A 54,214-nucleotide genomic window follows, 5' to 3' on the forward strand; every position below is an offset into this window, starting at 1 on the left:
CGCCACAAACGCCCTTGCTTACAGCTTGCCTTCCCATTAGCTAGGTGGCAGGTTTTCTTTCAAACCATCAGCTCGGTATCATGCCTCGCAAACTAGGGGAGAACTGTGTTCTCCCAGTTCTAATTGGTGAGAGTGTTAATAGTGCACGTTAAGCATCACCAATATACGCTACAAGACTCTTCTATATTAGATATATGGTTTAGCAAATAATATAATCGTAGCATATGATTATATTATTTTATTATGTGGTAATTATTAATATGATAATAAGTATATAGAAAAGATAGCTTCAAATAAGCAATTATAGTAACTAGATATTATGTTCGTAATGTGCAACCATGTGCATTTATTAGAGTTATCTTTGTTCATGTAAGAGCCATCCCACATTTAGTGAGATAGCTCAACACACATATGTTAATTATCTACTATTACTTGTCTTTTAATCCATAAGTTTTCACATAGAAACATTACCATCAATAAGTATTTCATAAGAATCATAAACTATTCGATAAAAATTATATCCGCAAGAGTATCTTCACCTATTTTTTCGTGCCAGCCAGTTGGTGCGAAATGTGAGCAAAATATAGTTGAACACTCTTTAAACAACTCATATTCATTCCTTTTAATTTGTAGCAATAGCTAATATTTCTTCTGAATTTGACACCATATAAGTCGCATTGTACTTACTCAGTTTCTCATAAGACGTAAACCCCCAAAGTACTCCAATACTATCCATCCTTGCATTTTTAGCTGTAAGTATATCTGTCTTAGAATCACCAACATACAATATTTCTTGTGGTAAAAGTTGCATAAGTTCAGCAATTTCTAGTGCAGCTGCTGGATCAGGCTTTTTAGGAACACTCTCACGTTCTCCAAAAATCTCGACAAATGGAATTCTTTTAAAAAATTTAGTAATCAATTGTTTGGCATACTCTGTTCTTTTATTAGAATTTACACCTATTTTAAAATCTCTATTATTTAAATTATCTAGTAGCCTATCGATGCCACTATAAGGTGTAGTTTTATTCATATATTTCGTGCCATATATCTCCATAAACAGTTGTAATCCATCATTGATAATTTTTTCTTGGGTTCCCTTTGGAAAACTATTTTCTATTAGATCTCTAAAACCTCTCCCAATTTTCATTTTATAAGAATCAGTGCAATGTTTTGGGTATCCATATGACGAAATTACCTCATTTACACTATCAGATAAGTCATCAATGGTATTCAGTAACGTTCCATCTAAGTCAAAAATTATACCTTTATACTTACTCACTTTGCATACATCCTTTTATTGCAGAAGCCATGGTTTGTAAAATAATACAGCAAGAAGTGGCACCTGCATCTAAAAAGCCAATAGATCGTTCTTGTAATCTCGCTGCACGGCCTATTTTGGCCATCATGTTTTTTGTGTTTGCTTTACCTTCTTCTGCGCCACGTGACAATTCATCTAAAGATTTTGAAAACGAATTACCTGATTCTATAGCACTAGCAAAGGTTTGTATGGCTGGTACCATTGTATCAATTAGCGTTTTATCTCCAGGTTTCGCTCCAGCTAAATCTATAAGAGCCATTAAACCGTTATTAAGAGCAGTTAAAACATTAGTATCCTGAATTTTTTCTACATCTTTTAATGATTTCCAAATTTCATTAAATATCGTTCCATAGATAGGTCCCATAGATCCGCCAATATCCATTAAAAGCGTACGTCCTAATATTTTTATAGCATCACTAAAAGATAAATCATTACCTACAATCCGTTCTTTTGCCAGTGAAAACCCTTTATCCATATTGACTCCATGGTCACCGTCTCCAGTAGCACCATCTATTTCACTTAAGTATTGAGATTTTTCGTGTATTGCTTGTATTATTTGAAGAACAATGTCAGAATTTCTCGCGTTTACAATATACTCCATAGTATTATTCTCCTATCTGAATTAATCCCACTGATTCTACTTCCATTCGAATGCATTCCTTGAGTTCATCATCTAATTTCATTATTGTCAATGTTATACCATTCATCTCTAATGAAGTAAAATAGTTTCCTACATAGGCTTTAAATATTTTTATATTGTCTGCGTTCAGCAAATTTTCTATTTCATTAAATAATATATATTGCTCCATTAAAGGTGTTGCCCCTAGCCCAGATATTAAAACTACAACTTCATCCTCACTTTGAAAAGGGAGATCGTTTATAATTAAATTATACATCTCTTTTGCTATTTCTTTTGCAGATGCTAATTTATCAATCCGTATACCTGGTTCTCCATGATGACCAATTCCAAATTCCATGGTTCCTTCTTTAATACTGAAATTTGGTTTACCATTTGCAGGTATAGTACAAGGTCCTAGTCCAACCCCTACACTTCTTGTATTATCAATTGCTTTCTGTGCAGCATCAATTACTTCGTCTAAGCTTGCACCTGTAGCAGCTTTTGCGCCACCAACTTTCCACATCAGAATTTCGCCGGCTACACCACGACGTTTTTCACTATCCTCTTTTTTTGCAGAAGCTACATCATCATTAGCAACTACTGTTTTAACAGTAATATTATCATCTTTTGCCATCATTGAAGCCATCTTAACATTCATGTTATCTCCTGCATAATTTCCGTATAGGCAGGCGACGCCCATGCCCTGTTCAACTTCAACAATTGCATCATAAAACGAATTAGCTGTAGGTGAGGAAAATATCTCTCCAACAGCAACTGCATCTACCATATTCTTACCTGCATATCCAATAAACGCAGGCTTATGTCCGGACCCACCGCCCGTAACAATTCCTACTTTCTTTTGATTCTTTGCTGCATTAGAAATAATAACTCTAGGGTTTTTTAAATGCACATGTATGATATCCTTATGTACCATGACAAATCCTTTTAACATATCTTCTACAACTAAAGAAGGGTCATTAATTATTCTTTGCAAAGAGATTACACCTTTCTCTATAATAAGCTTTTTTTCACATCATACTGTCTTTTTAATAAAGAAGTGAGGGCGTTGTAAGCGGCAACCTACTTCAGTATTTTAAAATTCAGTTATAACTGTGTAATAGCAAACACAGCTTTTATTGGATAATTGTTAAAATTAACTAATTGATACTTTATTCCAGCAGGGATAAAGAAACTATCCTCTATCTCTAATTGAAAGGATTCTTCCATATCTACTAAATTTATAGTAATCGGTCCCTCAATACAATAGATTGCACCATCCCCATTATGGGTATCTGGTTCAGAACAACGTGGTCCATAACCACCAGCTGGTAAAACGAATTCACCATAATGTCCATAATCGTTACTAGTAATAAATCGCATTAACATTGGATGTTCTGTTCCATGTACATTATTCAATTTGTTACAATCGTGAACAGCATATACAGCCTGTGGAGCCTTTCTTGCTTCTTTACCATCTACAGGCCAAGCTCCAATATCATCAGTACAACCCTGTCTTGCAAAATCTTTTATTACAGTGCGCATATCAGGTAAATTTTCATTATTCGGTCCTTTATAAAATTTTGTATCAGCATCTGTAGGAATCACAGCAGGAGGAATATTTTCACCCCATGCTTTAGGTGTAATGAAGTATAATACACGTACCTTTTGATCAGAGAAGTTATGTGCTTTATGCCAAGCTTCTTCAGGCATATATAAACCATCTCCAGTTTCTAAATATGCAAATTGTCCATTTCCACTTCTTTGAACAATTGGTCCTTGTAATATGTAGTAAGATTCGTCACCAGGATGAATATCAAGAGGATCAAAAGATCCTCCTGGTCCTAATTCATAAATTCCAAGCATGAATGTATCTGTTGATACAATTGTAAATGTATTATCACTTGTAAATGCATTGTTTGGTGGGTATAACGCTGTAGAATAATCCTGCTTACGTATTAACATGGGTCTTTTTTCCTCTGGGTTAAAAGGAAATTTCGTTATGATTTCAGATAATTTTGCCATTTAATTTGTCCCCTTCATTCATAAATTTAGTATTTTATTTTCCGTTTTTAAATACATTTAAAACATCTTTCGCATATTCTTTCATAAAACGATATGCATCCTCTACTAATTCATGATAAGGTATCTTCCCATCTGTCTCCTGAATTTTTTTACCAACATGCTTGGTTGTTGCTTTTGCCATATATGAGTAATAGTTTATTTTAGAACATCCTGCGTCAATAGCTTTTCTTACTTGGTTTGTATCAACACCAGACCCACCATGCATAACTACTCGACAATCCTTTGGCATCCCCGCACGTATAGCCTTAACTCTGTCAATATCTAAAAGCGGTTCTTCTGCATAGATACCATGCATAGTGCCAAAACAAACCGCCAAAGCATCTACTCCTGTTTCTTTAGCAAATTGCGCTGCCTGTTGAGGATGTGTAAAAGACTTCTTAATATCTTCTCTTGTCAGAATCATTCCTTCATGTGAATCTTCTTCATTTGATGACATAACTCCTAACTCTGCTTCAACAGTAATATCTAAATCATGAGCAATTTTGGTAAATTCTTTTAAATTCTTTACATTTTCTTCGAAAGGGAGTGAACTGCAATCATACATTATAGAAGAGAAACCAACTCGTATAGCTTTCATAACAAAATTATAGTCACTGCCATGATCTAAATGAACGCATACTGGTACTTTTGCTTTTTTTGCATATTCTATCATGATAGGGCCTATGTCTTCAATTGGTATCAAGCTATTATGAACCTGTGCATGATCAATGATTATTGGAACATTTAATTCCTCTGCAGCTCCTATCACCGCACGAATTGTTTCTACGTTTGGAGTATTAATACAACCGATAGCATATTGATTTTCTTCTGCATGTTTTAGTATGTCTTTCATATTTACTAGCATTTATCTTCTCCTTTTAAACCTCTATAGTTTCTGAAATTTTTTTTAAATTAGCTAAACCTTTTACAGCAAGTTCTTCTCCTGTATCAGCAAACTTTCTCCAAATCGCACAATTTGCATTTAATACTTCAAAACTTGGATCAAACGATTCAATTACAAGGGGACCCTCATAGCCAACCTCTTTTACTGCTTGAAAAAATTCAATCCATGGTACCAATCCAGTACCAGGTATTCCTCGATTATTTTCACATACGTGTATATAGCCTAAATATTCTTTACCACAGGTAAGCACTGCCTCTCTAAAGGACGTTTCTTCACGAATCATATGGAAGCAGTCTAAGTGAACTGCCATATTTTTTATTCCTACAGCCATGCAGTAATTTATACCAACTTCAGCTGTATTAATAAAATGGGTTTCAAAACGGTTTACGGGTTCCACGCAAATTTTCAAATCTGGATGCTTCTGTAATGCATAGGCTGCGACCTCCCTCATAGATGTCACAGAATTTTCCCACTCTTTTTGTGTAGGAGGCTTCCCACTTAAACAACCCCAACCTGCATAATTAACGCCTCCAAGAATATTGGAGCCTAATTCCAAACAGATATCTACCAATTTTTTTAATGATCTAATACCATTCCCACGAATTTCTTGGTCATCACTTAACAAATTAGATTTTTCCCCTAAAGTTGTTGTGATCACAACCTCTAAACCACTCTCTTTTAACGCTTCCTTTACTTGGTCTGTAGGAAAGTTTTCAGGGTGTGCAACGGCAAAATCAATCGCTTCAAACCCAAGTTCTTTTGACTTCTGAATTATCCATAGATCTTTAATAGTAAATATTTCTGTCCATATAAATGTATCAACTCCAAATTTCATATGCGTCATCCTTTCTACGCTTATTGACCGTGTTTCATATAAAGTATTCAATCTATTTTCTTGTCTTGTTTGAACTATACCTCAATCTATATTCCTAAACCGTAATGATATTTTTAACTTCTAAGCCTCGATTTCAATTTCATTCTCTACAACTTTAGGTTTTAATAATATAAGCATTCCTGCAGTTATTAAACTTGCTATTGCCAATACTCCCAGCCAAACTATAGGTTTATTTGCCAACAAGATTACGAATACGCCTCCATGAGGTGCTTGTAATGTTAAATTTGCAGCATATGATAAAGCTGCTCCGATAGCAGACCCCACCATTAAAGAAGGTATTACTCTAAATGGATCTGAAACAGCATATGGTATAGCAAATTCAGTAATCATTGCCAATCCTCCAACTATGCAGTTACCGACACCTTTTCTTTCAAGAGTAGTGAATTTATTTTTTGATATTAACATTGCTATTGCAATCCCCATTGGCGGACTCATAGAAGCAATAAAATTTGCCGACATAGGTGCCCAATCATTTCCACTTGTCGCCATTCCTATTGCAACAAAATATGCTGCTTTGTTTAAAGGTCCTCCCATATCAATGGCTAACATTGCACCTTGTATTAATCCAAATATGATTAAACTTCCCCCACTTAGATTCGTAAGCACACTCGTCATCGTTGTATTTAACCAGGTCACTGGAACACCTATAATATAAGTCATAATTACACCAATAAATATAGTTCCAAATAATGGAATAATTAATACTGGCATTAATGATTGAAGAACAGATGGGATTTTCACTTTTTTAATCGATAAAACGATATATCCTGCAAGTATTCCACCGATCATTCCACCTATAAAACCAGATCCTTGACTTTCCGCAATCATACCTGCAATTATTCCAGGCGCTATCCCGGGTCGATCTGCAAGGGAAAATGCGATATAACCAGCCATTATTGGTACCATTAATGAAAAAGCAATTTTACCCCAACTAAATAGTGAAGCAGCAAAAGATGTATCTTCATAAACATAGATACCACCAAATGCAAATCCGAGTGCAATCAGAATCCCACCGGGAACAACGAATGCGAGCATATAAGATACACCAGTCAATAAAGCTTGTTTAATATCACGTCCAAAAATTTTTAAATTATCCATTTTGAAACCCCCTTATTAAATTAAATAATATTTGTTATTATAAAACCTAGTTGGTGATGAACTTTACCAAATATAAAAAGATATGAGTAATTCCTAAAATATATAAAATTTTTATAAGTTTGTTAGTATTTCTTTAGCTTTTTCATAAACGATTTCAGGACGCTTTATGACTTCATGCGGAGGTATATGTATGATCTTACTATTGACACTATTAAATCTTTCTTCTTTTGAAATCCTTACATCATTAGCAAACACAATCAAGTCTGCATCTTCTATGTCTTTAACTGTTAAGAAATTTTCAATACCCATTGCTCCTTGGATTTCTACTTTAATTTGATCTCCGTTTTTTTGGGCTATTTTTTTAAGTGCTTCCGCTGACATGTAAGAATGAGCAATTCCCGTTGCGCAAGATGTTATCGCAATAATTTTCAATATATTCATCTTCCTTTCAATTCCGATTAATCAACTATAGACTCATATGTTTTAACTGCACGAATAACATCTTCATAACTTAATGAACTATATAATTCATTAATAAATTCGTCATGCATAAGAAGTTTTGCCAACATTGATAAAACTTTTAAATAATCATTGGGATCTGTCTCTTTGGGAATCGCTAGCACAAAAATAAGTTTTACTTGACCAACTTCACCCTGGGATTCATATGCAAAACCTTCCATACAACGACAAAATGCGATTCCAGGATTATTAACAGTCATACTCTTTCCATGAGGTAGTGCTATGAAATTTCCCATATAGGTTGATCCTAGTTCTTCTCGTTCATAAAGAGATTCAACAAATATTTCTTGAGATTGAATTTTTCCTGATTTATACAAGAGAGAAGCTAAATGTCTAAACAACTCATCTTTATCTTTAAAACTTTCAGATTCTAAATTAACACTATCTTGTGTCATTACATCAGATATTCTAAGATTCATGTAAAATATCACCCCCCTATGCTAATATGAAATAATAAGAATTTTGCTCTACTCTAAATATAATCATAAATGCTAGTAATACTTCTACCTCCCTCCCTCTTAGTATATTTGGTATTATTATTAATTCGAATGCAATCGATTGAATTCGATAGTTAAACTATACTCTTTTATTGTCAAACTGTCAATAAATATTTCGTTTTACTGCTAATTAACAACTATTTCCCTCAAATCAATATTAAACAACATAATTAAACAACAAAAGAGCAATAACTCCAATAAGATGTAGTTATTGCTCTTTTGTCTCCATATAATCTATTAATTGCTATTTTTTTATTATTCTAAAATAGCTACTTTAACCTTAGGTCCAAAAGAACTTATTTGCTCAATAATCTCTTTTGGAGTTCCATCATCTGTTATTATACAGTCCACCTTACTCAAAGGAGCGACAGGCAATAAACAAACTCTATCAAATTTAGAATGATCAGCAACTATAAAGGTTTCCGTTCCTGCCTCTAACATTTTTTGTTTTATTGTAGCAACAGTCGATATATTAGCATCTGCAACAGTAATACCACTTTTTATAGATATTCCATCTATTCCAATTATTACTTTTTGCGGATTAAAATATGACACAAAATCATTTGCGAATTCTCCAACGGAAATTCCATTTCGGCTATAGATTAAACCTCCTGCTAAATATACAGTAGCATCTTTTATTGACTCTAATTGCTCAAGCATACGATATGAATTCGTAATTATAGTTAATCCCTGTTTGTTTTGTAAATGCTTTGCAACATATTGAGTCGTACTGCCTCCATCAATCATAATTGTATCTCCATCATTAATAAAAGATGCAGCTAGCTTTCCAATAGCGTCTTTTTCTTTTTGATTTCTTTTTATTCTTTCGGTAATTGCTACATTACTAGTTACTGGCTCTTCATCACTTTCCTTATCACTATTCTTTTTCTCCGTAATATTATTATTATCTAATAGAATTGCCCCTCCATGGGTACGTATAATTAATCCACGTGATGCTAATTCTGATAAATCCATGCGTGCAGTTGATTTGCTAACATTAAATTCTTCAGATATATAATTTACATTAATTTTACCTACATCACATATTTTTTTAAATATTAATTTAAGCCTTTCTTCTGGATAATATGATTTGCTCATTTCTTTACTCCAATTCGTTGTATTTTTTTAGACTTTTACTACTGATAATCATGTTTAATCAATGATTTAGTACCTTTCTTAATTATTATACCTTAATATTCTGATGTTTGTTAATTTATTTCGTTGTTTTTATACTTTTGTTGCTACTTAAGTGTTCACCTTGATTGAAGTTAATAGAATATCGAAATAAATATCTACATAAATTGGTACCTTGACATTAAAAACAACACCAATCTTTAGTGTAAAAAATTGTAATTCTTACGGGCGATCCGACTACTGGCAAGACACATGGAATTAAAATGTATGCTCATAGTTGTTTTTTAGTAAATGACCTATAATTTATCTCATATGTAAATTGTAACATATTTTTTATACACCCTATACCTGACTTCTTTTTTCCGAATTGTCTTAATATGTACACAATTTTCGTTATTAAATTTCCATACATTCACTTACTTCTTTAAAATTGTAATTTAAATTTGTACTTTTAGGCGATGATTGTATTTCACAGTTTTCATTACAAAAAGTATCATTTTTGAACATCTGAAGCCTGAATTTCAACCTCATAACCTTTTACCCAAAAAACAATGATTCCTAATCTATTAATCGCATAATCTACCATTTCAACGAACTCTATATGATTTTTTTCATAAGGAAGTGCGATACCAACAATGTGATTCTTGAAACATCTTAATGAGATACATATAAGCATCTCTTAAGATACTTATGCTTTCAAGTCCTGCATTACTGCTTGTAAGTCTAATTCTGTCACTTTGTTTCCTATTTTCATTTTTCTATATGACCATTTTATCATAAACTGCGATTGTATAAACTAGTTTGTAAGAACTATGTAATGGAGTCGGGAGAACGCAGTTCTCCCCTACGGCGTCGTCGTGGTGGTGGGTATGGTATTATGGCGATTATGTATATATACTGAAAAAGAGGCGAACGAAGTTCGCCTCTAGGGATAATCGGATTTATGTGAGTAAGTCTATAAGCCGAGATATCATGCCACTATATATAGTATTTATATTCCGCATTCTACAAGGGTTTCAACATCATATGGAAATTGTGGTCTGCAAAAATGGGATATAACCTAACTTATGTACCTAATTATAGGAGGAATGATGAATGAAATTTGAAAACTATTTTGAAGAATTCTTACTCTATCTTGAGTCAGAGAAAAATGTATCACACCACAGCCTAAGAAGTTATAAAACTGACTTCACAATCTTTAACAAATTTTTAAAGGACAAGAGTATAAAACCTGATATTTGTTCCATCACCGTACAACAATTACGCCACTATATCATATTCTTAAATAAAGTAAAACATTATAAAAACGAAACAATTCGAAGAAAAATACACTCATTAACACTTTTATAATTTCCTTTTCTCACAAGAGTATATCATCAAAAATCCCGCTTATGCACTACATGCACCGAAATCTGAAGAAAGACTTCCAATTTACATGTCCGTACAAGAGATTAAAGCCTTGATAGAAGCGCCTATGAAAAGTAATGCAGAACATGCTTTGAGGGACAAATGTATCCTTGAATTTTATGCAATGACAGGGGTTCGAAGAGCTGAACTCCAATCTTTAAATTGGGATAATATTGATTTTGGAGAGAATATAGTCACTATATTTGGCAAAGGTAAAAAGGAACGAAGAATACCTATTGGCGAGCCTCTTGTATCTGATCTTTGGGCCCTTCTACAAACTCGCCTCCCCTTAACCAACCAGGCTGTTCTAATTTCTGAAAAGGGAAATAGATTAAGTATCACCCCCATCAATCAACTATTCCATAAGTATTTGAAATTTTGTCATCTTGAAGGAAAAGGATATACCTTGCACAAGTTTCGACATAGCTATGCGACGCTACTTCTTAAAAACGGAGTTGATATCATGAGCATTCAGAAGTTACTAGGTCATTCTGATTTGAATAGTACAAAAATTTATACTCATATCAACGTAGATAAATTGAAACAAGACGTGAAAAAACTTCCGTTATTTATATAAATAATTTATCGTATTACTAATATATATAGTATGAATTTATCCAAATATAAAATTATTAAATGTGTTATATATTCATAAATAAATAAGTCTGTATCGATTTAAAATAAATACAGGCTTATCTAATTGTTAATAAGATACTTCTGAATTAAACCCACGCTTGAAAGATTTTTACTCCCTCTGCTGCATTCGTAGTCAAAGCATCTGCTCAATATGTTAGGAAACTTCTTTTGTTACAGGATTACCGCCGATGATAATTTTTAAATCGTCTCTTAGTTCTACTTCTTTTATCAATCTACTTTATCTTTCATTGATTCTAAAGCGAGCGTTAATACTCCCCTCATTCCTACGATATTTGGTTCAATTCTTTTACTTTTTCAACAAATGTTTTACTGGTTGATTGATACCTAAATCGATTACTTCAAATCCTGCAGCTTCGCTCATGCTTTTAAATATATTCTTACTAATACCATGTAAATCTCCATGGATTGACCCAAGTACTATAGTGCCCACTTTTGAAGATGCACCATTACCAATAACAGGCTTAAGTATATAAATAGAATCTGTTAATAACTCTCCTGCAAATATCAAGTCACCTACAAAATATTCACCTTTTTCAAATAGATCTCCTACTACAACCATTCCATCTTGACAAGCTGCAACTGCTTTTTGACCCTCATCTTCTGAAGGATTAGTGGCTACAAAGTCATTTAATAACTCTATTACCTTATCTTCATCTAATTCTCCAACTGCTTGCGATAACAATTTAAAATCTAACATAAAACCATCACTTTCTTATTACATACTATCGTATGTTTAATTTATTTTATAAATCATATATTCAGACTGATTACACTGTCATTGGAACAAATGCACTATTTTATCAGAATACCTGGTCTATTTTCCGGAAAGGTTGCACTTTTCAAGTGGAATATGCCTTCTTCTGTACTGAGATTTTCTGTGCATATAAGTCTCTACTAACTTTTTGTTCTGGAGTCATCTGATATTAAGGGGCTACCCATCAGTTTCAGTAAGTACTTGTGGCTTATACAATATTATCAAGTATTTTTAACTTTATTGAGTTCTTCCACAAGAATAGGAAGGATTTTGAATAAATCACCACAAATTCCATAGTCTGCTATATCAAAAATTGCTGCATTTGGATTTTTATTGATTGCAATGATTATATCAGATTTAGATATTCCAGCTTGGTGTTGTATAGCTCCTGATATTCCGCAAGCAATGTATATTTTTGGTGCAACTGTCTTTCCTGTTTGTCCTACCTGATAGTTTGAATCGATCCATCCCGCATCAACTGCTGCTCTTGAAGCTCCGAATATGCCACCTAATTCTTTTGCAGCATTTTTTATTATATTAAAGTTGTCAGCAGATCCAACACCCCGACCGCCCGATACAATTATTTCTGCATCTTGTATATCAATTATTTTTCCTTGTTTTATAGTTTCTAAAACTTCTGTTCTAACATTTATATCTGAGATACTCATATGGACTCTAACTAATACTCCTTTTTTTGAACTATCAGGATCATTTTTTTTGAAAACACCAGGCCTTATAGTGGCCATTTGTGGTCGATGCTCTGGACATAGAATGGTAGCCATTATATTCCCACCAAATGCAGGCCTTGTTTGCAAAAGCAATTTTGTATCCTCGTCAATACCAAGTTCAATACAATCTGCTGTTAAACCTGTAACCACTCTACCTGCAATTCTAGGACCTAGATCACGTCCGATATTTGTAGCACCTATTAATACTATTTCTGGTTTATATTCGTTTATTATCTTCTCCATTGCATAACAATAAGGTTCAGTTCTATAATTTTCAAAACCAACGCCTTCCACCAAATAAACTTTATCAGCTCCATATTTAAATAGGTCTTCAACTTTTCCAAAAATATCAGTTCCGATTAATATAGCTGAAAGTTCTTCTCCGAGTTTGTCAGCGAGTAATCGTCCTTCTCCTAATAACTCGAAAGATATATTCTGTATGACACCCTGTCTTTGTTCAGCAAATACCATTACTCCAGAATATTGACTTAGATTATCGCAGTTTTCATGTTTCTCTACTTGTTCTTTATAGATTGCTTGGACAGGGCAATCACCAATACATAGGCCACATTGAGTACACGTGCCATGATTTATAACAGCAATTGACTCTACCATTTCTATTGAATCAAAAGAACAATTACTTCTACAAATAGAACAACCAATACACTTATCTTTTTCAATTATTACAGCCATTGTTTTGCCTCCTATTTCACTATATTATTATATAAGTTATTCAACAAATTGAGTACTTTCTCTTTATCTGTATTTCCTTCAATCATTTTTCCAGGTGCTTTAATAGGTGGAGTAAAAGTTCTTAATACCTGAGTTGGTGACCCTTTTAACCCCAATTTTTCAGACTCCAATTTAATCATTATCTCATCCCACACATCAATACTCATATTATCAAAAACATCAATTATTCTTCCAATATTAGGATATCTAGGATTATTAGATTCTTTAATTATAGTAAATACAGCCGGTAAGGTTACTTCAATAACTTCATATCCATCCTCAAGTGCTCTCTCAACTACTGCTTTTTCTTTATTTATGCTTCTTATTTTAGAGACATACGTTATTTGAGGTAAATCCAGATGCTCAGCAATTTCAGGTCCTACTTGCGCTGTATCTCCATCAATAGCCTGTCTGCCACAAAATATAAGATCATAATTTCCTATTTTCTTAATCCCACCTGATAAAGCAAGCGATGTTGCCCAAGTATCCGAACCTGCAAAAGATCTTGAGGACAATAATATTCCTTTATCGGCACCCATTGCAAGACCCTCTCTCAATGCATATTCCGCTTGTGGAGGTCCCATTGTAAGTACTGTAACCTCTGCACCCTGCTTATCTTTTATTTTTAATGCTTCTTCAATAGCAGCTTTGTCGTCAGGATTGATAATACTTGGTACTCCTTCTCTAATGAGTGTATTAGTTTTTGGATCAATCTTAACTTCATTTGTATCTGGCACTTGTTTAATACAAACAATTATTTTCATCTTTTTATATCCCCTTCTACTTTAGAATTGAACTCGAAATTACAGTTCTTTGAATTTCAGAGGTTCCTTCATATATTTCTGTAATTCTGGCATCTCTCATTAATCTTTCAACTTTATAATCTTTTATATATCCGTAACCTCCATGGAGCTGTATTGCTTTGTTAGTTACTCTAGAAGCCATTTCAGAACAATATAACTTTGCCATAGACGAACTTATTCCAAATGATTTCCCATTATCTTTAAGCCATGCACTTTTATAAACAAGATTTCGACCATTTTCAACTTCAGTTGCCATGTCAGCAATCATAAACTGAATGATCTGTTGTTTTGATAAAGGTTTTTTAAACTGAATTCTTTCCTTTACGTATTTAATCGATTCCTCAAGAGCCGCTTCAGCAATTCCCAGTGCTTGTGCTGCTACGACGATTCTACCAGCATCTAAAGTCATCATTGCCATCTTAAAACCTTGTCCTTCTTTTCCGATAAGATTTTCCTTAGGTACCTTAATATCTTGAAAAATTAGTTCAGTGGTACTTGAGCCTCTTATCCCCATCTTATTTTCCGGAGGGCCAAAAGAAAATCCTTCCCAACCTTTTTCAATGATAAATGCGCTAATACCTCTTAATCCTTTGCTTGTATCTGTCATTGCCGTTATTACGTATGTATCTGCATGAGCTCCATTTGTTATGAATATTTTGCTGCCATTCAATAAATAGTGATCCCCATTTAACACAGCAGTAGTCTGCTGATTAGAAGCATCAGATCCTGCATTCGGTTCAGTTAAACCGAATGCACCTAGTTTCTCTCCTTTTGCTAATGGCACAAGGTACTTTTGTTTTTGTTCTTTATTGCCTGAATTATAAATCATTGATGCACATAAAGAAGTATGTGCTACTAAAATAACACTAGTTGTAGCACACGACTTAGAGATTTCTTCAATTGCGATTGCAAATCCTGTATATCCAGCACCAGCCCCTCCATACTCTTTCGGTATAGAAATACCCATCAATCCTAACTTTCCCATTTTTTCAATAGTTTCTAAAGGAAATCTTTCAGTTTCATCTATTTCTGCCGCAATTGTCTCAACTTCATTATCTGCGAATTTTCTACATACTTCTTTAATCATTTGATGTTTTGGATCCAAATTGAAGTCCATTATAAGATACCTCCCATTTTTTGTTTTATTATCTATATAAAAATAAATTGAGTCTTTCGTGGTTAGACTCAATTTATACTCAGAAAAATACAAAATCACAAAACTATTTTAATTATTTGCTATAATCATAAAATCCTTTTCCTGTTTTTCTTCCATAGTGACCAGCTCTAACTAGTTTCTTTAGCAATGGTGCAGGTCTATATTTGCTGTCATTTGTTTCATTATATAGTGTCTCCTGTACTTTTAATAAAGTCTCTAGCCCAATCAAATCAGCTAATTCTAATGGACCAATCGGATGATTTGCCCCAAGCTTCATGCACTTGTCTATATCTTGCGCAGTAGCTACGCCTTCTGCCAAAACAAATACTGCTTCGTTAATCATTGGCACCAATATTCTATTAACTGCAAATAACGGAGCATCTTCAACTGTTATTTGCTCCTTGCCAATCTTATCAGCTAATTCAAGCGCAAATTTATAGGTTTCTTCAGATGTATCATATCCTTTAATAATTTCTACCAATTTCATCACTGGAACTGGATTAAAAAAATGCATCCCTATAAACTTATCCGATCTATTAGTAGCAGAGGCTATCTCTGTTATACTTAAACTTGAAGTATTTGTGATAAATATTGTGTTTTCATTACATACTTTATCTAATTCTTTATAAAATTCTTTTTTTACATTTATATCCTCAAAAATTGCTTCGATAACTACATCAACTTTAGATAGTTCATTAATATCAGAAGAAGAATTTAACTTTTGTGCAATATCCTCTACTTCCTGTTTTGTCTTTCTTCCTTTTTCAACATCTCTAGTGAGATTCTTCATTATCACACTCATACCTCTTTTAACTGCTGTTTCACTTGTATCAACCAATATCACATTAAATCCTGATTGTGCAGCAACTTGTGCAATCCCACTACCCATCAGTCCGCTTCCTACTACTCCAATAACTATATTATTCATATTACGTCCTCCTTATTTTAGTTTCCTTTAAATTCTGGTGCTCTTTTTTCAAAGAATGCTACGGCGCCTTCATTTTTATCATTCGTCTCACATAAATCTCCAAAATTGTTAGCTTCAAGTAACAAACCCTCACAAACATTAAGTTCTAAACCTTTATTGATCGTAACCTTAGCCTTTGCTACGCCTAAAGGACCCTTTTTAGAAATAACTTCAGCTAATTTTAATGCTTCCTTCAAAACATGTTCATGTTCAACAATTTTCTCAACTAATCCTATTCTGTAAGCTTCTTGTGCATCTATCGCTTCTCCAGAAAATATCATTTTTTTTGCATATCCTACCGTAATAAGTCGTGGTAATCGCTGTGTACCACCTAATCCAGGTATAATCCCTAATGATACTTCAGGCACTCCAAATTTAGCTTTTACTGAAGCTATCCTTATATCACAAGCCAATGCAAGTTCAAGACCACCTCCTAATGCGTGTCCATTTAATGCACAGATGACAGGACAATACAAATCACTTATTTCTTGAAATAGCATTTGCTGTTTTCTAACAAATGGAATACCCAACTCTCTATTAAGATTTGGAAATTGTGATATATCCGCTCCAGCTACAAAAGCTTTTTCACCTGCACCTGTTATGATGACAGCTCTTAAACCTTCTTTCATTTTTAGTTCTTTTACTACTTTATCTAGTTCATCAATTAGAACTTTGTCTAAAGCATTTACAGGTGGGTTATTTAATGTAACAATTGCAATTTCATTCTCAAATAATAAATCCACTTTATTCTCACTCATTCTATTCACTCCACTCATTTTATATTTTCAATTACTGCTGCCATAGCAGGACCACCACCAGCACATAGAGAAGCTACACCATATTTGTTATCTCTTCGTTTCAATTCATTTATCATAGAAATTACCAACCTTAAGCTGGTACAGCCAACAGGATGACCTAGGGCTATTCCAGATCCATTCGCATTTGTATTCTCCATACTTAAATTTAATTCTTTTTTAACAGCTAAAAATTGTACTGCGAACGCTTCATTTATTTCGAAATAGTCAATGTCACTCATATGTAGTCCTGCTAACTCTATAGATTTTGGGATAGCATAAACGGGACCTACTCCCATAATCTCTGGTGGAACCCCAACTGATGCTGTAGATATCACTTTAGCTAATATATTCACACCTAATTCTTTAGCTTTCCTCTCTGACATTAAGACAACTGCACAAGCTCCATCATTAATTCCTGAGGCATTTCCTGAAGTTACCGTGCCATCTTTTTTAAAGACAGGTCTTAGACCTGCGAGACTCTCAATTGTTGTATCAGCATTTGGTCTCTCGTCTGTATCAATCATTATGGTACCTCTTTTAGTCTTAATCTCAATTGGTACAATTTCCTCTTTAAATTTTCCATCTTTTATTGCTGCGACTGCTCTCATATTACTTAACAATGCAAGTTCATCTTGTTCTTCTCTTGTAATTGAATAACTTGAAGCTAAAGTTTCTGCACCCACACCCTGATGAACATTAGTAAAGGCGCATGTTAATGCATCATACAAAAGCCCATCATTTACTACTGAATCACCCATTCTAAAGCCCTCTCTTCCCTTTGATAAAAGATAAGGAACATTTGACATGCTTTCAATTCCTGTAACTACACAGATTTCCTTAATTCCCAACTTTATCTGATGAGTAGCAATTTCTAACGCTCTCATAGACGATGCACATTGCTGCTCAACCGTAACAGCTGGTGATTCTACAGGAATTCCGCATGCGATAGCTATTTGTCTCGCAGGATTGCCCTTTGCCCCAGCTTTATAAACCATTCCAGCTACAACGTCTTCAACCTGCTCAGCCCTTATCCCGGATTTTTTTATTGCTTCGTTAACTGCTATTACACCTAAATCCACTGCTGAAAGACTTTTTAAAGAACCCATAAAATTCCCTATGGGCGTTCTAGCCATCCCAATTATAACTACTTCCTCTACCATTATTTCATCTCCTTTATATTTTACAATTCATATTTCAATGTCAATATATAATATAGCAATTTCTATGCCAATAGTAAGATATACTCTTTTTTTTGCACTATCTCTTAAAAATTAATAGCTTTAGGATTGCTATACTGTTATTTGTTACTGAATAACTGTTCAGAATATTACAGGTCGTGTATACTATCTATACACAACACTACTAATATATAAATAAATATACAAAGATAAGAAATAAGAAATTAAGTCCGTATAATGGTGTAAAAATGCTATCCTTTTGTCATCGTAGACGTCATGTATATCAAAGTCAGAAAAGATGGCTGCGTTCGCTCTAAAGGGGCGTCTCTTCAGTAACTTAAACACCATGGTTTTAGATATGTAGCCTTATTTCATCTGACAACCGTAAAGGTCTTGTGAATGCTATATAGAAACATTTCTAAAAACTATTTGGCATCGTTGTCAAGCACACTTTTCAAGAAATGTGCTTGATAAAACGTATTGAAACATAATCAGAGCTTAAAAAATATTTACGTAGTATTTATCAAGCCAAAAGATATAACTGAAGCATGGAGACTTCTTTCTGGAATACTTAAGGTTTTTGAACACCTTGCAACAAAACGATGGTAACACTTAAGGAAGGCTTTGATGATGTCTTGTCTGTCATGAATCTTCCCTAAAATATCGTTAACGTATACGAACAAGAAACAGTAATGTACGTCTTATTTAAGAAGTATTCCGTCGTGATCGAGTTATAACAATCTATCAAATGACGCTTCTGTCATTAGATTACTGGGGTCAGTCCTCATTGAACAGGATGACAAATGGTTAACGTGGAAGTATCTGGCTGTGGATGAATATTACTAATTTTTCAGTGATCAACAGTTATGTAAGAATCAATCAGCTTGCTTTAGATAAATGTAGGGGGAAATTTACACACTTAAATGGACTTGGCCTGAACAAGATTTAGGATAATAAGTAAATTATCTTATTATAATTTATATTAAGATTGCCTTTTTTATTATGTGTATGGTACTGTATATTTAATATAATTAGTTAATATATCATAAATGAAGGTACAAAAGGGAGCTAAATATGGAAACTATAAATGAAAGAGATATGGCTTTTTCTAGGATAGAATCGAGTGTCCGAATGCAGCCAGTGCATGGAAACCCACAAGGAACTGTTCATGGTGGAGAATTAATTAAATTTATGGAGGATACTGCAGGAATAGCTGCTATGAAGCATGCGGGGGGCAATGTCGTAGCAGCCAGAGTAGACGAATTAGTTTTCCATAAACCAATCAACATTGGTAGTATAGTAACTTTTATAGCGCAAGTTGCGTATGCAGGATCAACTTCTATGCAGGTTATATTAACAGTAGTCGTACATGACCTGAACAATTTTGAGAAATCAGAAACTGCATTAACTGCTTTTTTTACAATGGTTCATTTAGACAATAATGGAAGACCTAAAAAAATACCAACATTAAAATTTAATACAGATATCGAAAGTGAATTATATGCACTCGGTGAAAAGAAATATAATGAAAATAAAAATAAACCCAATACTTATTAAAATTAGGAAACCAATTTTTGCATATGTTGTGGAACCCCCCAAAGAATGGGGACGTTTTATACTCTATTCAAAATTAAGATTAACCAACTCTATACATAAAATAATGATCAACTAACATCTTGATAAAAGCTATTTCCACTAATACCGCTATAATCTTTCTTCAGACCCTATTGTCGCCAAAACTCCCTTGCTTACAGCTTATCTTCCCATTAGCTAGGTAGTAGGTTTTCTTTCAAACCATTGGCTCGGAACATACCTTGTAAACCAAAGTATCCTACATTTAGATGTAGGATACTTTCCATTGACTGGGCGGTACATAAAAATCCTGAATTGCATTTTTGTTCAACTCTTCACCAACACTATTTGTTAAAGAAACTAATTTAATTATCGCAGAAACGGAAAAACGAATAGCTAATATATCCTATCCGTTCATCCCGAAAAGAATTTCCATGGGACAACCTTAAAAGTTCCTAAGTAATTATAAGTATATATTGAAATACCGATTAATCGACAACTGTCGTAATCACAAATATTTAGTATATAAATTAGATATGCGATTCTTGTGTTTCTTTGTTTAGTTCTAATAAATGTTTTTCAAGTAGTACAGGGGGCTTTAGGGTTAAAGCAAGTATTACTGCTATAGCACTTACGCCTGCTGCTACAAAAAATGCTGGAATGAGACTGCCAGTTTTATCAATTATTATACCAATCCCTGTTGCAGCAAGACCTGATGATATTGCAAGTATCCATTGAACTGAACCTTGGATATGTGGATAATTCTTAGTGCCGTAATAAGAAGGAATAATCGTAGCAACACATGGAACTAAAGCACCAACAGACAATCCATAGACTGCAGCAAAAATCCACCCTGTTACAACATTTTTTACAATTAAAATTAATAGACTTCCAATTGTAGAGAAGATACAAACTGCAACTAATGTTGTTTTTGGACCAAGTTTGTCTATTAATCTCCCGGCTAGTAAACTTACTATCATAGCAATAAAATTTATCGCTCCAAGTATTGTAGATGCGGTTACAGCATCCATTCCATTCATTACTAAATGAGTAATTGAAAAGTACATAACTGCAATATATGTAAATACTAATCCTGACCACATAAAAATAACTATCCAAATTTGTGGTGTTTTTAATGCATCTTTAGTCTCCCAATTAACTGGGCTAAAATATTTTGAAGACAACATTATTCGTTTACTGTTTTCTTCTTTCTCCTCGAAACCATTATCAACTTGTAAGTTCAATTGTGATGGAAAATTTCTATACCATAACAACTGTGGTAAAACACTTATAAAAAACAGCATTGCTGCCATTGAATATAAAGCAACTTTCCAACCATAATTTTTCAGAATTAGTGCAATTATTATCGGAAAAACAACTCCACCAAACGCTCCTGCAGCATTAACAATGCCAGTATGTGTACCACGCTTTTTTTCCCACCAATTATTTACAATTGCAAATATTCCTAAATAATCGTTAAAAAGCATCGAAAATGACACGCCTATTCCATATAGTAGTATAAATTGCCAAGGTTTCTCAATGCTTGCTGTTAGAACCAAACATATAGTTGTAACAATTCCACTAAATCCAATTACATATCGGGGTCCATATTTAACAGTTATATAACCAACGAAAGGTAAAGCAAGCCCAAACAAACTTCTTACGCTAAATGCTAAACTTACTTCAGTACCGCTCCATCCAAATGTATTAATAAGTTCATTTATTACATTACCCGCAGAAACTGTTAAAATTCCACTTGAAGCAAAGTAACAAAGTGCGGATAGCAATGTAATCGTATATCCATAAAAGAATTTGCTATTAGAATTATTTTTCATTTTCATCTCACTCCTTTTATTTACATAAGTTCTCATGATCGATTTTTACATTGCTTTAAGTGACTTCTATCCTGACATTAATAAACTGTACTCGTTTTCAATAATTTGCACAAAATTATTTCTAAATATCATGACATTTTATCCCCCTCAAATTATTTACTTATCCGTATATAAGTATATTAGCAATTATAATGCCAATTATTTTATAATAGTCAATAGCTAGACTAATAACGTAATGTCATATGTATTACTACTATCAACTCTTAACTAGTGATTTTAAACAATTCCTGACATATCTAAAATGTGTTTATAATATATACACTTCCTCGTTGTACTTACACATATTATACATATATACCTTTTTGAAAATAATTCTATATAGCCTATGCTATTGGTTGGTATTGTTAAAAAAACATATCTACTTGTGATAAATAACAAAAGAAAATCACTCATTTTTAATACCCCTAGTTATTAGACTAGTTGTCATGGAGCCACAAAAATAGTATAGTGTGATAATACTAATAGGGGGACATAACATGGTACGAACAAGTCGAGCGCTTCATTAATAAAGCAGTAAAATCGGATCTCGTCTAACTATTGTTTGTGAAGAAACAATTTCTATGATTTATAATGAGTCTTGTACTAAATCTTCAACTTTCTTAATAAGTGGCTGCATTTTGAATACTTCACAAAAATATCGTGCGATAAAAATATTTATTTTTTCAAGATCTTGCTTTTTTTTAGTAAGTTTTTGTAAAGAAGTTACACCTTTCTCAGAAATACCACAAGGTATAATCCATTTAAAATGGTCGAGGTTAGTATTGACATTGAAAGCAAAACCATGCATGGTTACCCACCTTTTAATAGATATACCTATAGCTGTTATTTTTTCTTCACCCACCCATATACCTGTGTATTTCTTATCTCCTCTATGAGCTTTTATTCCATATTCATCATGCAAAAGTCTGATAATTACATTTTCTATATTTTCTAAGAATAGTCTAATATCTTTGCCATGATTATTGAGATTTAGAATCGGATATCCTACTATTTGACCAGGTCCATGATATGTAATATCACCACCTCGGTTCACTTCATATATCTTCACACCATAATTCTCTAGTTGTTGTTTTGGTATTAAAACGTTGCACTCCTTACTACTTCTTCCAATAGTCAATACTGAAGGATGTTCCACTAATAACAGTGTATCTTCTATCATTTCTCGCTGCCTTAAATATAGAAGAGTTTCCTGAATTTTAAGAGTTTCAGTATATTCCATCTTTCCCAAATCACAAATATTTAATCGCATACCCAGTTCCCTCATTTATTTATCTGAATTTCTTATTTCTAACCCTAACATTCTTATTAGATTTTATGATTCTCATATTACTAAATCCTTCTCCTACATTATATTAGCACCATCTCTAAAATCAGTGCTACAATAATGGTGTTTTAAATCATTTAACAAATAATATAAATATCTTGTCTTCTTTGATATACCAAAGAAGACAAGATATTTTCAACCCTAGATGCATGCCTAATCTACATTAATAGTCCGCTAACATTAAAGTGGCATTGATGTACTCTTCCCAGATGAATTTATTTCAAAAATAATCCTTAATCCTTTTAGAGTTAATTTTGTATCATAAAAATCGATATGTTTAATTTCAGATACAATAAACTTGGCACATATACCAGTGACCACTATCTTTACATTATTAAGACCGGTTTCTTCTATTATTTTATCAATAATATATTGTACTTGCCCAATATATCCATAGGAAATTTCTTCTTGCATACTAATTATATGATTTTTATCTAAGTTTCTGGTTGATTTTTTTATTTGGAAATCTGGTAATTGTACGCTCTTTTTCCATAGAGCATCTGAGCAAATTCTAATTCCTGGTGAAGTTACAGAAAAATCAAGAAACCCTTTGTCTGTTACAAAATTGTATGTAGTTACTGTACCAAAATTAATAACTATTGCTGGACCTCCATACAAATTATAGCAAGCTGCAATATCACAGATTTGATCATAGCCTATTTCTACTAAATTTTGATCATTGACTGTTATACCAGTATTTACACCAGGACCAACAATAAGAGGTATCACATTAAAATATCTGATAATACTATTCTTTAAAACATGAATTAGGCTAGAAACGACTGAAGAAATGATAACATCACTAATACAACTTTTTTCGACATTCTGATGCATTAGTGCTGAAGTTATAAATAATCCAAACTCATCAGAGGTTTTCGTAGTATTAGTCATAATTTTCCAACTTCCAATAAGATCATCATCATTGAAAACCCCAATTCGGATATTTGTATTGCCTACATCAATAGCAAGTAACACTCAAGCACACATCCTCTTTCTAAGTAATTATTACCCCTTTTGTGACTGTCCTCCATCAACAGGAATTGTCACTCCATTTATAAATCCACTTCTTTCATCAGCTAAAAACGCAACAGCATTACCTATATCTTCAGGTCTACCTAATCTTTGAACTGGTACGTATGTTGCAAATAAGTCCAAAGCAGCCTGAGGATTATCAGGCATTGTATCAATTGCAGCCTTTTCCAGAAGAGGTGTATGTATTATCCCTGGACAGAGTGTATTTACTGTTATATTGTTTGATGCATACGATAATGCAATACCTTTGGTTAGACCTAAGAGTGCCGATTTAGTCATAGCATAATATGTCTCATTTGGACTCACACCACCTATTCCACAAATCGAAGAGATATTAATGATTCGGCCATAATTGTTTTTTATCATATAAGGTAATACAGCTCTTATCATTTTAACAACGCCTTTAGTGTTTATATTCATCATCATATCTATTTCCCTGTTTGTCATTTCCAATGGTGTTCCAACACAGTATACACCAGCATTATTAACCAATATATCGATATTACCATGTTCATTAACTATCTGATCTATAACTTTCTTGGCATTATCCTCATCTGAAACGTCAAGTACATAAACACTGACGTCATAACCTTCTTTTTTTAGCTCCTCAAATGAATCATAAACATTTTTTCCTCTACCGGTTAATATTACTTTTGCACCTCTTTCTGCCAAGGTTTTACATGTACCTCTCCCAATCCCTTTAGCTGCACCTGTTACAACTGCTATTCTACCTTCTAGTTCTCTCAATTAAATTCCTCCATTAGTTAATTAAATATTTATTGAATCTACGAGTACTTGATTTCCTATACTTGTAAGATGTAACCCATCTATATAATAGATCAGCTTATTACTTTGAGTAATTAGATCACTTATTACCTGGTAAAAATCTAAAATTTTAATATTAAATGCATTTCCGTAAATATATAAAGTTTTCCGTAGTTCTTGTAGTCTGTTATTAACATAATTAAAGTCCACTATATTAGGCCAATTAATCGCAGCTAATTCTGGATCGGAAGAAATTGGTATTCCTATTATTGGTGTTATCGCTTTAGCATTTGCCTGATGTACCATTGTCATAATATTCGAACATATAATTGATACAGGGACTCCCATAATTAAATCATTTACTCCACCCATTATTATTACATGTGATGGTTTTAATGTCAGAACATCTATATAAAATCTTGAAAGCATTCCTCCAGAGGTATCTCCATTTATTCCTTTATTAATTACATCAATATTTAATTTACATTCTAGTAATCTAGTCCATACGTGAGACTGTTTCAACTTATATCCAAAAGTGAGACTATCTCCAATGCACACTATTTTCACAAAATCCCTCCTTTTTATTATTGAAACCTAAGATGAAATTGCTATTTTAAATTTAAGAGTCCATCTTCTGCACGATATGAACTTCTAACTAGAGGATTACTGGCAACATATTTGAAACCTAATTTATATGCTTTGATCTCATATTCTTTAAATTTATCAGGGTGTAGATACTCAACAATGGGATAATGTAACTTTGATGGCTGTAGATACTGCCCAATCGTTAAAATATCACATCCAACATCTCTAAGGTCTCTTAATAACTCGCAGACTTGCTTATCATTTTCCCCTAATCCTAGCATAAAACCTGATTTAGTATATACAGTATCACTACTTTTCTTAATATCTTTTAATAATTTCAGTGATTGATTATATATTGCCATTGGTCTAATTAGGCTATACAATTCCTTTGTGGTCTCAACATTATGATTTATAATATCTGGCTGAGCATCAATTACTTTTTCTAAAGCCTTCTCATTCCCCTGAAAGTCAGGAATCAGCACTTCTATTGTTATATTAGTATTAATTCTTTTTATTTCTAGAATAGTGTTAGCAAATTGGCTCGCTCCACCATCTTCTAAATCATCTCTAGTAACCGATGTTATAACTACATGATTCAATTTAAGCTCTTTAACTGCCATAGCAACTAATCTAGGTTCATCATCATTAACTATTTCAGGCGGATACTTGGAAATGTTACAAAAGGTACAATTTCTTGTACAATTCTTTCCCAGGATAAGAAAAGTAGCAGTTCCTCTATTAAAACACTCAAACTGATTAGGACATGCCGCCTCATTACATACTGTATTAAGATCATACTTATTTAATATTCTTCTGGTATTATCATTTTTGTTATCTCTTATTTTTAATTTTAACCATTCCGGCTTTTTCTCTATCATAATATCTCCTATTTTTTTTATGTAATATGCATGATTAATCTAATTTCAAATTACATCAATTGATATTTTTTTAACTTTTTTTGTAAATTTGCATATGAAATCCCAAGTAATTTAGCAACTTTCTTTTTATCAGACCAATAACTTGTCATACTCATCAGAACTTTACGTTCTTCCAGCCCCATGAGTTCCTTTAATAGTTTAGGCTTTTTTTTACTATTTTCAATATATCTTAGATGTCCACTAACTTTATCCCATTTGTTGTTAACTTTTGAAACAAAATACAAATCCTCGTAATCTAGAAAATCATTTATACAACAATTCATAGCGTTCTCGATAAGGTTTTCTAATTCATCAATGTTTTGTGGCCATGAATATTTTATTATTTCATTATAAAAATCTATAGTGGCACCTTTTATATTTTTTTTCATCAGAATGTTATTCTTTTTAATTAATCCATCCACAATTATTGGTATATCTTCCTTATGTTCTCTAAGTGGTGGAATATCTAGTGTAATAAAACTAATAGCACTATAAAACTCTTCTAATATTAGTCCATTTTTAACCTTTTCGTTCAACGCTTCACTGGTAGAAAAAATAAACCTATTACCATGCTTTTCTTCTGCATTATTAAGTAGTATATTCTTAGTAATATAATCAAGCAATTTAGTTTGTACACAAATTGACAGATATCCTACTTCATGAATATAAAATGTTGCATTTACTGCTATGTTTAATAGTCCTTTTTTCTTAGTTAATGTGCCTACCTGTTGACTACCATATCCGAACAATTCATTTTCTATGATCCTTTTGCTAAACTTAGTACAGTCAATTGTAATAAATTGTTTTTCTTTTCTATCACTCATGTTATGTATCGCTCTAGAGAATGAATATTTTTTTGTACCTCTCTCCCCTTTAATTAGTAATGGGCAATCATATTTACTGACATAAACACTTTTTTCTTTTAATGTTCTTATGATATTGCTGATACCATAAACTTCATCAAATGTTCCGTTCTTTAATAATGTTTGCTTATTTAAACTTTCTTTTACTTTATTATAAGAATAAATCAATAGAACATATTCAATTTTATTGCCGTAATCTAAATGATATCCTGATATGAAAAATTTTAAAACATCTACACCTGTATTTCTATACGATAGTGTATAGTCGAATGTTTCTTTTTTAATAAGCTTTTTAATTGATTCATCATCTAATATTAAGAAATCAGTTATAACTCTGCCTATTGAATCATACTTTTTTATAAACATAGCATCAGTAGCAGTTTGATTAATGTTAATAATTTCCAATTTCCAATTTAGTTTTATTATCCCTATGCTTATAAAATTATGTAATTGTTCTAAATCTAACTCATCATCATTTATCATTATTAAATTCGATCAAATACATCATTTCATTAAAGCCATATATTCTTTTAATATTTTCATCTATTTTTATATATATGCTCTCAGTTGCAGACAATCTTATTCCTCCATATTTGATATTTAATTATTTAATTTAATGTTATACATTTTCATTTTATTTATAATACTGGTGTGAGATACACCTAATGCAATTGCAGTCTGTCTGATACTTTTATATTTTATTAATGCTTTTTCAATAATATTTTTCTCTTTATCATCCATAATCTGAGATAAGCTCAAATTTGAAAACCGTTTTATACAATTTAGATTTTTAACTTTATTTTCAGATAAGAAGCTTAAATCCTCTGATGTCATATAATAATTTGTTGTTATCAGCATGCTTTTTTCTACTACTTTAGTTAGTTCAATAAAATTAGTTTCTAATTTCAGTTTAGATAATTCGTTAATATAGGATTTCGTGATTCCCAATATATTTTTTTGTATTACTGGATTAATTTGATTAATAATGTAATTAATATAAATTGGCAGATCTTCTGGACACTCTCTTAATGAAGGTATTCTAATAATATTGTTTTCAAATGTTTTTTGCATCGATTCATTTGTCTCATGTTCAAATGGTAAACTCAATGAAGCTATAACCCTGACATTTATATGTTTAACGGTTTTACTACCTCCTTGGGTTAATTCCTGATATTTAATTACATGAAGTATTCTTTTAATAGCTTTACTAGATAAATTTTCCAATCCTCTCAAAAACAATGTTCCACCAGAAGCTTTTTCAAACAAACCTGCACTATTAATATTTACATGAAGTATTTTTTTTTCTTTGTCATAACCAAATAATTCCCTCAATACTGCATTTTCAGGTAATTTTCTTAAATCTAAGCTAAGAAACGGATTATTGTTTCGATTACTTAGAACATGGATCGCTCTAGCAAATCTATGTTTTTTGGTGCCACACTCACCGGTCAAGAGAATTGGATTATCGTTTTGGGCAGTTAATCTACATATCTCCTTAATACTATTTATATATATACTGTTTCCAATTATTTCACTAAAAGCATCCGATTCTATATCTTTAATGCTATTCGCTATGTCATTTATCTGCATAAAATTATGAAAAGTTACTATATGATAATTATCAGAAATGACTATTTTTTTACTGACAAAATACTGACATTGAGTATTGTTAAGATTAGAATTTATTAAATAATACTCCACCTCTTCATTTGAATTAATTAAGCTTATTAGTTTCTCAGGTAATTGAGCTATATCATGAATTTTTCTGCCAAGGATTACACTTCTATCAAGAGAAAGCATTTTTTCACACTCTGCATTAATTGCAACGATTTCCATATTATTATCTGCAACTATCAATCCAACTTTCATACTATCAAAAAGATAGTTCAGTTTCATTAACTATCACTCTTCCATATTTAATATTTCTCTTTCACGAAAAATTACTAGATCAATCTTTTATAGAATGTTCATCTATTTATGATAGTTTGCATACTATAATCAAACCATCGATCACTTCACTAACAGATTTGGTTTAATTTATAAACTCAACACTCTGTGCGATATTAAAAGTAGCGTTTATAAATCTTCCCACTACTAATAATATTTTAAAGCGTAATACCTTTGTACCCTAACCAGTACAAAACTCTTGTGTCTATGATACCTCCACTTATACATCTTTTTGTATTAATATATATTTATACATCTTAATCTAGCATGTCCTACAACTTTATAACAAACAAATCAAACTACCCTCAGTGATAAAACTTAATTTTTTTAGTCTATCCTTTGTAAATTTTCGCTTCGATTTCTCCTTTCAATACACGCAAAGCCCCTAATGTTAGCGCTTCTTGTTCAAATTCACCAGGATAAACTAAAACTGGAGCTAAAAACTCTATTCTCTCAATTATCCAATCAATAAACATCTTAGAATAAGAAATTCCTCCAGTGAGGCATATCGCATCAACTTTACCTTTCATTACACTACTAAGTGCTGCAATGTCTTTTGCAACTTGATATGCCATAGCATTATAGTATAATTCTGCTTCTTTATTTCCCCTTTGAATCATTTTTTCAACTTCAAGACAATTATTGGTTCCAAGATAGCTAACCAATCCACCTTGCCCTACAAGTAGTTTTTCTAATTCATCTCTTGTCTTTCCACTGTTGAAACAAAGATCAAGCATGGAACTCTGACCAAGTGTTCCAGCTCTTTCAGTTGAAAATGAACCTTCGCCCAATAGCCCACAGGTTGCATCAATAGTTACTCCGTTTTGATGAGCTGAAACACTTATCCCTCCACCCATATGAGCTATAACAAGATTAATTTCATCGTATCTTTTTTTAAAATGCTTTGCAGCTTTTCTTCCTACAGCTTTAGAATTCAAACAATGAAACAAAGTAAATCTCTCAAATCCTTTAAGTCCTGAAACTTTTCCCAAAGGTTGTGTTTCGTTGACAGCAACTGGATCAACTACATATGATGGAATATCAAAATCATCTGCAATACTCTTTGCTATCAATCCACCTAGATTTGATGCATGATTTCTTGTGGGACATCTTAAATCCTCACACATTTTATCATTTACTATATATGTACCGCTACTCAGTGGTTTTAAAAATCCTCCCCTCCCTACAACCACACTAATTTGTTTTACTGGTATATCATTTGCTCGAAGGAATTTTAGTATTAAACTTTTTCTAAAATCTAACTGGCTATTAATATCTACGAATTTATTTAATTCTTTATTGCAGTGGTGGATATTATCTTTATAGATACAAGCTTCATCCTTATATACACTTATTTTTGTAGACGTTGAACCTGGATTTACAGCTAATATTTGATATGATGTCATTAAAATACTCCTTTCGTCTAATTTGACATATGTATTGCCAATGCAATTGAATTAAGTTTTGTGTCCGAACTATCTGCTCTAGATGTAATTACTACGGGTTTAGATGTACCCATAATTATTGAAGCTGATTTTGAATTTGTCAGATACATCATGGTCTTGTAAAATACGTTTCCAGCCTGTATGTTAGGCATTAGAATTATATCCGCTTGACCTGCCACATCACTTTTAATTCCTTTATGCTGAACAGATCTTTCTGAGATTGCTAAATCCAATGACAATGGTCCGTCAATAATGACATTTTCAATTTGACCTCTCTCAGCCATTTTAGACAAGATTGCAGCATCAATTCCATCCTGCATCTGCATATTGATAGTTTCAACAGCACCAATGCATGCTAACTTTGGTTTGGATATTTCTAATCTTTTTGCAACACAAACAGCGTTACTTATCATTTCAATTTTTTCTTTAATATCCGGAGCTAAAATCATTCCACAATCTAGGGCTATAATTAAGCGATTCATATTGGGTATATCAAAAACAGATACCATATTTAACAGTTTTCCTTGTCTTAATCCCAGATCTGGGTGAAGTATTGCTTTTAAATAATCTTTTGTCTGGAGAAGACCCTTCATTAAAATATCTGCTTCTCCCTCTCTAACTTTATTTACTGCTAGTTGTGCTGCCTTTCTTTCATCTGGTTCGTTGATAACCTCATTAATATTGAGATCACATCTTGATTCAGCAGCAAATTTCCTTATTTTTTCTTCATCTCCAACTAATATGGCGCTTGCTATATTTGAATCATTTATCATCTTAATTGTTTCTAATACTTCAAGATCACCTGCAACAGCTACAGCGATTATATTTTTTTTAGTAGTATTTCTTTCCATAACTTTTTTCTTTACTTCTTCCAAACTCTTCATGAGTAATTCCTCCGCTTTGACTATTATAGTGAATGTAAATTTAATCCAACTGATGCAGAAGCTGTTTCGCCAATCATTTCTGATAATGAAGGATGAGCGTTAATATTTCTTGATAATTCTTCAATATTCAATCTTAAATTAATAGCTAAAGAAGGTTCCGCAATTAGCTCGGTTGCTTTCGGTCCGATTATCGAAAATCCTAATACTTCTTTATTGTCAATATTATAGATCATTTTAACGAAGCCTTCCGTTTCCAACTCGATCATTGCTTTCCCATTACTGCTAAAAGATTGAACCTCTATACCTACATTATTTATTTCTTTTCTAGCTTGTTCCTCAGTCATACCTACTCTAGACACTTCCGGATGTGAAAAAATACATGAAGGTATTGCATTATACTGTATTTTTGTGTCTTTGCCTGAAATATTTAGGGCAGCGACCTGTGCCTCATAATATGCGACATGAGCTAACTGAGGTGACTTTGTGACATCTCCTACAGCAAAAATGTTAGATACATTTGTCTGCATTTTTTCATTCGTTATAATATATTTTTCATTAAACTCTATCCCAACTTGTTCCAATCCAATACCTTCAAGATTCGCTTTTCTACCTATACTTATGAGCATCTTTTCTGTTGTCAGCTCTTTCTCTCCGTCTGAATTCTTTATTATAAAGGTAACGCTATTATCTGTCTTGCTCACAATAGATTTAACTTCAGTTTCTGTATATATTCTAATACCTCGTTTCTCTAAAGAATGTTTCAATGTCTCTGATATCTGTATATCTTCAGTTGGTATAATATTGGAACTGAGTTCTATAATAGTTACATCTTTACCGAAATTTTTCATAATTGATGCGAATTCTACTCCAATTACTCCACCACCTATAATAGCGATACTCTCAGGAAGTTCCTGTATATCAAGTATTTGAGTACTATTTAAAATAACTTTCCCATCAGATTCTAATTTCGGAATGTCTATTACTCGGCTTCCAGTTGAAATAATGATATAGTCAGCTTGTTCTCTCACTGTTTCTTCATTAGATATTATTTCTACAGTATTTTCATCTACAATCTTTGCATTACCGTATATCACTTTTACTTTCGCAGCCTTTAATAAATATGTAACTCCATTTCTTAATTGCTTTACAATGTCTGATTTAAATTTCGCTGTTTTTTTAAAATCGACACTTACGTTACCATCAATATTGATTCCATATTTACTAAGCTTTTTTATTGAATTATATGAATTTGAAGATTGTACAAAAGCTTTCGTAGGTACGCATCCCACATTTAAACATGTTCCCCCTAAATCTTTTTTTTCGATTAATGTAACAGACATTCCAAGATGAGCTGAATATAATGCAGCTGCATATCCTCCCGGTCCACCACCAATAACTACAACTTTTTTCGTCATTTTAATCCCTCCACTAGTATGTATTTTAATAAATAAAGAACATATAAAATATGTCCTTTATTTAATTATTACTCTACTTATAGTTATTAATCTCTAATCTTGTACATATAGTCCTTTGGTTTACTAAAAACATTTTGTAATGATTCAATGAATATCATTACATCCGCTCCATCAATTAATCCATGATCAGTAGTAATTGATAATGTTAGCTGAGGTTTTATAATGATGTTATCATCAGCATCAGCAACAACCTGTTTTCTGGTTTTGCCAAATCCAATAATTCCACCTTCCGGAGGTGTAAGTAGCGGTGTAAATCCATCCACATTATAAACTCCCAAATTACTTACTGTAAATGTTGCACCTTGCATATTAACTCTCATGAGCTTACCTTTCTTTAAGTTTTCATATGCTTCTGCAAGCTCACTTGATACATCTTCTACTGTTTTACTTTGAACATTAGGTATTACTGGTTGCATTAAATATCCATTTACCATTGCTGCCATACCTATATTTATGCTTTCATAATAAACGATTTCTTCTTCATGTCTTGATGCGTTAAGCTTCATATTTTCTTCAAGTGCACATGCGACTGCTTTTAAGAAAAGGTCTCCAAAGGTAACTTTAATTCCTTTTTCTTTCAACTCTTGTCTATAGGCTATCATTTCATCCATATCAGCAGTTGAAAAAGCTGTTCCTTGAGGATATTTGAGAATACTTTCTGTCATTTTTTCGGTTATTATAGCTCTTATTCCTTTAAGAGGAACTATTTTTGAAATAATTCTACCTTGTTCATCTTTTTGCGACATTTTGTCACCCCTTAATCTTCTTCAATATAGGCAAGAACAGATCCTACTTCATATGTTTCTCCAACTTCTGCAACTATCTCAACTAATGTTCCTGAATAGATTGATTCTATTTCAGCAGCCATTTTTTCTGCTTGAATTTCACATATACCCTCACCCTTATCAACATGGTCTCCTACTTTTATAATCCAGTTTAATAATTCTCCCTCTTTCATAGCTGCGCCCATTCTAGGCATGTTTATTTCTTGTCTACTCATGCTATACTCCCCTTTTCTGTATGATTAATTATTTTCCAATAAAATTTGGCTTTTCTTTGTTGAAAAATGCCTTTACTGCATTCCTATGATCTTCTGTCTGAAAACATTGTGCCTGAGCCTGTGATTCAATTTCAAGTAGCTGTTCTAATGTCATATTGATGGAAGCATTCATAACTGATTTCGCCATTCTTAGTGCCACTCTTGGTCCATCTGCCATTTTTTTTGCAAATTTAAATGTTTCTTCATCGAGCAAATTATGCTCCACGATCTGATTTACAATACCTAATTCAGATGCCTCTTGAGCGTCAATATTCCTTCCTGTAAAAACAAGTTCTTTTGCTTTTTGAAGTCCTACTATTCTCGGAAGAGTATATAATCCTGCAAGGTCAGGTATTAATCCTACATTTACAAAAGCTTGACCAAATTTAGCATTCTCTGAAGCTATGACAATATCACATAATAACGCTATACAAAATCCTGCACCAACTGCATATCCATTAACTGCAGCAATTGTTGGCTTTGGCATTCCCATGAAATCTATAACCCATGAGTGAAATCCTTTCATATAATCGTAGCCTTCAACTGTTGTAAAACCCTGCGACAATTTCTTTAAATCCCCACCTGCACAGAATGCTTTTTCTGCTCCCGTTAGTATTACTGCACCGATTTCAGGGTCATTTGCTACATTCGTAGTTGCATGTGTAAGCTCAGCAGCCAGCTTATCTTCAAGGGCATTCATTGTTTTAGGGTTGTTTAACTTGATTATTGCTACACCTTCTTTTTTAGTAAGTGAAATACTCTCATATTTCATGCATTTTCCTCCTTAATTAATTATACTATATAATAACATTTATCTAAATTAGGTTATTTTATCGTATATTATCTACTTATTTATACTGACTTGAGGCCCTCCTTCAAATTTAAGAGGTCCCTAAGAATATTTTATACACCATACACAATAATTAAATTGTATCTTCACTTTTACTAATACCTGCAATTTTTTGTGCCAATTTCAGTTTTGCTTCTAAGTTAGCATCTCTTAGCATCATAACCTTTTGCGCTTGAGGGGGTCCTGCACCATGCATTGCTTCCACAGAAGCCGTTCCTCCACTAAGAGTTTCAACTAACCTTAAAAGTCTTTGTTTTTCATTAGTTGATATTGTAGGAATTCCTCTTAAATATTTTTCTAAAAGAGGTCCTATTTCAGGATGAATAAAATCTGCCTCTGAAGGTAAAGTTGCCAGGATGCCACCACATATATCATGTGCCAATCTGTTTACTTCATAAATGAATTTTGTAGTATTCAGTTTAGTTACATTTGCAAGCATAGTATTTGCTATGTATGCTCCCGAGCTAGTCTTTCGTCCTTCATTCGAACAAGCAATTGAGGATGCATATAAAGTCTCTGATAGGTGAATCATCTCACCAATTTTATCTTTTATATGAGATGCTTTTTCTACTCCATTTGCTTTTGCAATACCATACGTTGCACCTATTAATACATCACATATTCCACCCTTGCATGCACCATAATTTTGTCTGTGTGACGTAGCGAATGCTTCAACAAACATACCTGCAAATTCATATTCCTTATACATATATACATCTTCCCAAGGTATAAAAACATCGTCAAATATCGCTATACATTCTCCGCCTACACATGCATATTGTGCATTCCCTTTATCAATATCACCTTTTTCGAGTTTTCTCGAGTCATTTGTCTGTCTACCAAAAATATACGTTATTCCAGGTGTATCCACTGGACATGAAAATACTAATGCATAATCTTTTGATGCTTCCTTCATATTCTCAGTTGGGAATACCATCATCTCATGAGCACCTGTAACACCTGTTAAATGTGCTTTTGCTCCTCTTACTATTATTCCATCCTCTCTTTCTTCAATAGCATGTACAAATAAGTCAGGGTCTGCTTGTTCATTTGATTTTTTACTCCTATCACCTTTAACATCAGTCATTGCTCCAATTGTAACTAGGTTGTAATCTTGAACATATGATAGGAATTTGTTAAATCTTTCATGATAATCCGTGCCATACTTTTGATCAATTTCATATGTAACAATGTATGTAGCATTTAATGCATCCATACCAGCGCAACGTTGTATGCAGCATGCCGTTTGCTGATTTAATACTCTTAACATCTTTGCTTTTTTTACTAAATCATCCGTGCTCTGATGAATATGATTAAATCTACTTATGTCTTTCCCACTTATATGAGATTTAACCTTAGGTGCAAGTTCATATGTTTTAGCTACTGCATTGACATGTGGAAAAAACAAAGGATGATCAGCAATTTCACTATTTTTTTCACCAAATGCCCAAATTTCTGTTCCCATATCTCTAATACTTTGAAAATATTCCTCCGAAGTTAAAATTGGTCTCGTAATTGACTTTACTTTACTCATAATAATCCTCCTAATTTTTAATTTTAACATTTAACTTTCTAACTATTTATTAGCAAAATTCATGCCAAACTATTACTCCACTGATATAAATTTGATAAAACACAATGAAAACTACAATTTGAATGCTTTTAAATGCATTTATGTCAGTTTTATATATTTATAATAGAGTTAGTTTTTATAAAAACTTTCCACAAAACTATATATATTTGGTATACTGTGTATATAATATATACTTTAATTGAAAGGAGCACTCAAGATATGATTAGTAATGTAAACTTAAACGAAGCACAAAATATAATTAATCAGGATTGTTTTACTAATGAAAGTATACTATTGAAAATATTAAGTAACATCCCAGAAGCTATTATAGTTATAGATATAAACACGAAAATTTGTTTTATAAATGATGCATATTGCAGATTGTTTAAAAAAGATAAACAAGAAATTATTGGACGACTATTATCAAAATTCGAGCCTCTTGCAAGAATTCATGACGTTCTAAAAAATGGAGAACCAATGGTTGGAGATATTTCTCATATTCATTCAGCAAATATTGACGTTGTTGCAGATATAATGCCATTATTCTATAATGGAACGCTTATTGGTGCAGTTGCAAATATGAAAAATGTTACCGATATAATACATATGCAAATAGAACTCGACCATTTTAAATCTTTAACTCAATTTTTAAAAGAAGAATTATATAATAACAATAGTGATAACCTTCCTGATTCTTTTAAACATCTTGCAAGGCAAAACAAAACTTTCGTGAACATATTAAAGATTGCATCAAAAGTAGCTTCTACTGATGCTTCCGTATTTATTGACGGAGAAAGTGGAGTAGGCAAAGAAGTTATGGCTCAAGCAATACACTCTAGTAGTAAACGGTCCTCAGGTCCATTTATAAAAATCAATTGTTCTGCTATCCCTGAATCTCTTATTGAGAGTGAACTCTTTGGGTATCAATCAGGAGCATTCACTGGCGCCAATTCTAATGGACGAATAGGAAGATTTGAATCAGCAAATGGGGGTACAGTTTTTCTTGATGAAATTGGTGAAATGAGCCTAAGTATGCAAGTAAAGTTTTTACGTGTATTGCAAGAAAAGGAAATTGAACGAGTGGGAAGTAATAAAAAAATCAAACTTGATTTTAGATTAATATCCGCAACAAACAGAAACCTTGAAAAGATGATTGAGGATGGAACATTTAGATTAGATTTATTCTATCGAATCAACGTGGTTCCGCTAAGAATACCCCCTCTCCGTGATCGAAAAGAAGATATTCCTTATTATGCTAATCTTTTTTTAGAAGAAATGTGTGCTACTTACAATAAAGAGTTAACATTCTCTCCTGAGGTGCTTCGTATATTTTCAAATTATGAATGGCCAGGAAATATAAGGGAATTAAAAAATATTGTGGAACAACTTGCAATTCTATGTTCCGAAGATATAATCACTTCGGAATTTTTATCATCAAAATTTGACAAACAGATTGGTTCTCAATATATTGGAAATTCATCTAATCTCCCTCTAAATAAATTAATCGAAAAAGTAGAACGAGAAGCAATAATCTCAGCATTACAGTGTACTAATAATAACAAAACTCATGCTATAGAGATGCTAGGTATTTCAAGAAGAGGTTTTTATCAAAAATTAGAGAAATATAATATTAAAACGTAAGGAGGTCAAGTAAACAGTGGAAATAATAAGAAAATGCCTCTTATAGCAGATAGTCATATTAATCAAACTTTCTGCTATAAGAGGCATATATTCGTAGATGAAACCACCTTTTATGGATGGGTGGTCGTTATTTATTCGTTAACCAACTTTTTTACAGCTTCTTTAATTTGTTGCTTTGATACAATTACTTGTTCTTCAAGTTTAAAGAAAGGTATTGGTATTGATGGTGCTCCCAATCTTAAAGGTGCTGATTTTAAGTCATGGTATGCTTCTTCAGCTACCATAGATGCAATTTCACCTCCTACTCCATACTTTTTAGGTGCATCGTGAACAACTAAAAATCTCCCTGTTTTTTTAACAGACTCCAATATTGTCGCCTTATCTAAAGGAATCAAGGTTCTTGGATCAATCACTTCTACGCTGATCCCAAATTCTTCTTCCAACTCTTGAGCGGCTTCCATAGCTACCATATAACATCTCTGCCATGCTACGATTGTGACATCTCTCCCTTCCCTTGCTACTCTTGCTTTGCCAAAAGGAATTGTATATTCACCATCTGGTACATCACCATTTATATACATTACAGATTTATGTGTAAGATAAACTACAGGATCATTATCTCGTATCGCTGTTTTTAATAGGCCTTTAGCATCTGATGCTATTGAGGGGACTACAAGTTTTAATCCAGGTACATTTGCAATCCATGCTTCAACACATTGTGAATGCACACTACCTGAGCCATCTATAGTCCCTTGAAAACTTATCAGAGTCATGGGTGCTGATGCTTTACCTGCAGACTGAAATCTTATCTTTGGAGCTTCATTGCATATCGGGTCAAATGCTAGGGAAATAAAATCAGCATACATTAATTCACAAATGGGTCTCATACCTGCAGTCGCCATACCAAGAGCTGCTGCAACAATAAGATTTTCAGCGATTGGCATCTCTATTACTCTTTCTTTCCCATATATGGGGAATAGACCATTTTTAAAAAATGTCCCCCCAAACTTTCCTATATCTTCTCCCATATATACTATGTTTTTGTCTGCTTCCATTTCTTCCTGAACAGCTTGTGCCATTGCAGACATATATAACATTTTACTCATATTAATCCCTCCATTGGACTTGCATATGTAAATTCAGGTTTAATTATATCTTGTATAGAAGGTTTATTTGCTGGATTCTGCATTTTTTCATAAACCATATCACATGCTCCCGTAATCATTTTTCTAGTTTCAACCTTAATAATATCCATTTCATCCTGTGTCAATATATTTCTTTGAATCAACACTTTTTCATAATTTAATATAGGATCTGGATGTTTCAATAACATTTGTTCGTGAAAAGATTTATCTCGGTAGTCGGCAGTATCTCCTGCAAAATGCCCTTGCCTTCTATAAGTAACTGCTTCAATCATAGTAGGAGTTGAAGATATCCTCGCTCTATCTAATGCTATATCCATTATTTCACGCATAGCTAGAATATCATTTCCGTTTACAGTTATTGAGTCCATACCTAACCCTTTCGCTCTATCTGAAAGGGCTTCTGTCCCTACATATACATCTTGTGTTGTCGTCATAGCAAATGCATTATTTTCAACAACATATACAATTGGAAGTTTTTGAACAACAGCCCAATTCATTGCCTCATACACAGCACCTTGGTTATATGTTCCATCCCCCATCAACTGAACCATAGCTTTACCTGTTTTCATATATTTCAAAGCAAATGCAAAACCTGTGGCAATTGGACAACCTTGTCCAAGTACACCAGGATTTGGAATAAATCCCTTATCAAGAAGAGTCAAATGAGGGTCTCCTGAAATCCCCATATTATAGCCGTCTTTAATTCCAACCTGCTCGGCTAAGTACTTATAAATATCTAGTCTATGTAAGTGTAGCGGTCTACATCTATGAGATGGCATAAAGGGCTCATTTTCTCTTAAAGCATGAGCTGCTGCAGTACCTATTGCTTCTTGTCCCGTACTGAAATGAAACATACTATACAGCCTGCCTTTTTGATTTTCTTCCCATAATACATCATCATAAATTCTTCCTAAAACCATAGTCTTGTACATCGAAATAAGTTCATTATTTGTATACTTCATATAATCTCCTCGCTTAAACATATTTTTAACTTATAATATTCACATTTCTATTCAGCAATTTTTAATATTACTTTTATAGATTCTTTAGTATTTTTTGCAACTTCAAATGCTTCCTGTATTTGTTCTAAGTTAAACTCATGTGATATAAGTTTGTCACCATCTATCTCTTTGTTAGCTAACATTCTCACAGATTCTGCAAAATTTCCTGAAAGACCACTGAATATTTTTGGGTTTTTGAGTAGTATCCAATTTGGATCAATTGTTGCTAATTCTGTTGCAGTACCAGCAATACAAATTTTTCCACCAACTCTTACCATTTCAAATGCCTGCCTGAACGTTGTAGGAACACCAGCTGCTTCGATTACAATATCTGCCATGCCACCTTCCTTCGGTCCATAATGATAGGCATAAATTCCATTACCCCATAAATTAATTATCCAATCCATAGGATCTCCATCTAAAGGACTGAAAGCATGATCTGCACCCATTTCAATAGCTTTTGCTAATCTGGTTTTTGATCTATTAATGACTGCAACTTCCGCTCCCTTTGCTTTCGCAGCTGCGATCGCACCTAATCCAATAATTCCAGCGCCTAATACTAATACTTTATCACCTTTTTTAACTTCTATAGCATCTACATTGCCTACTCCAACCGAAATAGGCTCTGCAAGAGATCCAACTCTGTCATCTAATTTATTAGGTAATTTATATACATTAAAATTCAATCTAGCATTTTTAATAACCACAAATTCTGCAAAAGCACCTTGCTCATAAAAACCAATACCTGTTTTAACAATGTTTGGACAATCCCATAAACCATTTTTGCACCACCAGCATTCACCGCAGAAATCGATATTCAAACCCATTACTCTGTCTCCAACTTCAAGAACTTCAACTTCATTACCTTTTTCAACTATTTCTCCGCTAAATTCATGCCCGATAATAAATGGGAATTCCTTTAAACCAAAGCCAGTATCAAAAATATGTACATCGCTACCACATATTGCTGAATATTTGACTCTTACCAAAATGTCTTTAGACCCATATTTTGGTATGGGAACGGTTTCAATCGTAAACCGTCCAATTTCCTGCAATACAGCACATTTCATATTTCCTTCCATTTAATAAAACCTCCTAAATTTATTATAATTCAAAGATACATAATAATATATAGCAAATATTATGCCAAATATCGTAATTTAAAGGTATTCAATTTTTTCTTTACTAATTGGATGTTAATTACTATTATTCTTTTACAAAAACCATGTAAATTTATATATAATACCAAAATTATTGTTTATTATATATACACTTTTTATGTAATCTCTTGATTATATACAATTTATTTTTAATTTTATATATTTCACTTCCGAAGAATTCAACATTTTGGCTTAATTTTTAAAATGTATTACTTGGCATATATCTTGCTATGCTATTAATAGGTACATTTGTTAGTAACGATATTATATTCATTGGAGGTGTTTCTTTATAATAATGTTTTATTATAGTTTTAAAATAAAAAAATGAGGTGAATTTTATGAATGAAATTGGAAATAATAGTGTATTAGAAAATGTTAACATTGAAGTTAAGGCTAGCTTACGAGCATTAGTAGCAATTGGCATATTTATATGTATGTTGAGTAACAATTTTATTGGTACAGCCTTTGGTACTGCATTACCTAAAATGTTAGAGTCACTAGCAGTAACTCAGATGAATTTTATCGGATTATTGTTTACCCTAAGTATTTTAGTTACCGCTGTGTTTACTCCCATGGCAGCAAACATCAGTAAAAGAATTGGCAGAAAAAAATTATTCCTTATTGGTAGCATAATAAACGTGATATCAATTATACTTATGTATTTTTCATCAACACTCTTCACAATGATTGCATCACGAGGTCTCCAAGGTTTTGGATCTGCATTTATTTTTGCCACCGGACTAAGTTTAATAGGAGATGTTTTCCCAGCTTCTCAAAGAGCTAAGTGGTTAAGTGGATATGGAGTAATAACTTCAGTTGGATCTTTGGGCGGTCCATTAATTGCAGGTCTATTGGTAGATTATTATAATTGGAGATCGATTTTTCTTATTGCTATTCTAGTTGGATTAATCGGAACATTTATGGTCAGTTATTCATTACCTAAAGATATAGTAACTAATGAAGATGTTAAATCTAAATTTGACTACCTAGGAAGTCTAACCTTTGGATTATCGCTCGCATTTATTTTAGGTGTTTGCATCACAGGTGGTACCTTTTTTCAGTGGATGAGCGTAACAACATTTTTACTTATTGGGGTTGGACTTATCCTACTACTCGCATTCATAAAAATTGAGAAAAATTCTACTTCTCCAATACTACCACTAGAAATGTTTAAATATAATGTGTTTACAATTTGTGTTATTTGTGTATGTCTTAATACTATAGCGACTATGGCAGTAACGACCTATCTCCCATACTTTATACAGGCCGTAATGCTAAAATCAGCAACGGTATCTGGAAGCATGGTAGCAACATTATCGTTGCTTTCCATGATATTAGGACCAATTATAGGACAAATTGTTGCTAGAACAGGAAAATTCAAATTTATGACTATTTTAGCTACTGTGTTTGTAGCCGTTCCATCTTTAGTAATCTCAACATTTTCACCTACAACTACCTTGCTATATGCGTGGGTTGTAATAGCATCAATTGGTATCAACTCAGGAATAACTCAATTTATTTATACTGCTGCAGTACAAAACGGCGTTCCAAATAATAAAATTTCTTTAGCAACAGGTGGAACACAACTTGGTGTAGTAATAGGTGCAATGCTCGGGATAGCCTTTACGGGTATTATAATGACTTCTATGCCTGATTTATCTATCTCACTACCATTTATGTTTAGGTTTTCAGCAATAGTGGCTATCATTGGCGGAATATTACTTTTATTCTTAAAAGAATCACACCAAGAAGTTTTAAGTAAGTAAAACATTATATATTAAAAATGTATATAAATGAGTTCTTTTATCTTGATGTTCAAATTGCATAAACACATTATACTTTAATGATATAATATCTCATTGTTTCTCTCTGCAGATCTTCTACACGAGACTATTTTATACCTTCTTAGAATAGGACAACGGTAATTTCTGTTGTATAAACAAATGTATATATTTGTGTATAAGAGTAACTGAGTGATTTATAAAATCCAGATTATAATCGAAATTTACAAAAATAAGCTAATGATATATTATAATAATCTTCAAACAAATGTACTCACTTCGTTAAATAAATAATTTAAGAACTATAGAGGACTGAATTCTATGATGAATGGGGTTTAGTCTTAGTATATCACTATAAAAAATAAGGTTTGTAAAAAATAAAAACAAATAGCTTTCTATTTGGCAAATCCATTAGCAATGTGGGTATTTTTAAGTTCTTAACCCTTACGTCCTTATCAGCACAGTATATGCTTTTATTTATTACTTCATTTTCTTCTACTATTTTTGCTTGTTTTTTAGTATCTCATACGCACTTATCAAGAATTCCTTTGTCACTGATGCAAAAGTTTTCCTGTTGTCTGAAGACCTCTGAGAAATTCTTCATAAATATGATTAAAAGCAAGACTTTGCTCAATTTTTTCTGAACTATTTCATTAATAAGATTAATAAGTTGTCTAAGATAAATTCCGTTTTTCATATAGTTACATGATGACTAAAATGCTGTATAACTTGGTTGACCTTGGTGTAGATGTACCAGTAGCTAAATTTTTAGAAGCAATTAAAAAATAAGAATGTAACATTAGTTGCTTTTGGCTTCGACAGGAAATTTTGATAATTTAGAATACTAACTTTCCGTATTAAGACAAAACCTAAAATTAAATGGAGGTATAATATGAAAATATGCGTTTTATTAGGAAGCCCAAGAAAGAATGGAAATACAAATGCATTAGTTAAGCCCTTTGTCGAACGCTTAGATGAAAAAGGACATAACTGTGTTTTGATTAACTTATATGATTTAGAATTAAATTCCTGCATTGCATGTCGAAAATGCCAGAAAGATTGGATAGGTTTCGGATGTCATTACAATGATGATGTACACAAGATATTTGATCAGATTATGATCTGTGACGTATTTGTTTTAGCAACACCCATTTATTCTTGGTATTGCACACCTCCTATGAAGATAGTCCTTGATCGGCTGGTTTATGATATGAATAAGTATTATGGTGATGAAATAGGACCTGCATTATGGGAAGGTAAAACAGTGGCGCTTATTACCACTTGCGGTTATAAACCGCAATCAGGTGCAGATCTATGGGAAGAAGGTGTTCGTCGTTATTGTAAGCATTCAAAACTAATTTATTATTCGATGCTCGTAGAACGTCATTTGGGATATAAAAGTATATTTATGGACGAAGAAAAAGATTCACATGCTAGGATATTTGCAGATACATTGATTGCTCAAATACAAAAATCAAATGAATAGTAGTGATGTAATCCATAGGATAAACAAAGATTTTAAAAGAATTCAGTAGAGACTGTGAGTGTGAAATAATCTCTGTATATTAGCTTTCTATGATAAGAATTTGTTAGGTAAGGTAGTCCCAAAAGGCTGTCTTACTTTTTTAAATATATTCAATAATTTATGGAATGTCAATAGCGCCTGTAGTGAAAAGGCGTTGATTTTCAAATATTGCCCCTTTTATATTAAAGCGGGATTCTTCCCTCATACATACATTATAGAGAATTCTCCATAAACCTTACCCCAGTTTCTAAGAGGCTGAGCCCATTTCTTAGTTACCTGCAAGGTTACTAAGTAATGGGCTTTCATTAAGGCTTTTCACTTGGAAATACATCGATGCTATTTAGCCTTTGATATGTACTATTAAAGGTTCTCAATTGCATTCGTAGTATAAATTTCCTTTCTCACATCAGATGAAGACTTGAATATTGGACTGATTATATCCCAGTTAACATCCCTGCTTTTCATAGCTTTAGGATAAGACGAGTTCCATTTTTCAGTTACTTCTTGCATCCGTTCATACCCAATCTTCTCATTAGGCGCTTGATATATTGTCTTGAGATCAGCGGCAAATTTCTTCATATCCTTGTAGCCGACATACTTCAAGGTATTTCTAACCTGATGTACGATGCAACGTTGATACTCAGTTTTAGGAAAGGACGCTGAAATTGCCTCCTTTATACCTGTTGTTAAATCATCAGCGCAAAAGCTTCTGACATGCTTTTGAAAATGCTCTTTCCAATATCATGCAAATCTAAATACTTTCAGGATATACACCTTCACCAATTTGATTATTCTTCATCTCCATTATTTATTGTATCCAATCTTCTTCTTTCTTGATCTGTAGATATCATCATCTAACCGTTGTCTTTCAGTACCTAATAATTTAAATCTACTATTAATTAGAACTGCAAAAACAATTGCAATACAACTCCATACTGCTATCCAAATAAATTTTTTATTAAAACCAGAAACTAAATCTTGATCGAGCCATGTTCCCATTAAAGAAGTCATAAACGCCTCCGACATGGGAGGGTACCTAACATAATTAGCAACAAACATCAAAGTGTTTGTTGCTAATTATTTAGTATACGGTTAAATTAAACCGATCAACATCCAATAGGGGACAGCAATCGCCAATAGAAAAATTATGCTTAATGCCATTTTCATGCCCCAAAGTTTAACGAAATCCTTGGTAGATATCATACCATAACCTGTGAAAATCAAAACCAAGGCCCATTGGTAAGGAAGGATGATTTCTGAAGTTGCAACATTCATTGCATAATAAACAGGAAGTGGATCGATATTCAAGTTTAATGCAATTTCAGTAAGTGGTACTGTCAGTGTAGCATACACTGCTAAAGGCGTAAGGAAAAACTTAGAAATTACAACGGTAACCCAAATTGCTGCAAAAACAAAATATGGGCTTTTACCAACTAATATTGGTAAGAGCGCATTAGCAATCAAAGTTCCCAATCCTAAGGCACTGGCTGCTTGACCTATGCTAAGAGCCCCAGTAACAAAAATTACCATTTGATAGTTTATTTTTTGCATATCTTCCACGGTACCAATTTTCAAACCAGGTACATAGTATAACAGGGGTATAAGCGCAAATCCCCAACCAATGTTGATTTTATGTACGTTAGCTGTTAGAAGGAATATGACCAATATAATAGCACCAATAGCTCCTTGGATTTCTGGTTTAGTAATTTTACCAAGCTTTGTATATTCTATGGTCACAAAATCTTTAATGTCAATTTTTTCTTTTGGCTTTGTAAGCTTTGCAAGCAAAAACAAGAGTACGAAATACCAAATTACGTATGGTATATTGTGATATAGATACTGAACATAAGTTACTGTAACGTCCGTAACGGCAGCTCCTAAGCCTTGTATAGTTGCGAAGTTGGAGTTATACAAAAAGAATGTTGGAAACCAAGATGAGATGAAAGCAGCTAACATAATGCCACCACTCTCCTTAGAAACCTTTAAGTTAAGAGCTTTACATATTCCGTAACCGAGTGCTGCGAAAGCAACGTAGACACGTCCCGGTGCCAATACGTTAAGTATAATTCCACCAAGACCAAGGCCGGCAATAATTCCAAAATACGTTCCACCTGTTTTCATTATGCTCCAATAAGCAATTCTATTGAGCAATCCTATGCGATCTAATACATTTGCTAACAGGAATCCACCGAGTACCATCCATGGGATGAAGTTAGTCCAAGCACCGAAGGCAACTTCACCTGGTACAACGTTAAATATTACATAGAGTATCATTAGACCCATTGCGGTTACAGCAGTTGGGATAATGTTTAAGACAAATAAAATGATTGACGTCAATGTGATTGCGGCGTATTTTCTAAGTTCAGGAGTAAATGTTTCTGTTGTAGGGATAAACATAATGATGATTGGGACAAGAATCACGATTGCCCACTTGATTTTCTCTTTTATTGATGTATTCTTTGTCACAATTTCAGACATGGGAAAGCCTCCTTTTTATTAGACGATTGCAAAAATCATCTTGAATAATAATTCTTCATACTGTTGTAGCGAGTTGTTTACATCCGATGCCAACTGAGTTTCGATATCGTTTTTCGGTATAGTTGACCAATCGGTATACAAATCAGCGGAAAAGGGTTCAACAGAAGTGTCTAGTTTTATGCTATTGTTTCCAGAGGAATCATTGACCAATTGACCAGCATTGTGGTACTTCGTATTTTCTGCAACATACTCGATAACGGCTGTAAAGTTTTCAATATTGATAGTATCTAAGGACATTGCGCTTTTATCAAAATCAAAAACGTACTTGCCTCCTGGTGCCATAATGTCAATAAGTTCTTTGGCTTTATCGATGCACTGTTGTTTCGTTGCAGTTTTTAAATAGGTAATAGGATATAGACCACTGAGGATGTGACGTTTACCCAACTTTTCTTTGATTTCTTTTGGATCGCCGTATTCAAAGAGAATTCTGGTGTTTTCCGGAAGTTCCTGCAACAAATCCAAGTAGCGCATCCAATCGTGTTCGCAAAAGAGTGAGGCTGTTTGGCCGTGTTCTGCCATAATATTGATAAACTTGCTGAAGGAAGGCCAATATAACTTTTCGAAGTCTTTTCTTCTCAAATAGGTGCCGAGGTGCAATGGCATGAATACATGACCTAACTTATGAGGATTGTTTGGAAGCCCCCTTTTAACCTGCATTGGCATCATTGCTTCACAAGCCTCAATAATCATTTCTGGTTGCTTCCGTACGTCCATGTAAATTCCCTTCACGCTACGAAGGAAATCCCCGATGAAATCAAAAGATGATTGGCATAGTGTTGCGGAACCAGCGGGTTGGGTGAAGTACCCGTATTCCTGGTTGATTGAACCTATAATGCTTTGCCATTTGGCTGAGTGATCGTAATATGCTTTCAATGCTTTTGATACGACGAGAGATTGTTTTGCTCCGCTACCTTCCAGGTTTTTAAAGTTTCTGGGTAGGCATTTCTCAACGATGAAATCGTAAGGAGATTGAATGAATGCCTTGTATTCATTAGCATAAAGAGTTTCTACGTCTGCATGTTGCATGTATCCGGTTTTGCTCATGTAATATCCTTTTGACCCAAGGATCTTGAAATGATGGGGAGTTTTAACGATGCCGCCCACTGTGCATGTATCTGTGGGAATCATTTCGCACACTTTGTGAATAGCATTACTGATTTCTTCACTATCCATGTTCCATAATGTTTTTCCAACGGAGATATTGGAATACTCCAATGTAGCTTCCAAGGTTAGCTTTGCTCCGATGGGAACCCGTTCTGGGATAATTCCACTGTATACATCTTCAAAAAGTTTTGTCCTTTCTTCCTTTTTTTTTTGAGCTTTATTCATGCTTTCGTTCCTCCTTAAATTGTAATGTGACTTTTTCTATGAGATATGACAAGTATAGTTCAGAGACAATTGCAAATCAATAGTTTGAAATCAACTGTCAATTTACAAAATGGACAATTGATTGACAACATTTTTTATTGATGGTACCATGTGTAAGAGGTGATTTTATTGAGAAAGAATCAATCCAAGTTAGGTTACCTAATGGATCAGTTCCGAGTGAAAGGCAATGACCTTGCGGATTATCTGCATATTGACAACTCTCTGATCAGCAAGTGGAAGACTGGTAAAAGAAAGTTGTCATCGGAAAGTGAGACATTGAATACTATTGTCGATTTTTTTATAAAATTAGACTCGAATACAGATTTCCTAAACATTCTCAGTTTGCTCCGAACGGCATATCCCGGTGTGTCTATGAATGGATCGGACAAAATGAAAATTCTACTGAAACGATGGCTTACAGAAGATGAAGCGGAAAACTATTTCCTCTCAAAACAGATAAAAAACATCAATGTAAAAATGACACAGAATATTTTGTACAAAGGAGACGATGGACGTCAAAGAGCGGCAATGGATCTTGTGGACTTGATGTTGGAATCAACAGATAAGGAAGAAATAATGATTATGGATTATGACCGTTCTACATGGAAATATAAAGATATTGATTTTCACATGCGTTGGTTTCAAAAATATGAACAAATTATTGAAAAGGGGCATAAGGTGGTGATACTGGATTTTGAGGATCGATCATTTGAAGATCGGCTCCAACAACTGACGGATTGGCTTGGCTTTTATATTCGTGGAAACGTGGAGAAATACATTAACTATGGCGAATTTAAGGGTATTTTCAAACCAAGCTTGCTTGTGCTAAAGGATAAGGCTGCCCTTTTCGGTATAACGGCGGAAGGATTTACCTCTAAAATGAACGTTCAAATTACATCCGACAAAGTGATGATTGACCATTGTACTCAACTGTACGAAGCGGCAAAGTCGTTGTGTTCGCCGATATTTCATCCCATAAAGCAGGGAGATTTGGAGCAACTACTAAAGATTCATTTATCCATGGAAAGAGAAGCAGGCGATATGATATTGAAGGACACAGTACCCTATTGTATGTTGTTACCTGAAGAGCTTTTTTATAATATTTTGAAGGAAAACCTGGTAGAAGAAGATCGGATCGAAACCCTGTTAGATTATTACAACGAATATAGTGAAACTTTCTTTAAAAATATACATCATTTCAAATACCGAGTATTGCTGGATGAATTCTATCTGGAAAATGCCATGATATCGCAAAAAGAATTGGAGTATAGCTTCCTTTCCATTCTGACAGGGAAGCCGATTTTCGTTAGTAAGGAGTATTGCTGTTATCACTTGGATCACATGATGAATCTAATGAACACATACAAAAATTTCGAAATGAGCTTTGGTTCCTATCAGGATAAGGATCATTTTAAAGGAATCGATATCTACTTGAAAAAGTACAAAATGACCATAGCTAGCGGGTGGAGCAAATCTATATATAGTCGAGAGCCGAGTATGAACGATACACTTTATATGTACTACACAAGTCTGTGGGACGGCATGAGTAGCTTCGATAAGGACAGAACTATTGTTGAACAAAAAATCAGGAAGCTTTCTGGTTTTCATTCCTATGACGTTTGATAAAGGAGAAGAACTTCCCTATTATAGAGAAGTTCTTCATTTTTATTGTCTCTCACTTGCCTTGTCAATCAAGGGACCAAACCAATAAGTTTCCAATATGGAATGGTGATAACGATAAGAAAAACCAAACTTAATGCTGCTTTAATGCTAAACAATTTGACAAAGCTTTTTAAATCAATCAAATTGAATGAAAAAAACATCAATCCCAAAGCCCATTCGTAGGGTAGGATAACTTCCGTACCAACGTTCATGATGGCGTAACTTACGGCTAATGTAGATATCCCCAAAGATGCACCAATCTGGGCTAAAGGGACCGTCAAAGCTGCGTATAGCCCCAATGGTGTCATAACGAAATTGCCCAAAAGCAAAACAAAAAATACAATAATGAAGAAACCCAATGATCCAAATCCTTGTATGAGGGGTATAATTGTATTCGCTAGAATTTGACCAATACCAATGGCATTTGCTACGGATCCGATACTCAAACAGGCAGATACAAAGATAATCAGTCCGTAATTGACTTCTTTCAAGTCCTCATCTGTTCCAATTTGAATACCTGGGAAGTAAAAGAGTACTCCCGCAAAGAGGAATCCCCAAGAAGCATTGACTTTATGTAAGCTTTCTGTTAATAAAAATGCAAGAAGCAATATGGAAATAAAAAGCGACTTCTTTTCATCTATATTCATTTTCCCCATTTTTTTCAATTCTGTTTGGGCATACTCTTTTGGATTTTCACCTGCCTGTTTAGGCTTACACACCTTACCTATGATGAAAATCAATAGGGGCAAATAAAGGACGTAAGGAAGGTTATGGTAAAAGTATTGAAACCATGAAATGGTCGTGTCACCAACATTTGCGGCGATACCCTGAATGATGCCATACGTAGGATTGTAAATAAAATAATGAGCGACAAAGGTAGAAAACAAACCGGTGAGCATGATTCCCGATGACTCTAAGGATTTACCATAACCAAGTGCGACACACAGCCCAAAGGTAATGAAAGAAAAGGGGTACATGGCTTTACCAGGAATGAGAATGTGTGCAATCACTCCAGAAATCATGATTCCTAAAAGCAAACCCATGTAGGTACCACCAGTGCGAACAATAATCGAATATGCCAATCGATTCAGTATACCTGTACGAAGCATGATTCGAGCCATTAGTAACCCACCTAATACCATCCAAGGAATAGGCCCTAACCAGCCCGCAAAAGCGGTTGATGGAGGAGCTACTTCTAAAATAATATAAAAGACGGGGAGCAACAATGAAGCTATGACATTGGGCATGACCTCTGTTCCGAAAATTAGGATTGCAAAAAGTGTGATAATCGAAAAGTTTTTTATTACTGCAGTATACACTTCTCCTGTGGGGATGAAAAGTGCAACCAGTGGTAGAATAATTACAATAGCCCATTTGATAATTAGTGACTTTTCAAGACTTTTCTTAGACATTCACTTCACCTCAACAATTTAGTTTAGCATAATGTAATCTTCAAATTCAAGTTAGTAGATAATACGTACCGTAAAATATATTGTAATTATGATTACATTTAAAAAAGGTTATAGTTGGATTATAGATACAATATGGTAAAAAAGCAATGTCAATCAAGAAAGTGTCCATTTAAAAAATGGACACTTTCTTGATTGACATTGGTAATACATGAAACTCTCAGTAATCGGCACGTTCTCCGCCTCGGTAGCTCGCTGGCTACGCTCTCAGTATATCATGAGGGGAGTATGTCAATAATTAGTCCATTTTTTAAATTGACAATACTTTGCAATATATTGAGTTTTGTGTAAACGTGTACTATAATCATGTTTAGACAATCCAAAGAGAGGTGATGGTAACATGAGTACAAAGAAAGAAGAAAGAAATCAAATTTTTACAGATTTATTTACTGGTAAGAGACCATCAAGAATACCGGTTACGCTGACAATGAACATAGAAGCAGCTCTGGAATACTATGGATATTCCATGCTTAGAGATCTGTATAATTCAAAACTCTGTTATGAAGTGGCTGATAGGTTAGCAGCGGAGTTAGACAGCGATTTGATTCCGGTTTCTCCAGCTTCAACTAATGCAGCGGTTCACCGTTATGTGAAAAATCAATTCATGGTTCCTGGAAACGACGGATTTTTCCAACATCCCGACATATCCCCTATGGAAGTTGATGAATATCCAGAGTTTAACAAAAACCCGTTTGAATTTATTGTAAATAAAATCGTACCTAGAGTGAACAAAGTATTTGATACTGAACCAGATCTAGGATACATTCGAATGGCAGCAGCTAAGAAAGTGGTTAATGAACAGTATATTGGAATGAATCAGAAGCTTAGCGACAAACACGAACGTGGAGATGTAAGCAAGATAATAGCAGGTGCTTTTGCTCCTTTTGATTACATAGCGGACTATATTCGTAGCTTTTCCACCATGATGCTCGACATGCGTAGAAGACCTGACTGGGTATTGGAAGCATGTGAAGGAGCTCTGGCATATGAAGTGAGCAAAATTCAAGCGCTACCAGATCCACAATCTGGTGTTTTTTCTGAAGTATTCTTGCCGTTGCACATGGCACCTTACATGAGAACAAAAGATGTTGAGAAATTTTACTGGCCAACGTATAAAAAAATAATTAGGGCAATACAAGAAAAAGGCTTCATACCACATGTATTTTATGAAAACGATTGGAGCCCTCATTTGGACTTATTGGAAGATATGCCTGGTATGCATGTAGCAAAGTTCGAGTCGCCAGCTCCAGAACTTTTGGCTAAAAAAGTACCGTCTAGGAACGTCATCTCTGGCGTATATCCTTTTAGCATTATACGCTCAGGAAAGAAGCAGGAAGTAATTGATGAGGCGAAACGTATCATAGATATTCTAGGGCCAGGTGGAAACCTCATTCTTAATCCTAATAAAAGATTCATTAGAGCAGCAGATTTAAATGTAGAAAATATCCGTACATTCATTGAAAGTGTTCGGGAATACGGAACATACTAGGTCAAGGAGGGTGACAAATGGATAACAAAATCGTTAGAACTAGAGAAGAATTGATTGAAGCATACAACCTTAGCGAAGAGGATCAAGTATATCTTCTTGATGTATTCGAAAAAATTGAACAAGAAGTATTCAAAATGTTGTCGTCTCATTTATAAATATCTTCCTAAAAAACGATTCAAAACGAATCGTTTTTTTCTTGCAGTAATTTATACGGTATATGAGGACGGTGACTTTTTTCTCCATTATATAACAATTGGTGTTTCTGAAACCAAAAAAGCAAGGCTTCAAAAGCCTTGCTAAATATCGATTTATGTGAGTAAATCTATAAGCCGAGTTCTGTATTAGATGATCATCTATCTAGGTTTACTGTCGCCAGTAAACTCATGCGACCTACCATTGGACAGCAACGGGCAGTTGCCTTTTTGTGTCCGTTCTTGGTCTTGCTCCAGGTGGGGTTTACCTAGCCGAATAGTTACCTATCCGCTGGTGAGCTCTTACCTCACCGTTTCATCCTTACCGCCAAAATGCAAAGCATTTTGGTGGCGGTTTGCTTTCTGTTGCACTTGCCTTAGAGTTGCCTCCACCGGGTGTTACCCGGCACCCTGCCCTACGGAGCTCGGACTTTCCTCCCGTACAACCTTGCGGTTTTGTACCGGCGATCATCTGACTTACTCAGGATTTATATAATAACATAATCATAAAAAAATTACAATGGTATTTTATGTGAATAATATTGTATGGATTAGATGTATGGGTGGTCGGGGGAACGGGAGAACACAGTTCTCCCCTACGGGCGGTGGTGATGCGGTGGGTATGCATGGTGGGAGAACACAGTTCTCCCCTACGGGCGGTGGTGGTGCGGTGGGTATGCATGGTGGGAGAACACAGTTCTCCCCTACGGGCGGTGGTGGTGCGGTGGGTATGCATGGTGGGAGAACGCAGTTCTCCCCTAGTACTATAGAGTTATAGCAATAAGCTATAACTTTTTCTTTATTACTGAGTATTATATTCGAACATTTTTAAATATATAAATACTAACGTTTGA

Annotated in this window: 49 protein-coding genes, 1 other RNA gene and 2 pseudogenes; 10 read left to right on the forward strand and 42 right to left on the reverse strand. The window is 33.6% G+C overall.

Annotated elements, in window-relative coordinates; all coding sequences use genetic code 11:
• Nucleotides 1-622: 622 nt before the first annotated feature.
• The 11 genes from GC105_RS12000 to GC105_RS12050 all read right to left on the reverse strand — a co-directional run bounded on the left by GC105_RS12000 (nt 623) and on the right by GC105_RS12050 (nt 9,721).
• Nucleotides 623-1,279, reverse strand: a complete 657-nt coding sequence (locus GC105_RS12000) for an HAD family hydrolase (RefSeq protein WP_343030024.1) — start codon at nt 1,277-1,279, stop codon at nt 623-625.
• Nucleotides 1,272-1,919 (reverse strand): dihydroxyacetone kinase subunit DhaL, encoded by a 648-nt coding sequence (gene dhaL, locus GC105_RS12005; RefSeq protein ID WP_152805102.1) that lies wholly within the window; start codon nt 1,917-1,919, stop codon nt 1,272-1,274. The genes GC105_RS12000 and dhaL overlap by 8 nt, the downstream gene beginning before the upstream one ends.
• Nucleotides 1,920-1,923: 4 nt before the next feature.
• On the reverse strand, nt 1,924-2,931 hold the full coding sequence (locus tag GC105_RS12010) for a dihydroxyacetone kinase subunit DhaK (RefSeq protein ID WP_152805104.1): 1,008 nt from the start codon (nt 2,929-2,931) through the stop codon (nt 1,924-1,926).
• Between the two features lie 110 nt (nt 2,932-3,041).
• Nucleotides 3,042-3,959 (reverse strand): cupin domain-containing protein, encoded by a 918-nt coding sequence (locus tag GC105_RS12015; protein ID WP_152805106.1) that lies wholly within the window; start codon nt 3,957-3,959, stop codon nt 3,042-3,044.
• Nucleotides 3,960-3,993: 34 nt separating this feature from the next.
• On the reverse strand, nt 3,994-4,863 hold the full coding sequence (locus GC105_RS12020; protein WP_152805107.1) for a class II fructose-bisphosphate aldolase: 870 nt from the start codon (nt 4,861-4,863) through the stop codon (nt 3,994-3,996).
• A 13-nt stretch (nt 4,864-4,876) separates the two neighbouring features.
• A complete protein-coding gene (locus tag GC105_RS12025) occupies nt 4,877-5,737 on the reverse strand; it encodes a sugar phosphate isomerase/epimerase family protein (RefSeq protein WP_152805109.1) in 861 nt (286 codons plus the stop codon).
• A gap of 120 nt (nt 5,738-5,857) precedes the next feature.
• Nucleotides 5,858-6,895: a PTS fructose transporter subunit IIC gene (locus tag GC105_RS12030; RefSeq protein WP_152805111.1), complete on the reverse strand. Its 1,038-nt coding sequence runs from the start codon at nt 6,893-6,895 to the stop codon at nt 5,858-5,860.
• Nucleotides 6,896-7,006: 111 nt separating this feature from the next.
• A complete protein-coding gene (locus GC105_RS12035) occupies nt 7,007-7,336 on the reverse strand; it encodes a PTS fructose transporter subunit IIB (RefSeq protein WP_281350122.1) in 330 nt (109 codons plus the stop codon).
• Nucleotides 7,337-7,353: 17 nt separating this feature from the next.
• Nucleotides 7,354-7,833, reverse strand: coding sequence for a PTS sugar transporter subunit IIA (locus tag GC105_RS12040; protein ID WP_152805115.1), 480 nt, complete (start codon nt 7,831-7,833; stop codon nt 7,354-7,356).
• Nucleotides 7,834-8,166: 333 nt separating this feature from the next.
• Nucleotides 8,167-9,009, reverse strand: coding sequence for a DeoR/GlpR family DNA-binding transcription regulator (locus tag GC105_RS12045; protein WP_152805117.1), 843 nt, complete (start codon nt 9,007-9,009; stop codon nt 8,167-8,169).
• A gap of 529 nt (nt 9,010-9,538) precedes the next feature.
• Nucleotides 9,539-9,721 (reverse strand): hypothetical protein, encoded by a 183-nt coding sequence (locus tag GC105_RS12050; RefSeq protein WP_152805119.1) that lies wholly within the window; start codon nt 9,719-9,721, stop codon nt 9,539-9,541.
• A 419-nt stretch (nt 9,722-10,140) separates the two neighbouring features.
• Here GC105_RS12050 and GC105_RS17280 point away from each other — a divergent pair, with 419 nt between their 5' ends.
• The gene (locus tag GC105_RS17280; RefSeq protein ID WP_246169831.1) at nt 10,141-10,395 is read left to right on the forward strand and encodes a site-specific integrase; all 255 of its coding nucleotides are present in this window, start codon (nt 10,141-10,143) and stop codon (nt 10,393-10,395) included.
• 85 nt (nt 10,396-10,480) lie between these two features.
• Nucleotides 10,481-11,029 carry a tyrosine-type recombinase/integrase gene (locus GC105_RS17285; protein ID WP_246169832.1) on the forward strand — a complete coding sequence of 183 codons (549 nt, stop codon included), beginning with the start codon at nt 10,481-10,483 and terminating at the stop codon, nt 11,027-11,029.
• Nucleotides 11,030-11,174: 145 nt separating this feature from the next.
• Here the strand turns inward: GC105_RS17285 and GC105_RS12060 are convergent.
• The 7 genes and pseudogenes from GC105_RS12060 to GC105_RS12090 all read right to left on the reverse strand — a co-directional run bounded on the left by GC105_RS12060 (nt 11,175) and on the right by GC105_RS12090 (nt 18,206).
• Nucleotides 11,175-11,806: pseudogene (locus GC105_RS12060) on the reverse strand (cobalamin B12-binding domain-containing protein).
• 278 nt (nt 11,807-12,084) lie between these two features.
• A complete protein-coding gene (locus GC105_RS12065) occupies nt 12,085-13,284 on the reverse strand; it encodes an electron transfer flavoprotein subunit alpha (RefSeq protein WP_152805121.1) in 1,200 nt (399 codons plus the stop codon).
• An 11-nt stretch (nt 13,285-13,295) separates the two neighbouring features.
• Nucleotides 13,296-14,087: an electron transfer flavoprotein subunit beta/FixA family protein gene (locus tag GC105_RS12070; RefSeq protein WP_152805124.1), complete on the reverse strand. Its 792-nt coding sequence runs from the start codon at nt 14,085-14,087 to the stop codon at nt 13,296-13,298.
• A 16-nt stretch (nt 14,088-14,103) separates the two neighbouring features.
• A complete protein-coding gene (locus GC105_RS12075; RefSeq protein ID WP_152805126.1) occupies nt 14,104-15,243 on the reverse strand; it encodes an acyl-CoA dehydrogenase in 1,140 nt (379 codons plus the stop codon).
• Nucleotides 15,244-15,355: 112 nt separating this feature from the next.
• A complete protein-coding gene (locus tag GC105_RS12080) occupies nt 15,356-16,201 on the reverse strand; it encodes a 3-hydroxybutyryl-CoA dehydrogenase (protein WP_343030025.1) in 846 nt (281 codons plus the stop codon).
• Between the two features lie 26 nt (nt 16,202-16,227).
• Complete coding sequence (locus GC105_RS12085; protein WP_152805130.1) at nt 16,228-17,007, reverse strand: enoyl-CoA hydratase-related protein; 780 nt, start codon at nt 17,005-17,007, stop codon at nt 16,228-16,230.
• A 14-nt stretch (nt 17,008-17,021) separates the two neighbouring features.
• Nucleotides 17,022-18,206: a thiolase family protein gene (locus GC105_RS12090; protein WP_152805132.1), complete on the reverse strand. Its 1,185-nt coding sequence runs from the start codon at nt 18,204-18,206 to the stop codon at nt 17,022-17,024.
• 1,092 nt (nt 18,207-19,298) lie between these two features.
• On the opposite strand from GC105_RS12090, the gene GC105_RS12095 reads away from it, so the two are divergent.
• On the forward strand, nt 19,299-19,781 hold the full coding sequence (locus tag GC105_RS12095) for an acyl-CoA thioesterase (RefSeq protein ID WP_152805134.1): 483 nt from the start codon (nt 19,299-19,301) through the stop codon (nt 19,779-19,781).
• Nucleotides 19,782-20,326: 545 nt separating this feature from the next.
• Here GC105_RS12095 and GC105_RS12100 read toward each other — a convergent pair.
• The 15 genes from GC105_RS12100 to GC105_RS12170 all read right to left on the reverse strand — a co-directional run bounded on the left by GC105_RS12100 (nt 20,327) and on the right by GC105_RS12170 (nt 36,351).
• Complete coding sequence (locus GC105_RS12100; RefSeq protein WP_193708406.1) at nt 20,327-21,631, reverse strand: MFS transporter; 1,305 nt, start codon at nt 21,629-21,631, stop codon at nt 20,327-20,329.
• Between the two features lie 625 nt (nt 21,632-22,256).
• Nucleotides 22,257-22,940, reverse strand: a complete 684-nt coding sequence (gene lipB, locus GC105_RS12105) for a lipoyl(octanoyl) transferase LipB (RefSeq protein ID WP_152805139.1) — start codon at nt 22,938-22,940, stop codon at nt 22,257-22,259.
• A gap of 255 nt (nt 22,941-23,195) precedes the next feature.
• Nucleotides 23,196-23,990: a type III pantothenate kinase gene (locus GC105_RS12110; protein WP_152805141.1), complete on the reverse strand. Its 795-nt coding sequence runs from the start codon at nt 23,988-23,990 to the stop codon at nt 23,196-23,198.
• A 30-nt stretch (nt 23,991-24,020) separates the two neighbouring features.
• A complete protein-coding gene (locus GC105_RS12115; RefSeq protein WP_152805143.1) occupies nt 24,021-24,794 on the reverse strand; it encodes an SDR family NAD(P)-dependent oxidoreductase in 774 nt (257 codons plus the stop codon).
• Nucleotides 24,795-24,815: 21 nt separating this feature from the next.
• Nucleotides 24,816-25,379, reverse strand: a complete 564-nt coding sequence (locus GC105_RS12120) for a GDSL-type esterase/lipase family protein (protein WP_152805145.1) — start codon at nt 25,377-25,379, stop codon at nt 24,816-24,818.
• A 41-nt stretch (nt 25,380-25,420) separates the two neighbouring features.
• Nucleotides 25,421-26,275 carry a lipoyl synthase gene (lipA, locus tag GC105_RS12125; RefSeq protein WP_152805148.1) on the reverse strand — a complete coding sequence of 285 codons (855 nt, stop codon included), beginning with the start codon at nt 26,273-26,275 and terminating at the stop codon, nt 25,421-25,423.
• Between the two features lie 50 nt (nt 26,276-26,325).
• Entirely contained in the window at nt 26,326-27,660 is a 1,335-nt protein-coding gene (locus GC105_RS12130; RefSeq protein ID WP_152805186.1) for a sigma 54-interacting transcriptional regulator, read from the reverse strand.
• Nucleotides 27,661-27,777: 117 nt separating this feature from the next.
• Nucleotides 27,778-29,073, reverse strand: a complete 1,296-nt coding sequence (locus GC105_RS12135; protein ID WP_152805150.1) for a sigma 54-interacting transcriptional regulator — start codon at nt 29,071-29,073, stop codon at nt 27,778-27,780.
• A gap of 383 nt (nt 29,074-29,456) precedes the next feature.
• On the reverse strand, nt 29,457-30,530 hold the full coding sequence (gene buk / locus GC105_RS12140) for a butyrate kinase (RefSeq protein WP_152805151.1): 1,074 nt from the start codon (nt 30,528-30,530) through the stop codon (nt 29,457-29,459).
• 17 nt (nt 30,531-30,547) lie between these two features.
• Nucleotides 30,548-31,453 (reverse strand): phosphate acyltransferase, encoded by a 906-nt coding sequence (locus GC105_RS12145; RefSeq protein WP_152805152.1) that lies wholly within the window; start codon nt 31,451-31,453, stop codon nt 30,548-30,550.
• A 23-nt stretch (nt 31,454-31,476) separates the two neighbouring features.
• Complete coding sequence (lpdA, locus tag GC105_RS12150) at nt 31,477-32,868, reverse strand: dihydrolipoyl dehydrogenase (RefSeq protein WP_152805153.1); 1,392 nt, start codon at nt 32,866-32,868, stop codon at nt 31,477-31,479.
• An 86-nt stretch (nt 32,869-32,954) separates the two neighbouring features.
• Nucleotides 32,955-33,674, reverse strand: coding sequence for a 2-oxo acid dehydrogenase subunit E2 (locus GC105_RS12155; protein ID WP_152805154.1), 720 nt, complete (start codon nt 33,672-33,674; stop codon nt 32,955-32,957).
• A gap of 11 nt (nt 33,675-33,685) precedes the next feature.
• A complete protein-coding gene (locus GC105_RS12160) occupies nt 33,686-33,928 on the reverse strand; it encodes a biotin/lipoyl-containing protein (protein WP_152805155.1) in 243 nt (80 codons plus the stop codon).
• Between the two features lie 28 nt (nt 33,929-33,956).
• Nucleotides 33,957-34,739, reverse strand: coding sequence for an enoyl-CoA hydratase/isomerase family protein (locus GC105_RS12165; RefSeq protein ID WP_152805156.1), 783 nt, complete (start codon nt 34,737-34,739; stop codon nt 33,957-33,959).
• Nucleotides 34,740-34,890: 151 nt separating this feature from the next.
• Nucleotides 34,891-36,351 (reverse strand): 4-hydroxyphenylacetate 3-hydroxylase family protein, encoded by a 1,461-nt coding sequence (locus GC105_RS12170; protein WP_152805157.1) that lies wholly within the window; start codon nt 36,349-36,351, stop codon nt 34,891-34,893.
• A 258-nt stretch (nt 36,352-36,609) separates the two neighbouring features.
• Between GC105_RS12170 and GC105_RS12175 the strand changes: the two genes are divergently transcribed.
• Entirely contained in the window at nt 36,610-38,031 is a 1,422-nt protein-coding gene (locus GC105_RS12175; protein ID WP_193708407.1) for a sigma-54 interaction domain-containing protein, read from the forward strand.
• Nucleotides 38,032-38,162: 131 nt separating this feature from the next.
• On the opposite strand, the gene GC105_RS12180 is transcribed toward GC105_RS12175, so the two are convergent.
• The 3 genes from GC105_RS12180 to GC105_RS12190 are packed head-to-tail and all read right to left on the reverse strand — an operon-like array spanning nt 38,163 to nt 41,259.
• Entirely contained in the window at nt 38,163-39,137 is a 975-nt protein-coding gene (locus GC105_RS12180) for an alpha-ketoacid dehydrogenase subunit beta (RefSeq protein ID WP_152805161.1), read from the reverse strand.
• The gene (locus GC105_RS12185) at nt 39,134-40,138 is read right to left on the reverse strand and encodes a thiamine pyrophosphate-dependent dehydrogenase E1 component subunit alpha (protein WP_193708408.1); all 1,005 of its coding nucleotides are present in this window, start codon (nt 40,136-40,138) and stop codon (nt 39,134-39,136) included. Before GC105_RS12185 ends, GC105_RS12180 begins: the two co-directional genes overlap by 4 nt.
• A 47-nt stretch (nt 40,139-40,185) precedes the next feature.
• Complete coding sequence (locus GC105_RS12190) at nt 40,186-41,259, reverse strand: zinc-dependent alcohol dehydrogenase (protein ID WP_152805165.1); 1,074 nt, start codon at nt 41,257-41,259, stop codon at nt 40,186-40,188.
• Nucleotides 41,260-41,675: 416 nt separating this feature from the next.
• Between GC105_RS12190 and GC105_RS12195 the strand changes: the two genes are divergently transcribed.
• Entirely contained in the window at nt 41,676-43,103 is a 1,428-nt protein-coding gene (locus tag GC105_RS12195; protein ID WP_152805167.1) for an MFS transporter, read from the forward strand.
• A 907-nt stretch (nt 43,104-44,010) separates the two neighbouring features.
• On the forward strand, nt 44,011-44,604 hold the full coding sequence (locus GC105_RS12200) for a flavodoxin family protein (RefSeq protein WP_152805169.1): 594 nt from the start codon (nt 44,011-44,013) through the stop codon (nt 44,602-44,604).
• A 240-nt stretch (nt 44,605-44,844) separates the two neighbouring features.
• Here GC105_RS12200 and GC105_RS12205 read toward each other — a convergent pair.
• The 4 genes and pseudogenes from GC105_RS12205 to GC105_RS12220 all read right to left on the reverse strand — a co-directional run.
• Nucleotides 44,845-45,345: pseudogene (locus GC105_RS12205) on the reverse strand (transposase); the annotation flags it as partial.
• Between the two features lie 102 nt (nt 45,346-45,447).
• Nucleotides 45,448-45,654, reverse strand: a complete 207-nt coding sequence (locus GC105_RS12210) for a hypothetical protein (protein WP_152805171.1) — start codon at nt 45,652-45,654, stop codon at nt 45,448-45,450.
• Between the two features lie 81 nt (nt 45,655-45,735).
• Nucleotides 45,736-47,121, reverse strand: coding sequence for an SLC13 family permease (locus GC105_RS12215; protein ID WP_152805174.1), 1,386 nt, complete (start codon nt 47,119-47,121; stop codon nt 45,736-45,738).
• An 18-nt stretch (nt 47,122-47,139) separates the two neighbouring features.
• Nucleotides 47,140-48,510 (reverse strand): uroporphyrinogen decarboxylase/cobalamine-independent methonine synthase family protein, encoded by a 1,371-nt coding sequence (locus tag GC105_RS12220; RefSeq protein WP_152805176.1) that lies wholly within the window; start codon nt 48,508-48,510, stop codon nt 47,140-47,142.
• Between the two features lie 201 nt (nt 48,511-48,711).
• Between GC105_RS12220 and GC105_RS12225 the strand changes: the two genes are divergently transcribed.
• Entirely contained in the window at nt 48,712-50,172 is a 1,461-nt protein-coding gene (locus tag GC105_RS12225; RefSeq protein WP_207706979.1) for a hypothetical protein, read from the forward strand.
• A gap of 68 nt (nt 50,173-50,240) precedes the next feature.
• Here the strand turns inward: GC105_RS12225 and GC105_RS12230 are convergent, their stop codons facing one another.
• The gene (locus GC105_RS12230; RefSeq protein WP_152805180.1) at nt 50,241-51,623 is read right to left on the reverse strand and encodes an SLC13 family permease; all 1,383 of its coding nucleotides are present in this window, start codon (nt 51,621-51,623) and stop codon (nt 50,241-50,243) included.
• 397 nt (nt 51,624-52,020) lie between these two features.
• Between GC105_RS12230 and GC105_RS12235 the strand changes: the two genes are divergently transcribed.
• Both GC105_RS12235 and GC105_RS16950 read left to right on the forward strand, forming a co-directional pair.
• Nucleotides 52,021-53,169, forward strand: coding sequence for a uroporphyrinogen decarboxylase family protein (locus GC105_RS12235; protein WP_152805181.1), 1,149 nt, complete (start codon nt 52,021-52,023; stop codon nt 53,167-53,169).
• A gap of 17 nt (nt 53,170-53,186) precedes the next feature.
• The gene (locus GC105_RS16950) at nt 53,187-53,324 is read left to right on the forward strand and encodes a hypothetical protein (protein ID WP_193708409.1); all 138 of its coding nucleotides are present in this window, start codon (nt 53,187-53,189) and stop codon (nt 53,322-53,324) included.
• A 154-nt stretch (nt 53,325-53,478) separates the two neighbouring features.
• Here GC105_RS16950 and rnpB read toward each other — a convergent pair.
• Nucleotides 53,479-53,844: RNase P RNA component class A (gene rnpB, locus GC105_RS12240), an RNA gene on the reverse strand.
• Between the two features lie 75 nt (nt 53,845-53,919).
• Here rnpB and GC105_RS12245 point away from each other — a divergent pair.
• Nucleotides 53,920-54,138: a hypothetical protein gene (locus tag GC105_RS12245; protein WP_152805183.1), complete on the forward strand. Its 219-nt coding sequence runs from the start codon at nt 53,920-53,922 to the stop codon at nt 54,136-54,138.
• Nucleotides 54,139-54,214 lie beyond the last annotated feature (76 nt).

Source organism: Alkalibaculum sporogenes, assembly GCF_009362815.1.
Classification (GTDB): domain Bacteria; phylum Bacillota; class Clostridia; order Eubacteriales; family Alkalibacteraceae; genus Alkalibaculum_A; species Alkalibaculum_A sporogenes.

Excerpts from the sequence above, each read along its gene's own strand:
- GC105_RS12020 (WP_152805107.1), bottom strand. The coding sequence starts at position 4,863 with ATGCTAGTAAATATGAAAGACATACTAAAACATGCAGAAGAAAATCAA.
- GC105_RS12095 (WP_152805134.1), top strand. The coding sequence starts at position 19,299 with ATGGAAACTATAAATGAAAGAGATATGGCTTTTTCTAGGATAGAATCG.
- GC105_RS12215 (WP_152805174.1), bottom strand. The coding sequence starts at position 47,121 with ATGTCTGAAATTGTGACAAAGAATACATCAATAAAAGAGAAAATCAAG.
- GC105_RS12065 (WP_152805121.1), bottom strand. The coding sequence starts at position 13,284 with ATGGCTGTAATAATTGAAAAAGATAAGTGTATTGGTTGTTCTATTTGT.
- GC105_RS12145 (WP_152805152.1), bottom strand. The coding sequence starts at position 31,453 with ATGAAGAGTTTGGAAGAAGTAAAGAAAAAAGTTATGGAAAGAAATACT.
- GC105_RS12175 (WP_193708407.1), top strand. The coding sequence starts at position 36,610 with ATGATTAGTAATGTAAACTTAAACGAAGCACAAAATATAATTAATCAG.
- lpdA (WP_152805153.1), bottom strand. The coding sequence starts at position 32,868 with ATGACGAAAAAAGTTGTAGTTATTGGTGGTGGACCGGGAGGATATGCA.
- GC105_RS12235 (WP_152805181.1), top strand. The coding sequence starts at position 52,021 with ATGAGTACAAAGAAAGAAGAAAGAAATCAAATTTTTACAGATTTATTT.
- GC105_RS12075 (WP_152805126.1), bottom strand. The coding sequence starts at position 15,243 with ATGGACTTCAATTTGGATCCAAAACATCAAATGATTAAAGAAGTATGT.
- GC105_RS12045 (WP_152805117.1), bottom strand. The coding sequence starts at position 9,009 with ATGAGCAAATCATATTATCCAGAAGAAAGGCTTAAATTAATATTTAAA.
- GC105_RS12160 (WP_152805155.1), bottom strand. The coding sequence starts at position 33,928 with ATGAGTAGACAAGAAATAAACATGCCTAGAATGGGCGCAGCTATGAAA.
- GC105_RS12085 (WP_152805130.1), bottom strand. The coding sequence starts at position 17,007 with ATGAGTGAGAATAAAGTGGATTTATTATTTGAGAATGAAATTGCAATT.
- buk (WP_152805151.1), bottom strand. The coding sequence starts at position 30,530 with ATGACATCATATCAAATATTAGCTGTAAATCCAGGTTCAACGTCTACA.
- GC105_RS17285 (WP_246169832.1), top strand. The coding sequence starts at position 10,481 with ATGTCCGTACAAGAGATTAAAGCCTTGATAGAAGCGCCTATGAAAAGT.
- GC105_RS12190 (WP_152805165.1), bottom strand. The coding sequence starts at position 41,259 with ATGGAAGGAAATATGAAATGTGCTGTATTGCAGGAAATTGGACGGTTT.
- dhaL (WP_152805102.1), bottom strand. The coding sequence starts at position 1,919 with ATGGAGTATATTGTAAACGCGAGAAATTCTGACATTGTTCTTCAAATA.
- GC105_RS12100 (WP_193708406.1), bottom strand. The coding sequence starts at position 21,631 with ATGAAAAATAATTCTAATAGCAAATTCTTTTATGGATATACGATTACA.
- GC105_RS12185 (WP_193708408.1), bottom strand. The coding sequence starts at position 40,138 with ATGAAGTATACAAATAATGAACTTATTTCGATGTACAAGACTATGGTT.
- GC105_RS12230 (WP_152805180.1), bottom strand. The coding sequence starts at position 51,623 with ATGTCTAAGAAAAGTCTTGAAAAGTCACTAATTATCAAATGGGCTATT.
- GC105_RS12170 (WP_152805157.1), bottom strand. The coding sequence starts at position 36,351 with ATGAGTAAAGTAAAGTCAATTACGAGACCAATTTTAACTTCGGAGGAA.
- GC105_RS12090 (WP_152805132.1), bottom strand. The coding sequence starts at position 18,206 with ATGGTAGAGGAAGTAGTTATAATTGGGATGGCTAGAACGCCCATAGGG.
- GC105_RS12040 (WP_152805115.1), bottom strand. The coding sequence starts at position 7,833 with ATGAATCTTAGAATATCTGATGTAATGACACAAGATAGTGTTAATTTA.
- lipA (WP_152805148.1), bottom strand. The coding sequence starts at position 26,275 with ATGATAGAGAAAAAGCCGGAATGGTTAAAATTAAAAATAAGAGATAAC.
- GC105_RS12130 (WP_152805186.1), bottom strand. The coding sequence starts at position 27,660 with ATGATAAATGATGATGAGTTAGATTTAGAACAATTACATAATTTTATA.
- GC105_RS12180 (WP_152805161.1), bottom strand. The coding sequence starts at position 39,137 with ATGAGTAAAATGTTATATATGTCTGCAATGGCACAAGCTGTTCAGGAA.
- GC105_RS12200 (WP_152805169.1), top strand. The coding sequence starts at position 44,011 with ATGAAAATATGCGTTTTATTAGGAAGCCCAAGAAAGAATGGAAATACA.
- GC105_RS12025 (WP_152805109.1), bottom strand. The coding sequence starts at position 5,737 with ATGAAATTTGGAGTTGATACATTTATATGGACAGAAATATTTACTATT.
- GC105_RS12035 (WP_281350122.1), bottom strand. The coding sequence starts at position 7,336 with ATGAATATATTGAAAATTATTGCGATAACATCTTGCGCAACGGGAATT.
- GC105_RS12050 (WP_152805119.1), bottom strand. The coding sequence starts at position 9,721 with ATGCTTATATGTATCTCATTAAGATGTTTCAAGAATCACATTGTTGGT.
- GC105_RS12195 (WP_152805167.1), top strand. The coding sequence starts at position 41,676 with ATGAATGAAATTGGAAATAATAGTGTATTAGAAAATGTTAACATTGAA.
- GC105_RS12030 (WP_152805111.1), bottom strand. The coding sequence starts at position 6,895 with ATGGATAATTTAAAAATTTTTGGACGTGATATTAAACAAGCTTTATTG.
- GC105_RS12220 (WP_152805176.1), bottom strand. The coding sequence starts at position 48,510 with ATGAATAAAGCTCAAAAAAAAAAGGAAGAAAGGACAAAACTTTTTGAA.
- GC105_RS16950 (WP_193708409.1), top strand. The coding sequence starts at position 53,187 with ATGGATAACAAAATCGTTAGAACTAGAGAAGAATTGATTGAAGCATAC.
- GC105_RS12210 (WP_152805171.1), bottom strand. The coding sequence starts at position 45,654 with ATGACTTCTTTAATGGGAACATGGCTCGATCAAGATTTAGTTTCTGGT.
- GC105_RS17280 (WP_246169831.1), top strand. The coding sequence starts at position 10,141 with ATGAAATTTGAAAACTATTTTGAAGAATTCTTACTCTATCTTGAGTCA.
- GC105_RS12245 (WP_152805183.1), top strand. The coding sequence starts at position 53,920 with ATGGGTGGTCGGGGGAACGGGAGAACACAGTTCTCCCCTACGGGCGGT.
- lipB (WP_152805139.1), bottom strand. The coding sequence starts at position 22,940 with ATGCGATTAAATATTTGTGATTTGGGAAAGATGGAATATACTGAAACT.
- GC105_RS12165 (WP_152805156.1), bottom strand. The coding sequence starts at position 34,739 with ATGAAATATGAGAGTATTTCACTTACTAAAAAAGAAGGTGTAGCAATA.
- GC105_RS12155 (WP_152805154.1), bottom strand. The coding sequence starts at position 33,674 with ATGTCGCAAAAAGATGAACAAGGTAGAATTATTTCAAAAATAGTTCCT.
- GC105_RS12070 (WP_152805124.1), bottom strand. The coding sequence starts at position 14,087 with ATGAAAATAATTGTTTGTATTAAACAAGTGCCAGATACAAATGAAGTT.
- GC105_RS12135 (WP_152805150.1), bottom strand. The coding sequence starts at position 29,073 with ATGAAACTGAACTATCTTTTTGATAGTATGAAAGTTGGATTGATAGTT.
- GC105_RS12225 (WP_207706979.1), top strand. The coding sequence starts at position 48,712 with ATGGATCAGTTCCGAGTGAAAGGCAATGACCTTGCGGATTATCTGCAT.
- GC105_RS12015 (WP_152805106.1), bottom strand. The coding sequence starts at position 3,959 with ATGGCAAAATTATCTGAAATCATAACGAAATTTCCTTTTAACCCAGAG.